55 protein-coding genes, 1 pseudogene and 1 riboswitch are annotated in these 57,671 nt (G+C 39.5%); of the genes and pseudogenes, 21 read left to right on the forward strand and 35 right to left on the reverse strand.

Annotation, left to right across the window (positions count from 1 at the left end; genetic code table 11):
* Nucleotides 1-82 precede the first annotated feature (82 nt).
* The 7 genes from CDG56_RS10370 to CDG56_RS10400 all read right to left on the reverse strand — a co-directional run bounded on the left by CDG56_RS10370 (nucleotide 83) and on the right by CDG56_RS10400 (nucleotide 6,291).
* Complete coding sequence (locus tag CDG56_RS10370; protein WP_087547818.1) at nucleotides 83-520, reverse strand: acyl-CoA thioesterase; 438 nt, start codon at nucleotides 518-520, stop codon at nucleotides 83-85.
* A gap of 7 nt (nucleotides 521-527) precedes the next feature.
* The gene (locus CDG56_RS10375; RefSeq protein ID WP_087547819.1) at nucleotides 528-1,721 is read right to left on the reverse strand and encodes a heme biosynthesis protein HemY; all 1,194 of its coding nucleotides are present in this window, start codon (nucleotides 1,719-1,721) and stop codon (nucleotides 528-530) included.
* Between the two features lie 7 nt (nucleotides 1,722-1,728).
* Nucleotides 1,729-2,556, reverse strand: coding sequence for a hypothetical protein (locus CDG56_RS10380; protein ID WP_087547820.1), 828 nt, complete (start codon nucleotides 2,554-2,556; stop codon nucleotides 1,729-1,731).
* Nucleotides 2,553-3,329: a uroporphyrinogen-III synthase gene (locus tag CDG56_RS10385; RefSeq protein WP_087547821.1), complete on the reverse strand. Its 777-nt coding sequence runs from the start codon at nucleotides 3,327-3,329 to the stop codon at nucleotides 2,553-2,555. Before CDG56_RS10385 ends, CDG56_RS10380 begins: the two co-directional genes overlap by 4 nt.
* On the reverse strand, nucleotides 3,329-4,246 hold the full coding sequence (hemC, locus tag CDG56_RS10390) for a hydroxymethylbilane synthase (protein WP_087545163.1): 918 nt from the start codon (nucleotides 4,244-4,246) through the stop codon (nucleotides 3,329-3,331). The genes CDG56_RS10385 and hemC overlap by 1 nt, the downstream gene beginning before the upstream one ends.
* Before the next feature lie 103 nt (nucleotides 4,247-4,349).
* Nucleotides 4,350-5,090: a LytR/AlgR family response regulator transcription factor gene (locus CDG56_RS10395; RefSeq protein WP_087545162.1), complete on the reverse strand. Its 741-nt coding sequence runs from the start codon at nucleotides 5,088-5,090 to the stop codon at nucleotides 4,350-4,352.
* Between the two features lie 58 nt (nucleotides 5,091-5,148).
* Entirely contained in the window at nucleotides 5,149-6,291 is a 1,143-nt protein-coding gene (locus tag CDG56_RS10400) for a sensor histidine kinase (protein WP_087547822.1), read from the reverse strand.
* Between CDG56_RS10400 and argH the strand changes: the two genes are divergently transcribed.
* Both argH and CDG56_RS10410 read left to right on the forward strand, forming a co-directional pair.
* A complete protein-coding gene (argH, locus tag CDG56_RS10405) occupies nucleotides 6,282-7,715 on the forward strand; it encodes an argininosuccinate lyase (protein WP_087547823.1) in 1,434 nt (477 codons plus the stop codon). The two genes, CDG56_RS10400 and argH, sit on opposite strands and share 10 nt — an antisense overlap.
* Nucleotides 7,716-7,724: 9 nt before the next feature.
* Nucleotides 7,725-7,997 carry an oxidative damage protection protein gene (locus CDG56_RS10410; RefSeq protein ID WP_004773983.1) on the forward strand — a complete coding sequence of 91 codons (273 nt, stop codon included), beginning with the start codon at nucleotides 7,725-7,727 and terminating at the stop codon, nucleotides 7,995-7,997.
* Between the two features lie 472 nt (nucleotides 7,998-8,469).
* Here the strand turns inward: CDG56_RS10410 and phoU are convergent, their stop codons facing one another.
* Nucleotides 8,470-9,192: a phosphate signaling complex protein PhoU gene (gene phoU / locus CDG56_RS10415; protein ID WP_087536549.1), complete on the reverse strand. Its 723-nt coding sequence runs from the start codon at nucleotides 9,190-9,192 to the stop codon at nucleotides 8,470-8,472.
* Between the two features lie 146 nt (nucleotides 9,193-9,338).
* Nucleotides 9,339-9,459: riboswitch (TPP riboswitch) on the forward strand.
* Between the two features lie 84 nt (nucleotides 9,460-9,543).
* Here phoU and thiC point away from each other — a divergent pair.
* The 5 genes from thiC to gluQRS all read left to right on the forward strand — a co-directional run bounded on the left by thiC (nucleotide 9,544) and on the right by gluQRS (nucleotide 14,677).
* Nucleotides 9,544-11,439: a phosphomethylpyrimidine synthase ThiC gene (thiC, locus tag CDG56_RS10420; protein ID WP_087547824.1), complete on the forward strand. Its 1,896-nt coding sequence runs from the start codon at nucleotides 9,544-9,546 to the stop codon at nucleotides 11,437-11,439.
* 75 nt (nucleotides 11,440-11,514) lie between these two features.
* Nucleotides 11,515-12,126 (forward strand): NUDIX domain-containing protein, encoded by a 612-nt coding sequence (locus CDG56_RS10425; protein WP_087547825.1) that lies wholly within the window; start codon nucleotides 11,515-11,517, stop codon nucleotides 12,124-12,126.
* A gap of 19 nt (nucleotides 12,127-12,145) precedes the next feature.
* Nucleotides 12,146-12,961 (forward strand): 3',5'-cyclic-AMP phosphodiesterase, encoded by an 816-nt coding sequence (cpdA, locus tag CDG56_RS10430; RefSeq protein ID WP_087545154.1) that lies wholly within the window; start codon nucleotides 12,146-12,148, stop codon nucleotides 12,959-12,961.
* Nucleotides 12,962-13,150: 189 nt separating this feature from the next.
* Nucleotides 13,151-13,684 carry an RNA polymerase-binding protein DksA gene (dksA, locus tag CDG56_RS10435; protein WP_087547826.1) on the forward strand — a complete coding sequence of 178 codons (534 nt, stop codon included), beginning with the start codon at nucleotides 13,151-13,153 and terminating at the stop codon, nucleotides 13,682-13,684.
* Between the two features lie 129 nt (nucleotides 13,685-13,813).
* Nucleotides 13,814-14,677, forward strand: coding sequence for a tRNA glutamyl-Q(34) synthetase GluQRS (gene gluQRS, locus CDG56_RS10440; protein ID WP_087547827.1), 864 nt, complete (start codon nucleotides 13,814-13,816; stop codon nucleotides 14,675-14,677).
* A gap of 48 nt (nucleotides 14,678-14,725) precedes the next feature.
* On the opposite strand, the gene ftsW is transcribed toward gluQRS, so the two are convergent.
* The 6 genes from ftsW to CDG56_RS10470 all read right to left on the reverse strand — a co-directional run bounded on the left by ftsW (nucleotide 14,726) and on the right by CDG56_RS10470 (nucleotide 20,330).
* A complete protein-coding gene (gene ftsW / locus CDG56_RS10445) occupies nucleotides 14,726-15,919 on the reverse strand; it encodes a putative lipid II flippase FtsW (RefSeq protein WP_005163125.1) in 1,194 nt (397 codons plus the stop codon).
* 10 nt (nucleotides 15,920-15,929) lie between these two features.
* Nucleotides 15,930-17,288 (reverse strand): UDP-N-acetylmuramoyl-L-alanine--D-glutamate ligase, encoded by a 1,359-nt coding sequence (gene murD, locus CDG56_RS10450; RefSeq protein WP_087547828.1) that lies wholly within the window; start codon nucleotides 17,286-17,288, stop codon nucleotides 15,930-15,932.
* A 301-nt stretch (nucleotides 17,289-17,589) separates the two neighbouring features.
* Nucleotides 17,590-17,877 carry a hypothetical protein gene (locus tag CDG56_RS10455; RefSeq protein WP_087547859.1) on the reverse strand — a complete coding sequence of 96 codons (288 nt, stop codon included), beginning with the start codon at nucleotides 17,875-17,877 and terminating at the stop codon, nucleotides 17,590-17,592.
* Between the two features lie 75 nt (nucleotides 17,878-17,952).
* A complete protein-coding gene (locus CDG56_RS10460) occupies nucleotides 17,953-18,207 on the reverse strand; it encodes a DUF6587 family protein (RefSeq protein ID WP_087547829.1) in 255 nt (84 codons plus the stop codon).
* Nucleotides 18,208-18,219: 12 nt separating this feature from the next.
* Complete coding sequence (feoB, locus tag CDG56_RS10465; protein WP_087547830.1) at nucleotides 18,220-20,073, reverse strand: ferrous iron transporter B; 1,854 nt, start codon at nucleotides 20,071-20,073, stop codon at nucleotides 18,220-18,222.
* Nucleotides 20,070-20,330, reverse strand: a complete 261-nt coding sequence (locus CDG56_RS10470) for a FeoA family protein (protein ID WP_034600743.1) — start codon at nucleotides 20,328-20,330, stop codon at nucleotides 20,070-20,072. Before CDG56_RS10470 ends, feoB begins: the two co-directional genes overlap by 4 nt.
* Before the next feature lie 150 nt (nucleotides 20,331-20,480).
* Between CDG56_RS10470 and xerD the strand changes: the two genes are divergently transcribed.
* The 4 genes from xerD to thrC all read left to right on the forward strand — a co-directional run bounded on the left by xerD (nucleotide 20,481) and on the right by thrC (nucleotide 24,963).
* Nucleotides 20,481-21,401, forward strand: coding sequence for a site-specific tyrosine recombinase XerD (gene xerD / locus CDG56_RS10475; RefSeq protein ID WP_005163144.1), 921 nt, complete (start codon nucleotides 20,481-20,483; stop codon nucleotides 21,399-21,401).
* Between the two features lie 119 nt (nucleotides 21,402-21,520).
* Nucleotides 21,521-22,336, forward strand: a complete 816-nt coding sequence (locus tag CDG56_RS10480; RefSeq protein WP_005163146.1) for a DsbC family protein — start codon at nucleotides 21,521-21,523, stop codon at nucleotides 22,334-22,336.
* 127 nt (nucleotides 22,337-22,463) lie between these two features.
* A complete protein-coding gene (locus CDG56_RS10485) occupies nucleotides 22,464-23,765 on the forward strand; it encodes a homoserine dehydrogenase (RefSeq protein WP_005163149.1) in 1,302 nt (433 codons plus the stop codon).
* A 58-nt stretch (nucleotides 23,766-23,823) separates the two neighbouring features.
* Nucleotides 23,824-24,963: a threonine synthase gene (thrC, locus tag CDG56_RS10490; protein WP_004957346.1), complete on the forward strand. Its 1,140-nt coding sequence runs from the start codon at nucleotides 23,824-23,826 to the stop codon at nucleotides 24,961-24,963.
* A gap of 66 nt (nucleotides 24,964-25,029) precedes the next feature.
* Here the strand turns inward: thrC and CDG56_RS10495 are convergent, their stop codons facing one another.
* Together CDG56_RS10495 and pbpG are read right to left on the reverse strand one after the other, a co-directional pair.
* Nucleotides 25,030-25,809 carry a hypothetical protein gene (locus CDG56_RS10495; RefSeq protein WP_087547831.1) on the reverse strand — a complete coding sequence of 260 codons (780 nt, stop codon included), beginning with the start codon at nucleotides 25,807-25,809 and terminating at the stop codon, nucleotides 25,030-25,032.
* Between the two features lie 172 nt (nucleotides 25,810-25,981).
* Complete coding sequence (pbpG, locus tag CDG56_RS10500) at nucleotides 25,982-27,049, reverse strand: D-alanyl-D-alanine endopeptidase PBP7/8 (protein WP_143225711.1); 1,068 nt, start codon at nucleotides 27,047-27,049, stop codon at nucleotides 25,982-25,984.
* Between the two features lie 211 nt (nucleotides 27,050-27,260).
* On the opposite strand from pbpG, the gene CDG56_RS10505 reads away from it, so the two are divergent.
* The 3 genes from CDG56_RS10505 to CDG56_RS10515 are packed head-to-tail and all read left to right on the forward strand — an operon-like array spanning nucleotide 27,261 to nucleotide 30,929.
* On the forward strand, nucleotides 27,261-27,896 hold the full coding sequence (locus CDG56_RS10505) for a response regulator (protein ID WP_005163158.1): 636 nt from the start codon (nucleotides 27,261-27,263) through the stop codon (nucleotides 27,894-27,896).
* Between the two features lie 19 nt (nucleotides 27,897-27,915).
* On the forward strand, nucleotides 27,916-29,481 hold the full coding sequence (locus tag CDG56_RS10510) for a sensor histidine kinase (RefSeq protein ID WP_087547833.1): 1,566 nt from the start codon (nucleotides 27,916-27,918) through the stop codon (nucleotides 29,479-29,481).
* A 23-nt stretch (nucleotides 29,482-29,504) separates the two neighbouring features.
* Nucleotides 29,505-30,929, forward strand: coding sequence for a sigma-54-dependent transcriptional regulator (locus CDG56_RS10515; RefSeq protein ID WP_087545178.1), 1,425 nt, complete (start codon nucleotides 29,505-29,507; stop codon nucleotides 30,927-30,929).
* Nucleotides 30,930-30,969: 40 nt separating this feature from the next.
* On the opposite strand, the gene CDG56_RS10520 is transcribed toward CDG56_RS10515, so the two are convergent.
* The 6 genes and pseudogenes from CDG56_RS10520 to lptF form a co-directional block, all read right to left on the reverse strand.
* Nucleotides 30,970-32,145: a S41 family peptidase gene (locus tag CDG56_RS10520; RefSeq protein ID WP_087547834.1), complete on the reverse strand. Its 1,176-nt coding sequence runs from the start codon at nucleotides 32,143-32,145 to the stop codon at nucleotides 30,970-30,972.
* A gap of 9 nt (nucleotides 32,146-32,154) precedes the next feature.
* Nucleotides 32,155-33,699 carry a 2,3-bisphosphoglycerate-independent phosphoglycerate mutase gene (gene gpmI, locus CDG56_RS10525; RefSeq protein WP_087547835.1) on the reverse strand — a complete coding sequence of 515 codons (1,545 nt, stop codon included), beginning with the start codon at nucleotides 33,697-33,699 and terminating at the stop codon, nucleotides 32,155-32,157.
* A 112-nt stretch (nucleotides 33,700-33,811) separates the two neighbouring features.
* Nucleotides 33,812-33,862, reverse strand: a complete 51-nt coding sequence (locus CDG56_RS17460) for a putative molybdenum carrier protein (RefSeq protein WP_264754467.1) — start codon at nucleotides 33,860-33,862, stop codon at nucleotides 33,812-33,814.
* Nucleotides 33,863-33,920: 58 nt separating this feature from the next.
* A pseudogene (locus CDG56_RS17465) lies at nucleotides 33,921-33,971 on the reverse strand (hypothetical protein); the annotation flags it as partial.
* A 14-nt stretch (nucleotides 33,972-33,985) separates the two neighbouring features.
* A complete protein-coding gene (lptG, locus tag CDG56_RS10530; RefSeq protein WP_087547836.1) occupies nucleotides 33,986-35,056 on the reverse strand; it encodes an LPS export ABC transporter permease LptG in 1,071 nt (356 codons plus the stop codon).
* Complete coding sequence (lptF, locus tag CDG56_RS10535; protein ID WP_004659434.1) at nucleotides 35,056-36,156, reverse strand: LPS export ABC transporter permease LptF; 1,101 nt, start codon at nucleotides 36,154-36,156, stop codon at nucleotides 35,056-35,058. Before lptF ends, lptG begins: the two co-directional genes overlap by 1 nt.
* A gap of 157 nt (nucleotides 36,157-36,313) precedes the next feature.
* On the opposite strand from lptF, the gene CDG56_RS10540 reads away from it, so the two are divergent.
* Genes CDG56_RS10540 through CDG56_RS10550 form a run of 3 tightly spaced genes read left to right on the forward strand, consistent with a single transcriptional unit; the run spans nucleotide 36,314 to nucleotide 38,835 of the window.
* Nucleotides 36,314-37,762, forward strand: a complete 1,449-nt coding sequence (locus tag CDG56_RS10540) for a leucyl aminopeptidase (protein ID WP_087547837.1) — start codon at nucleotides 36,314-36,316, stop codon at nucleotides 37,760-37,762.
* A gap of 3 nt (nucleotides 37,763-37,765) precedes the next feature.
* Nucleotides 37,766-38,173 (forward strand): DNA polymerase III subunit chi, encoded by a 408-nt coding sequence (locus CDG56_RS10545; protein ID WP_046738933.1) that lies wholly within the window; start codon nucleotides 37,766-37,768, stop codon nucleotides 38,171-38,173.
* 35 nt (nucleotides 38,174-38,208) lie between these two features.
* Complete coding sequence (locus CDG56_RS10550) at nucleotides 38,209-38,835, forward strand: hypothetical protein (protein ID WP_087536533.1); 627 nt, start codon at nucleotides 38,209-38,211, stop codon at nucleotides 38,833-38,835.
* Nucleotides 38,836-38,878: 43 nt separating this feature from the next.
* On the opposite strand, the gene CDG56_RS10555 is transcribed toward CDG56_RS10550, so the two are convergent.
* From CDG56_RS10555 to glnK, 7 genes are all read right to left on the reverse strand, one after another.
* Nucleotides 38,879-39,538, reverse strand: coding sequence for a riboflavin synthase (locus CDG56_RS10555; protein ID WP_046738931.1), 660 nt, complete (start codon nucleotides 39,536-39,538; stop codon nucleotides 38,879-38,881).
* Between the two features lie 150 nt (nucleotides 39,539-39,688).
* Nucleotides 39,689-40,528, reverse strand: a complete 840-nt coding sequence (locus CDG56_RS10560; RefSeq protein ID WP_087547838.1) for an MIP/aquaporin family protein — start codon at nucleotides 40,526-40,528, stop codon at nucleotides 39,689-39,691.
* A 341-nt stretch (nucleotides 40,529-40,869) separates the two neighbouring features.
* Entirely contained in the window at nucleotides 40,870-42,162 is a 1,293-nt protein-coding gene (locus CDG56_RS10565) for a DNA adenine methylase (RefSeq protein WP_087547839.1), read from the reverse strand.
* Nucleotides 42,159-43,259, reverse strand: a complete 1,101-nt coding sequence (gene ribD, locus CDG56_RS10570) for a bifunctional diaminohydroxyphosphoribosylaminopyrimidine deaminase/5-amino-6-(5-phosphoribosylamino)uracil reductase RibD (protein WP_087547840.1) — start codon at nucleotides 43,257-43,259, stop codon at nucleotides 42,159-42,161. The genes CDG56_RS10565 and ribD overlap by 4 nt, the downstream gene beginning before the upstream one ends.
* A gap of 12 nt (nucleotides 43,260-43,271) precedes the next feature.
* Nucleotides 43,272-43,736: a transcriptional regulator NrdR gene (gene nrdR, locus CDG56_RS10575; RefSeq protein WP_004659444.1), complete on the reverse strand. Its 465-nt coding sequence runs from the start codon at nucleotides 43,734-43,736 to the stop codon at nucleotides 43,272-43,274.
* A 126-nt stretch (nucleotides 43,737-43,862) separates the two neighbouring features.
* Complete coding sequence (locus CDG56_RS10580) at nucleotides 43,863-45,275, reverse strand: ammonium transporter (RefSeq protein WP_087547841.1); 1,413 nt, start codon at nucleotides 45,273-45,275, stop codon at nucleotides 43,863-43,865.
* 67 nt (nucleotides 45,276-45,342) lie between these two features.
* Entirely contained in the window at nucleotides 45,343-45,681 is a 339-nt protein-coding gene (gene glnK, locus CDG56_RS10585; RefSeq protein WP_000780326.1) for a P-II family nitrogen regulator, read from the reverse strand.
* Nucleotides 45,682-45,956: 275 nt separating this feature from the next.
* Between glnK and CDG56_RS10590 the strand changes: the two genes are divergently transcribed.
* Both CDG56_RS10590 and CDG56_RS10595 read left to right on the forward strand, forming a co-directional pair.
* Nucleotides 45,957-46,184, forward strand: a complete 228-nt coding sequence (locus tag CDG56_RS10590) for an accessory factor UbiK family protein (protein WP_087536529.1) — start codon at nucleotides 45,957-45,959, stop codon at nucleotides 46,182-46,184.
* Nucleotides 46,185-46,252: 68 nt separating this feature from the next.
* Nucleotides 46,253-47,740: a YifB family Mg chelatase-like AAA ATPase gene (locus tag CDG56_RS10595; protein WP_087536528.1), complete on the forward strand. Its 1,488-nt coding sequence runs from the start codon at nucleotides 46,253-46,255 to the stop codon at nucleotides 47,738-47,740.
* A 51-nt stretch (nucleotides 47,741-47,791) separates the two neighbouring features.
* Here CDG56_RS10595 and CDG56_RS10600 read toward each other — a convergent pair whose 3' ends face one another.
* Nucleotides 47,792-48,580, reverse strand: a complete 789-nt coding sequence (locus CDG56_RS10600; protein WP_087547842.1) for a TorF family putative porin — start codon at nucleotides 48,578-48,580, stop codon at nucleotides 47,792-47,794.
* A 334-nt stretch (nucleotides 48,581-48,914) separates the two neighbouring features.
* The gene (locus CDG56_RS10605; protein ID WP_004674244.1) at nucleotides 48,915-49,727 is read right to left on the reverse strand and encodes a TorF family putative porin; all 813 of its coding nucleotides are present in this window, start codon (nucleotides 49,725-49,727) and stop codon (nucleotides 48,915-48,917) included.
* A gap of 725 nt (nucleotides 49,728-50,452) precedes the next feature.
* Here CDG56_RS10605 and CDG56_RS10610 point away from each other — a divergent pair.
* Nucleotides 50,453-51,778: an OprD family outer membrane porin gene (locus CDG56_RS10610; protein WP_087547843.1), complete on the forward strand. Its 1,326-nt coding sequence runs from the start codon at nucleotides 50,453-50,455 to the stop codon at nucleotides 51,776-51,778.
* Between the two features lie 106 nt (nucleotides 51,779-51,884).
* Here the strand turns inward: CDG56_RS10610 and ppa are convergent, their stop codons facing one another.
* Nucleotides 51,885-52,412: an inorganic diphosphatase gene (gene ppa, locus CDG56_RS10615; RefSeq protein WP_087547844.1), complete on the reverse strand. Its 528-nt coding sequence runs from the start codon at nucleotides 52,410-52,412 to the stop codon at nucleotides 51,885-51,887.
* A gap of 116 nt (nucleotides 52,413-52,528) precedes the next feature.
* The gene (locus CDG56_RS10620) at nucleotides 52,529-52,927 is read right to left on the reverse strand and encodes an MAPEG family protein (RefSeq protein WP_087536524.1); all 399 of its coding nucleotides are present in this window, start codon (nucleotides 52,925-52,927) and stop codon (nucleotides 52,529-52,531) included.
* Between the two features lie 151 nt (nucleotides 52,928-53,078).
* Here CDG56_RS10620 and CDG56_RS10625 point away from each other — a divergent pair, with 151 nt between their 5' ends.
* Entirely contained in the window at nucleotides 53,079-53,471 is a 393-nt protein-coding gene (locus CDG56_RS10625) for a hypothetical protein (protein ID WP_087547845.1), read from the forward strand.
* Between the two features lie 84 nt (nucleotides 53,472-53,555).
* Here the strand turns inward: CDG56_RS10625 and CDG56_RS10630 are convergent, their stop codons facing one another.
* Both CDG56_RS10630 and parC read right to left on the reverse strand, forming a co-directional pair.
* Nucleotides 53,556-55,235 (reverse strand): AMP-binding protein, encoded by a 1,680-nt coding sequence (locus CDG56_RS10630; protein WP_087547846.1) that lies wholly within the window; start codon nucleotides 55,233-55,235, stop codon nucleotides 53,556-53,558.
* A gap of 155 nt (nucleotides 55,236-55,390) precedes the next feature.
* Nucleotides 55,391-57,610, reverse strand: a complete 2,220-nt coding sequence (gene parC / locus CDG56_RS10635) for a DNA topoisomerase IV subunit A (protein WP_087547847.1) — start codon at nucleotides 57,608-57,610, stop codon at nucleotides 55,391-55,393.
* Nucleotides 57,611-57,671: the final 61 nt, after the last annotated feature.

The following is a 57,671-nucleotide window of genomic DNA, read 5'->3' on the forward strand; positions in this document are numbered from 1 at the left end:
GTCATCATATTCGTCGTCAGAAAACAAGTATTATGCCATTATTTCAATGAGTTATCTTTTTTTGTCGTGTACAGAGATAAAATTATTTTAATGCAAGATTATTTCCAACACTTTGTTCAATAGCAATAATATTTTGTTTAATCAATTCAGGAATAGGTAGTTTATTGGAGGTTACTTTATCAACACAAACCATCACTGCCTCTCCTGTTGCAACGATTTGGTTTTGTGTTTCACTCCATAAACTATAATGCATTCGAAAAGCACTATTTCTGAGCTCCTCAATACGTGCACCAATATGCAGCACATCAGGATAAAATACTGGCTTTAAATATTTACATTGACTAGAGGCTACCACCGTCACTATATCTTGATCAAATATATTTAATGCCATTAAATAAGCAATTCGTGCACTCTCAATATAGCGATAATACTGCACATTATTTACATGCCCAAAAGCATCCATATCACCCCAAGCAATTGTTTGTCGATGTACAACAGGATAGACAGACAGTTCTTTCATATCTCACTCATATCTTAAAGTTTAAAAAATTAACATCATTTTCAAAGATTAAATTCAACTGCCTGATCAAATCCAAATTATCTCCAAGCGTTGATTTAATCCGCAAATAGCTCATTAATATATTATCAGGATATAAAGTTAATAACTGCTCAGCTTCTTCTAAACGTTGAGTTGCAACATAAATATGCCATTTTGCAAAGGTCAACATTGGAACACTCGTGTAACGCTGTTCTAGCTGAATAATACGTTGCTCAACATAGCTATAATCGGGAATTTGCTTCAGTAGTTGCTGTTGGAACCAAAGATAAAAAACCTCTGGATCGAAATTTTCTTGCAATAAATGCAATGCAAGATCCTCATGCTGCAATCCCATTTCTGGCATACGTGCCAATAATTTTAACCACAAAACCTTACTACTATATGGTCGTGCTTGAACTTCATTCTCTAGAGCAATATACCGCTGTTGCAGTGCAGTTAAGTCATCCACAGATGCTTGATCAAACTGTATGAGTAATTGTTGCAACCAGAGATCTCGATGTTCTGCACTTAATAAACCATGCTGAATTGATTGTAAAAATAACCAAGGCTGTTGTAAGGCAAGTTTGCCCCACAAAACAGTAATGCGTTGTTGATAAGCAGTTTCAATCTCAGCCAACCAGGGTGAAAGTTGATGCTGTGCAAGGAATTCTAGATGGGTTAATGCTTTTTCTGTTTCATGTTGTTCTAAGAAAATATCGATCCGCTGTAGTTCTGCCAGCTCAAAGGCCATCGGTGCTGATTTCTCTAGTTTCTGCAAAGCGAGTTGATAGTCACCATTTTTATAATCAAATTGTGCATCAACAATATTACTCAGCAATCCTGATTGAGCAAAAACACGCTCAATAAATCCCTGCTGTTCTTTTGCCGCATCAAGCAGCCAGACTATACCGAGCTGCTCATATGGATGTAAATCTTTAAATTGTAAAATATTTTCTTTCTTACGCTGTTCTCGCGCAAAATATCTGCGACTCACAAACCATAACAACTGTGCGAATAAACTAATCACAATAAAAAGTGCGATTAAGCCCCATAAACTGCTTTGGAACTGCCAATCGCGCCAGTAAATATAAACATAGCCATTACCGTAACCATAGCTCAGCATGGCAAACATAGCAAAAAATAATAGGCTTACAAGTAAATAAATGAACACCAGTTGTTTCATAATTACATTACCCCAGTAAACCAAGGGTCGTTAATTTAGGTGTCGAAATAACTGAAAGATTTAACAGCTTTTCTAATTTTTGCTTGATCATTTGACTGTTTTGATCAGGTAAAATTGAGAATAATCGAATTACCTCTTGAACGGATTTGCGATACTCAGATGCTTGTCCTTGATGTAAGGCTTGTGAAGCAAGAAGTAAACGTAACTGAGCTTCTTTTAAAATGAGATGGCGATTGATTAAATCAGGCTGTGTACGCTGCACCTTTTCAAATTTGAACCAAGACCACCATGAAGAGGCTTCAGCTTTTTGCATTTTAATAGTTGGGTTATGCACTTCTTGTAAAAGCTTTTGATCCAATTGCTGCAATAAAGTATCAATCTGTTGCTGCTGTTGGGTTTGCATAAGCACATAATGTTGAATAGCTTGTTTATCCTGTTCGATCGCTTTCATCAAACTATGCTGTAAAGCAGGAGAAACCGTATATTGGACAATATGCTGCTGTACTTGATTTAATTGATCAATCGCATAAATGAACTGTTGTTGATCTATTGCGAATTGAACTAACTGTAATTGCTGTTTGATTAATATAACAGGCGCTACACCCGTGACCATACTGGGTAAGCTCGAAGCTTCTGAAGGGTCAGATAAATGCGCATCTTGTAATTGTCGCTGCACAGCGACAAATTGATCATTCAGCAAAGAATAACGTTGCTGCTGCTGTGTAAGCTGTTGCTGGAGTTGAGGAACGATCTGAGAATATTGTGCTACGTCATAACTAAGTTTGGCTAACCATAATAAACTTAGTAATAAAATCAGGTAAACAATCTTTCTCATATACGTCCTTGCCAAGCAGCGATACGTTGAATAATCTCTGATATAGATAAATTATCAAGCTGAATAATGTTAATCTCTTGATGTGTTTGCAACCGTGCATTTTTGAGTAGCTGTGCTAAACGCTCACCTAGCGCCAAATATATCCATTTCGCATCTATATTATTTTGACCACAAAGCTGCTGCCAATTATTCCAACTCGCTTCACTACTAATCAACACCATAACAGGTTGACTTGGCATTATTTTTTTTAAAATTTTTGGAAAAAGCGTAACACTTTGAATTGGGCATTGGCGACGATAAAGAACAAAATTAAGAATCTCGACACCTTGCTGTTGCAACTGCTGCATCATAAACTGCCGCCCCCCAAGACCACGCCAAAAAGCAACTTTGTCCAAATGTACTTGTTGATTTAATATTGGAAGCTCTAGCATACCTTCCGAATTTTCAACCTCAGGGATGTGGCTGTCTATATCAAATTTTGCGAGTGCTTGGGCAGTTGCTTGACCCACTGCGATCCATTGCACATGCTTAAGTTGATCTAAGGATATCTTTTGTTGTTGTAAATATTGCATACCGACATCAACAGCGGTCGGGCTGACAACAACAATAACTTGCACCTGCTCAAGTTGCTGATACAGTTCACGTAAATGCCCCGAAAAAGGTTCAGCTACAAGTTCCAACAATGGCAGATTGATAACCTGATGACCCACTTCCAACAATGCTTGCGTTAAGTTCACAGCACGATCTTCAGGGCGCGTATTAATAAAAAGCATTAATAAAGCGCTTTTAACAATTCACCTGCACCTTGCTCCAATAAGCATTGTGCAAGTTGTTCACCTAATTGTTCAGCATCTTCTGAAGTTCCAACCAATTGTTGTTTTAGTAAGATTTTTCCATCAACACTTCCCACACGACCTTCTATGCTGAGCTGATCATTGGCTAAAGTTGCATATCCTGCGATTGGAACTTGACAACCACCTTCTAGATAGGCATTAAACGCACGTTCTGCACGCACACAAATTGAGGTTTCTTCATGCTGTAATGGTTGAATGATTTTTAATAATTCCACATCATCTGCACGACACTCTAAGCCCAATGCACCCTGACCAACAGCAGGTAAACTTAAAACAGGCGCTAAACAATGACGAATTCGATCTGCCAAACCTAAACGCTTTAATCCTGCACTGGCTAAAATGATCGCATCATATAAACCATCATCAAGTTTTGATAAACGCGTCCCCACATTGCCACGTAAGTCAATAATCTCTAAATCAGGACGTATTTGTAAAATCTGGCATTTGCGACGCAAACTAGATGTACCTACTTTGGCACCTTGAGGTAACTCATCAAAACTTTGGTAATGATTCGAAACAAAGGCATCAAGTGGGTCTTCTCGCTCACAAGTCACAGCGAGCGTTAAACCTTCGGGTAAGTGCATTGGCACGTCTTTCATTGAATGGACCGCCAAATCAGCGCGACCCTCTAACAAAGCAGCTTCCAGTTCTTTAACGAATAATCCTTTACCACCAATTTTTGCCAAAGGTGTATCTAGAATTTTATCACCCTGCGTCACAAACTTAAGCAACTCAACCGTTAAATCTGGATAAAGCGCATTTAAACGGGAGCGAATATGCTCCGCCTGCCAAAGTGCAAGAGGGCTTTGTCGAGTCGCAATTTTTAAGGTCTTCATAAATTCAAGTTAAGCATGGATCAAAACAATTGTTTCAAACTTAACTTGCTCACCTAAAATTGCAAGCAAAAACTGATTTTTCATCTGACTTAAGCTCAATATTTTATAATTGATGCATACATTCTCTTAAGCTTGGTAAATGACGGCGACTTACAGATAAGCGTTCATCCAGCTCACGTAATCTAACCTGATACTGACCAGCCGCAATCAGTTCCAACCGTTCTAAATAATCAAGAGAAACTAAAGCATTACGATGAATTCGAATAAAACGATCTGAAAACTCAGATTCTAGATCTTTTAAAGTTTCATCAATTAATACACTGCCATTCCGATGACGCACAGTGACATATTTCTGATCTGCTAGAAAATAGTAAATATTCTCTATTGGAATAAGTTCGACCCCGCGATAAGTTTTCGCAGCAATTTGATGGCGTTGAGTTTTAGTATCGTACATATCGTCTTGTTGTTGTAAACCAGTCATTTGTGCTTGTGTAAGTTGCGTCAGACTATTGAACACCTGTTGTAAATCTTGTTGTGCAATAGGCTTGAGCAAATATCCCTGTGCTTGAAATTTAAACGCTTCCAATGCGTGTTGATCATATGCCGTACAAAAAATAATAGCTGGACGAGGGCTAAGATGACTGATCTGCTCAGCGCACTCCAATCCGTTCATTCCAGGCATTTGAATATCTAATAGAACAACATCGGGCGAATCATTTTCAATATGGTTTAACACATCCTGCCCATGATGCGCCGTCGCAATCACTTCATGACCCATTTGGGTCACTAAACGTGACAAACGCTCTACTGCGAGAGGTTCATCATCAGCAATCAGAACTTTCATCCTCTCCTCCTTGTCACCGTTAACTTCATCCGTCATTTTTTATGGTTAACTTAACTTATTATTTTACTCGATAGTGATAACTTACCACCGTGGTATATAACGATCCCCCCCCATAAACCTGAAACTTCACTGTCTGTCCGTAATAGGCTTTTAGACGTTGCTTCACATTTTCTATTGCAATACCATTCCCTTGTCTCGATTTTATTGTATCGTGAGAATAAGGGTTAGTAATGACTATACTGACTTGATTTTGCAATATTTCAACCAATACACTAATGGTTGAGGGCTGTAAAACTTTTTCTACCCCATGAAAAATACTATTCTCTAGCAAAGGTTGCAATGTTAATAATGGAATCGTGACTCGTTTTAATTCTAAAGACGTCGCCTGTATATTCCATTCTACCTTTAAACGCTCTCCTAAACGTAATTTTTCAATACTTAAGTATTGCTGACACAAGTCAATTTCTTCAGCCAAACTCACCAATTTCAATTCTTGAAAACTGGCGCGGAATAATCGTGACAAGTTAATCAACATGTTTTCTGCTTTGTCAGGATCAATTGAAATCAAACTCACGACACTATTTAAACTATTAAATAAGAAGTGAGGATGAATACGTGCTTGCATGGCTTGAATCCGCGCATTCAGCTCACTATATTGCTGATTCATCCATTGCTCTCGCATATAGAGATAACGCAAACAGAAAGCACCAAGCAAGATGCCATACCCCAAATGCAGACTTACACCTTGAAATAATATATCTTCAGAAAAATTATTTGTTGATGAACCCCAATATTGAATTATATTAATGACACACGTGGTAAGTAAAACGATAAGTTGAAGAAAAATAAAACCTAAAATTAACGCCATTTTCTGACTAAATTTAGCAAAAAACTCTTGAAAATAGTCAACAAAAGCAGAAAACGATAAAATTATCCAGTTAATAAACAGCATGTATTGAAAAACTCGGATACTTTCCACTGCTTGCCAAGAACGGGCTTCTGCAAGTGCGAGTACCATTGCCAAAACATTACTTGCTACAATTAATTCCAATAAGTGTTGCGATTGCCTTATTTTCGTAAAAAAATAGGACCCTGCTGGACTCATTTGACGTGTTTTCGATAACTTCTTGCGTCGAATTTCAGCAACTACGTTTGGATTTGCTATACTCTTTTTTATTTTACTGAGCCGCCATGACCACATCTTCTCAATCCTCTTCTTCAGCAAGCCCTAATCAAACCTCTGGAATGTGGGGCGGTCGCTTCTCTGAAGCAACAGATGCATTTGTTGCAGAATTTACCGCATCTGTTCAATTTGACCAACGTTTTTATAAACAAGATATTGCAGGTTCGATTGCACATGCAACCATGCTTGCTAAAGTTGGTGTACTGACCGAGGCTGAGCGTGATGATATTATCCAAGGTTTAAATACAATCAAAGCTGAAATCGAAGCAGGTAATTTCGAATGGCGTATTGATTTAGAAGACGTACACATGAACATTGAGTCTCGCTTGACTCAACGTATCGGCATCACAGGTAAAAAATTACATACAGGTCGTAGCCGTAATGACCAAGTTGCAACTGACATCCGTTTATATTTACGCGATGAAATTGATGACATTTTAGGTCTATTACTACGCTTACAAAAAGGCCTACTCAGTCTGGCAAGCAAAAATACCAATACGATTATGCCTGGTTTTACTCATTTACAAACAGCTCAGCCAGTAACATTTGGTCATCACCTATTGGCTTGGTTTGAGATGTTGGTTCGCGATACTGAACGCCTTCAAGATTGTCGCAAGCGAGTTAATCGCATGCCACTCGGTTCAGCAGCCTTAGCAGGAACAACCTACCCGATTGATCGCGCATATACAGCCGAATTATTGGGTTTCGAAGCTGTTTCTGAAAATTCGCTTGATGCTGTTTCTGATCGTGACTTTGCCATTGAATTTAATGCGGCGGCATCTTTGATCATGATGCATTTATCACGTATGTCAGAAGAATTGATTTTATGGACTTCGGCTCAATTCAAGTTCGTCAACATTCCAGACCGCTTCTGTACGGGCTCATCTATCATGCCGCAGAAGAAAAACCCAGATGTTCCTGAGTTAGTACGTGGTAAATCAGGTCGCGTGTTTGGTGATTTGATTAGTTTATTAACACTAATGAAAGGTCAACCATTGGCATATAACAAAGACAACCAAGAAGATAAAGAGCCTTTGTTTGATGCAATTGATACCGTTCGTGGTTGCTTGATGGCCTTTGCAGATATGGTGCCTGCACTCGTTCCAAACATTGAAATTATGCGTGAAGCAGCGCTTCGTGGTTTCTCTACAGCAACTGACCTTGCTGATTACCTTGTGAAGAAAGGTGTTGCTTTCCGTGATGCACACGAAATTGTAGGTAAAGCAGTTGCGCTTGGTGTCGCTGAAGAAAAAGATTTATCTGAATTGACATTGGAACAGCTTCAACAATTCTCTGATTTGATCGAAGCAGATGTATTTGATAAAGCCTTAACTTTAGAAGCTTCTGTAAATGCGCGTGATCATATCGGCGGGACATCACAAAAACAAGTTGAAGCAGCCATTACTCGTGCACACACTCGCCTAGAACAGTTATACGCTTAAGGATAAATCATGACGAGACAAGTATTTTGCCGCAAATATAAACAAGAGCTTGAAGGTTTAGACTTTGCACCATTCCCAGGTGCAAAAGGTCAAGAATTCTTTGAGACGGTTTCAAAACAGGCTTGGCAAGAATGGTTAAAACACCAAACCACGCTCATTAACGAAAAACGCCTCAATGTATTTGAACCCGATGCGAAGAAGTTTCTTGAAGAGCAACGCGAGAAGTTCTTCAACAATGACGAAAGTGTTGAAAAAGCAGAAGGTTGGACGGAACAAAAGTAAATCGTTTCAACTAACACCACTGAATAAAAGAGAGCTAAATATAGCTCTCTTTTTACGTGACATTTACATAAGTAATAAAGGTTTACAGAGTATACACAGTTGTCTACATGACAGATTAACACTCTCCGCTTATATTGAATACCAGAAGCAAAAAGAGATAGTTCGATATCTCAAGTAACACATAATATTTCTCTCCCAGACTTTCCCCCGAAGTCTGGGATTTTTTTATTTGTATGATATCAATTTATATAAAAATCATATTCACGGTTATATTAGGTCAATCAATTGCCCAGCAACGTTATTCAAATTACGCTAACCCCACAATAAAAAATGCCTTAGGATTTTGAGAAATTATTGGATGACTACTCTTAAAATTCACCTAATGATTACTTCATTTCCGATGACTTTATGCAACGTATGGCAATAAAAAAAGCTGCTCATTATGTAGCAGCTTTGAATCTTTATTTGGTGATTATTTTTGATTCACTTTTTGTTCAATTTCTTCAATACTGGTATGACGTACATCCATACCTTTTGCCATATAAATAACTTGCTCTGAAATATTACGGGCATGATCGCCAATTCGCTCAAGCGAACGCAATACCCACATCACATTAATCACACGAGTAATATGGCGTGGGTCTTCAATCATGTAGGTCATCAAAGTTCGTGTTGCAGACTGATATTCACGATCAATATCCACGTCTGCCATCACCACTTTTAAAGCCTGATCAACATCTAAACGCGCGAAAGCATCCAAAGCATCATGAATCATAACACGCACTTGGTTACCAATATGGCGTGTTTCCATATAACCGCGTGGAGACTCACCTTCTTCACATAAATTTTGCGCAATACGAGCAATTTTTGAAGCTTCGTCACCAATCCGCTCTAAATCTGTATTTGCTTTGCTCATCGCAATGACCATACGCAAATCAATTGCAGCAGGATGACGGCGGGCGAGAATCAAGGTCAAACCTTCATCAATATCACGCTCATATTGATTAACAACATTATCTTTAAATTGAACATCAATCGCCAAATTTTCATCTGTGTCTAATAAAGCATGAATTGCATTTGCAACCTGCTGCTCTACTAAGCCACCCATGGTCATAAATTTGGTATGTACATCTTGTAAGTCTTCATTAAATTGTGAAGAAATATGGTGACTTAACACAGGATTACTTGGACTCACAGTATGCCTCCACTAGACACATGGAAAAATGATTGGTGATTAAAACACAGCAATGATGAAACTTTTATGACAATAACATAGCTGAGCCAAAAGTCGATTGCTGCGAATTGATAAAACAAAAATCTAAAAATCTGTTAGTCTAAATACCTAGCTTGACGGAGCGCAGTTAATTAACTGCTGAGATTATCTTAATCGCAAGATTTAAAGATGAGTACCGTTGAACCTGATCAGGTTAACACCTGCGTAGGAATCAAGCCCAACAAAAGCCTCGCCTTTATTTATCAAAGAGATAAATGCGCTATCGTTTTTGCTCGTGCTTGATTCGTTAATGTAATACATAAGGATCATGCCATGAACCAATTAACGAATCTTCCCTCTGCTGATATTTCTGCTCAACATGAGCAAGATGCTAAAGATTTAACCCGTATTTTACCTGCTTCACGCAAGGTTTATGTTGAAGGTTCTCGCCCCGATATCCAAGTTCCATTTCGCGAAATTAGCTTGACAGAAACGCCGACAGGTTTAGGGGGTGAATATAATCCTCCTGTTATGGTTTATGACACATCGGGTGTTTATACCGATCCTGATGTCCAAATTGATTTAAATCAAGGTCTACCTTCTGTCCGCCAAACTTGGATTGAAGAACGTGATGATACCGATGTACTCTCAAGTTTAAGTTCTGATTTTGGTCAGGCTCGCTTAAAAGATATTCGTACTGCTGACATTCGTTTTGCTCATATTCAAAACCCTCGTCGAGCTAAGGCAGGGAAAAATGTTACGCAAATGCATTATGCGAAACAGGGCATTATTACGCCTGAAATGGAATATATTGCAATTCGTGAAAATCAACGCCAAGGTGACGGCGTAGACATGCGTCAGCATGCAGGACAAAACTTTGGTGCTCAGAATTTAAGAGAAATTACACCTGAATTCGTGCGTCAAGAAGTTGCCGCAGGTCGTGCAATTATTCCTGCCAACATTAATCATCCTGAAATTGAACCAATGATCATTGGTCGCAACTTTTTAGTAAAAATTAATGCCAATATTGGGAACTCCGCTCTAGGTTCATCGATTGATGAAGAAGTTGCTAAAATGACATGGGCAACGCGTTGGGGCGCCGACACGATCATGGACCTATCGACAGGGAAAAACATCCATGAGACCCGTGAATGGATTATCCGCAACTCACCTGTTCCAATCGGCACAGTACCAATCTATCAGGCTCTGGAAAAAGTCGATGGTGTAGCCGAAGACCTCACATGGGAAATCTTTAAGGACACGTTGATTGAGCAAGCTGAACAAGGCGTCGATTATTTCACTATTCACGCAGGTGTGTTATTACGCTATGTGCCTATGACCGCAAATCGTCTCACCGGTATTGTGTCTCGTGGCGGTTCAATTATGGCGCAATGGTGTCTTGCGCATCATCAAGAAAACTTCTTGTATACGCATTTCGATGAAATCTGTGAAATCATGAAAGCCTATGACGTTTCATTTAGCTTAGGTGATGGTTTACGTCCAGGCTGTATTCAAGATGCAAATGATGAGGCTCAATTCAGTGAGCTTAAAACCTTAGGTGAATTGACACACCGTGCTTGGGAACATGATGTTCAGGTGATGATTGAAGGTCCCGGTCATGTGCCTATGCATATGATTAAAGAAAATATGGATCTACAACTTGAAGTTTGTAAAGAAGCACCTTTCTATACACTTGGTCCACTCACCACCGATATCGCACCAGGTTATGACCATATTACTTCTGCAATTGGTGCTGCAATGATTGGATGGTATGGCACAGCAATGCTGTGTTATGTCACACCGAAAGAACACTTAGGTTTACCAAATAAGAAAGATGTTAAAGATGGCATTATCACTTATAAGATTGCAGCACATGCAGCAGACTTAGCCAAAGGTCATCCGGGTGCTCAAGTTCGTGATAATGCATTATCGAAAGCACGTTTCGAATTCCGATGGGATGACCAGTTCAACCTCAGCTTAGACCCTGATACAGCACGCAGCATGCACGATGAGACTTTACCCAAAGAAGCACACAAATCTGCACATTTCTGTTCTATGTGCGGACCAAAATTTTGCTCGATGAAAATCACGCAGAATGTGCGAGATTATGCACAAAATCAGCACAATGCTAAGCAATCAAATGATGCCGAAAAAGATGTTGAAGCAGGTCTCAATCCAATGAAAACCGCTTATCAGGAACATGGTCTAAAATTGTACCACAAGCTGTAAATCGACTAAAAAAAGATTTGCCCACGAATCAATCTCGGTTAGGATGAGATATGTACAATCTCATCCTGATTGAAGATGAATATTCTTGACCACGCCAGCTATTCAGCATCCGACGTTACGATAGAATCTCGGGAGTTTTTATTCCGAGGATTCATTCAAGTTGAGAAAGTGAATCTTACGCACCGACTATTTCATCGATCTGAATATTCACCAATTATTCAGCGTGAACTTATACATCGTCCAGAAGCTGCTGGCGTTTTACTTTATAACAATCAGCAACAACGTTTCGCACTTATTGAACAATTCCGAGTTGGTGCATTAAATGACTCCGAATCAGCATGGCAACTTGAGATCATTGCGGGTGTACTGGATGGAAATGAATCTCCAGAAACCTGTATTCGTCGTGAAAGTCTAGAAGAATCAGGCTGCGAAATTAATGAATTGCAGCATTTATTTAGTTTTTATCCTTCTGCTGGTGCATGCGCTGAGTTTTTTCATTTATATGCCGCAGAAGTTGATTTACCAAGCAATGGAGGCATCTTTGGCGTTCCAGATGAAGGAGAAGATATTCAACTCCATTTGTTTGATTACGCTGAAATCACCATGTTATTCAAAAATAATCGCTTGAAGAATGCCCCTGTCATCATGGCATTACAATGGCTTAGTCAACATATACAACGACAATAAATCTGAAAGGGGTAAGACGGTGACTTTTCAAGTCTCAAAATTATCACAAAAAGATTTTGTGATTATACAAATTACTGATACTCATTTATTGGAGTATCCGCATTTAGAGTTTGTCGGGATGCACCCTGAACAAAGCTTTCATGCAGTAATTGACTTGATGCGCCAACAACATCCGCAGATCGATATGATTGTGCATACTGGAGATTTAGCACAAAACCCAACAACTGTGACTTATGATCGCTATCTTAAGCATATGCAGAGTATAGGTATTCCCTTTTTTCAGACGCCTGGCAATCATGATGATGTATCTCACTTCCCTTTTCATGGAGCAGATCCGCATCAACCTACTGTCGTAGAAATTGGCGATTGGTGCATTATTTTACTCAATAGTGCACAGCCAACAAGAATTGATGGCAAAATTGCAGAGGCTGGCCTTGAACAATTAACAGAATTATTAAAAAAACATCATGATCGTCATATTATGATTGCCTGCCATCACCATCCTTTTGCGATGGAATCTGCTTGGATTGATCAACATAAACTAAAGAACTCATCTGATTTACTCGAAACCATTCAACCTTTTTCAAATATCAAAGCCATCATCTGTGGTCATGTCCACCAAGATTCTATTAACACATGGCAAGATATTCAATTTTTATCAACGCCATCAACCTGCATACAATTCAAACCTAAAAGTGATAAGTTCGCACTCGATGAAGAACATCCGGGTTACCGCTTTATTAAACTCAAAGCAAACGGAGAAATCGAAACTCAGGTCTATCGTTTATCAACTTCACAGCGAATGAATAGCTCTGAAGTCTTGGGATATGACTAAACTTTTGATTACAAATTACATTCTCGTTTTCTCACAAAATCTGGACGGGAATGACTACCATCTTGCTGAAAAACTCTATATGATGTCGACCCTTGATGGGAAAAACCATCTTAGGTTTCTATAAAAACACTTGCATATCACCATATTTTTTGCGTATAGATAGTACGTGTAAGATGAGGAATGCCCTATATGGCGAATGACAACCAAAATCAAGTCTTGGACGAACAGACAGAAGTGATCGACGATCAAAAATCTGCTGCGAAACGCGTACGTAAAACCAAACCAAAAGCTTCAGAAGGTGGTACAACTGCCAGCTTATTTGGAATTGCACCTTATCAGCCGAAGAAAAATGAAGAATATATGTCTGAAGGACAGCTTGAGCATTTCCGCCAAATTTTAAATGCATGGAAAGCTGAGTTAATGTCTGAAGTTGATCGTACATTAAACACAATGCAAGATGAGTCAACTGCGCTTCCTGACGTCAACGACAGAGCAACGCAAGAAGAAGAATTTGCGATTGAATTACGTACACGTGACCGTGAGCGCAAACTCATTCGTAAAATCGAACAATCACTTGAAACAATTCAAAACGAAGATTACGGTTTCTGTGAAACCTGTGGTATCGAAATTGGCTTACGCCGTTTAGAAGCACGTCCAACAGCGACTTTATGTATCGATTGCAAGACTTTGGCTGAAATCAAAGAAAAGCAAAATAACGGTTAATAATCCCTCCCGACCTCCCTTTGAAAAGGGAGGAATACTACGAATTGAAAGATTTATGATATTCGAGTATTTGCCCTCCTTTATAGGAGGGACTGGAGAAGGATTGAAATATACAACCATAAAATCTTTATGCCTTACATCGGACGATTTGCCCCCTCTCCAACTGGCCCATTGCATTTTGGCTCCCTACTCACCGCAGTCGCAAGTTACTGTGATGCCAAAGCCAACCACGGCAAATGGCTAGTTCGAATTGAAGATACCGATATTCCTCGTATCTATCCCAATAGTGAAAACCATATCCGATCTTGTATTGATGCCTTTCAATTTGAACCCGATGCAGAAATTATTTGCCAAAAAGATCGTTTAGAGATTTATGAACAAGTTCTTGAGCAGTTAAAACACTTAGATGCGATCTATGCCTGTCAATGTACCCGTAAAATACTGGGTTCAAATCATATTTATGTTGGTACTTGCCGCGATTTACATCTGGATTTCAATGATCAAGCTATTCGCTTGAAAGTTGCCGATCAATTGATTTGTTTTGAGGATCGCTTACAAGGTCAGCAATCTGCCAACTTAAAACATGATCTAGGTGATTTCGTACTCAAGCGCCGTGACGGCATTATGAGCTATCAATTGGCTGTGGTCGTAGATGACTATTTACAAGGTATTACGCATGTGGTTCGCGGCGCAGACCTTTTAGACAATACCGTCAGACAAATTTGGTTAGGCTCTTTACTGAATTATCCATCTCTCAACTATATGCACCTCCCCCTTGCCATGAATCATCAAGGGCAAAAACTGTCTAAACAAAATTTGGCTCAAGCACTGGATATCAGCAACGCATCAAACCTCTTACAGCAAGCCATTTTAGCTTTAGGGCAACCTTTGGTTGAACTTGACCAGCCACGCATCATGCTGCAACAAGCTGTTCAACAATGGGACATCAATGTAATTCCTAGAGGTATCCATCTCACAGGTACTTTCTTATAAGCCATAAAAAAGCCCTACTTAAAGTAGAGCTTTTTATTTTCGATACGATTAGAAATTTGATTCTTCTTTAACTGGATTAAGTTCTTGCGTTGATGCATCAATTTTCAGAATTAAACTAATCATTGCAGCACACATCATTAAAGATGTACCGCCATAACTAATAAACGGCAAAGTCAAACCTTTAGTCGGCATTAAGCCCATATTCATGCCAGCATTTACCAAAATTTGCATCAGAAAAATAATGCTAATGCCATATGCTAAATAGCCTGCGCGTAAGTAGTTATGTTGCAGAGCACGATGTCCTATTCGAATACAGCACGCTAACATCGTAAAGGACAATACCATCACCAAGGTGACGCCAACAAAGCCAAATTCTTCGCCAAGAACCGCCAACATAAAGTCTGTATGCGCCTCTGGAAGATAGGAAAGCTTTTGTACGCTGTGTCCTAAACCCGTTCCAATCCATTCTCCACGTCCAAATGCCATCAACGCATTTGATAACTGATAACCGACACCTAATGGGTCAGCCCAAGGATTCGTAAAGGAAATTAAACGCTGGAAACGGAATGGTTCAAATAAAATAAGTGCCGTAATCCCTGCGAGGATTGCTCCTAACATAATTAGGAATTGTGTTGCTGGTGCGCCTGCCAAGAAAAACACACCCACCATCATGAGGACAATAACAACCGTTGCACCGAGATCGGGCTCTGCAACAATAAATCCAACTGTCAAAGCCATGACGCCACTTAGTCGCAATAAGCCTTTCCAATGCGTTCGAACTTCTTTAGCACGGCGAACAACATAGTCAGCGGTAAAAATTGCCATTACGATTTTCGCAATTTCCGTCGGTTGTAAAGTAAAACCACCGAGCTTAATCCAACGATGTGAACCGTTTACTTCCGAACCAACGACCAACACTGCCAATAGCAGTACCATCGTCACAAGCCATAATGGAAAAGCATTTTTAAACCATAAGTTCAAGGAAACTCTATAGGTTAAGAATGCCACCACAGCAGCAACAACAATTGAAATTCCATGACGAATTAAGAAATAAAATGGATTCTCATGAATATATTCGGCATATGGCATCGATGCGGATGCCACCATGACCGAACCGAAACACAGCAAAGAAATGACGCAAAAAATGAGAATATTACGTGCTGTCATTTCCGCAGGAAGCTTGGGCAACCGACTCAATAATTGTGAAATCTTTTGTACCGTATTTTGGGCTAAATCAGCCATAGATCAGTTCCTAATTTTTATTTTCATTCAGGGCATTTACACATGCCACGAATTGATGTCCACGATCATTATAGCTTTTAAACATATCAAAGCTTGCACAAGCTGGTGATAGTAAAACGACATCTTCAGCCTGAGTATATTTCTGTGCGAGAGCTACAGCTTCCGATAAACTCGTTGCGTGTTGGATTACAGTGGTACCTTGAATAGCTTGTTCAATCACAGCTGCATCTTCACCAATCAGAATCGCTGATTTTACATATTTTTGAATCGCATCTCGTAATGGTTTGAAATCCTGACCTTTACCTTGACCTCCTAGAATTAATGCTAGTTTGCCATGTTTCACTTCAATAGCAGCACCTAAACCATCAATTGCAGCAAGGGTTGCACCTACATTGGTTCCTTTAGAATCATTATAGTAACGCACCCCAGAAACTGTTTTCACATATTCACAGCGATGCTCTAAACCCTTAAAGTGCTTGAGTGTTTCCAACATGGATTCAATATCTAAACCAATCGCCTCACCCAGCCCCAAACATGCGAGTGCATTAGCAACATTGTGCATACCTTGAATATACATATCAGAGGTTTTCATCAAACGTGCCCTGCCACGCGCTAACCACATCGTGCCATCAGCATCACGAAGCACGCCATATTGATTTAAATCAGGTGCATTCAAACCAAAACTTTGCATTGGTGTGACATCAGGTACAAGCGGACGACTCAAATTGTCATCGCGGTTATACACCACTTTTTTCACGCCTTGGAAGATTCGATGTTTGGCCTTGTGATAACCGAGCATATCACCATGACGATCTAAATGATCTTCACTCATATTCAAAACAACTGCGACTTCTGCATTTAAATTTGAGGTTGTTTCTAACTGAAAACTAGATAACTCTAAAACAATTAACTCTGGCTTATCTTTGAGCAAATCTAATGCAGGACGTCCTAAATTCCCGCCTACAGCGACTTTTCGACCAGCTTCTTGTGCCATTAACCCAATCAGCGTCGTTACTGTGCTTTTTGCATTTGATCCTGTAATTGCAACAATTGGAACTTCAGTAGCACGACGTAGTATTTGAATATCACCAACAACAGGAATACCTTGTTCAATTGCTTGTTGAATTTCTGGCAATTGCGGCGCAAGTCCTGGACTAAGAATAATTTCTTCTGCTTGTAATAAAAGTTCTGTATCCAACTTTCCAAAACTGGTACGAACACCGGTAGGAATTTGATCATGCCCTGGCGGTGTTTCCCGAGAATCCGTTACTGCAACTTGGTAGCCTTGCTCATGTAGGAAGTTGACTGCTGACACTCCCGAAATCCCTAAGCCAGCTACAACTTTTAATCCACCACGTTGTATTAACATTTTTGCCCCATTTTTTGCAGATTACAGAATGGCAAAAATGTTAGCACTTTACTGTTTTAAATGCTTTTTCAGTTTTCGTTTTATTCAAGCTTTTTTGTGTCAGTGCGTAAAAGTGAATCTATATCTTGTATAGGGAATTGTTCACATTCAAAAGATGTTTGTGATATGAGCCGTATAGCGCAAAATTTTTAGATAAAAATACGTTTCGCGAGATTTAGTCATTCTGAATGAAGAAAGATAACGCAGTGACAACAACAATCGTTCTCTGTAGGGCTTTGACTAAAATGCTCACCATTCCAAATTAATTAGGAATAAAATAAGAAAATACCCATAAGATGATCGCAACATACATTATCCCATCAATTTTCTTGGCTGTGGCATTTCGTAGCTGAAAATAAATAATCTCAGGTCTTAACCATAAATACATAAAACAGAGATTAGAACCTAAGCAAGATAAAATTGCTTTTAAATGATGAGTTTCCGACCAATTCAGAATAGCAAAAATATTCAGCAACACGATGAAACCAAACAAAATTAACTTATGTCTAAGACTCAATACTTTTATTTCTATATTTTCTAGTTGATTCATTCTGTGACTCTTTATTTTAGTTCTTTGATTATTAAAAAATTGCCCATACCCTAGAATATGAGCAATCATTATCTTTTAACGCCATTTGATCGCTTGAATGGTTTCCTGTTTTTTGGGTTCATTGTTATCATCGACAGCACAGCCACAACCTCCGCCACAACCCACCACAATTTTAGGTTTTAACCATGTTGCCAAACGGTACCAACCCAAACGCTGACAGAGATTCGATAAGGTAAGAAAGCTTGAACTTGCGGTTTTAGGGAATACTTTCTTAAAAACGACAAAAGCACTCCATAACACTAATACAGCAACAATCAAATACTCAAACATAAGCGACTCCTTTTAGCCCCAAATGCGTGATGCAATTTGGTAGGTGAAAAAAGACATTAGATAAGCTAAGCCGAACAAATACGTTGCCATAATTGCAACATATTTCCATGAACCTGTTTCACGACGAACGGTCGCCAAAGTTGCCAAACAATGTGGCGCATAAATAAACCAGACCAATAAAGATAAACCTGTAGCCAATGACCAACCCGTGCCATCCATACTGATTAAATGTGATAAACCTTGTGCCACTGCATCATCATCAGCGCCAGATAAAGCATAGACCGTACCCAATGCTGCAACGACTACTTCACGTGCTGCCATCGCTGGAATCAATGCAATACAAATCTGCCAGTTGAAACCAATTGGGGCAAAAATTGGTTGTATCAAGTGACCTAACATTCCTGCAAAGCTATAATCAATTGCAGGCTGTGTCGCACCATCTGGTGCTTGCGGGAAAGTACATAGGAACCAAAGTAAAATCGAAAGAGCGAAAATAATTCCACCCACACGTTTTAAGAAGATTTTGGCGCGATCTAATAATCCAATCCCAACACTTTTTAAATCAGGAATACGATAACTTGGTAACTCAAGTAATAATGCATGTTGTGATTTATCTTTTTGTAGAAATTTCATCACAATCGAAACACACAATGCACTAACAATACCCGACATATATAAGCCAAAGAGTACCAAACCTTGTAGATTAAAAATCCCCCATACCATTTGACTTGGAATGAAAGCAGCAATCAATAAGGCATAGACGGGTAATCGTGCTGAACAAGTCATTAATGGTGCAACCATAATCGTGGTAAAACGATCACGCGGATCACTAATACTACGGGTTGCCATAATACCCGGCACTGCACACGCAAAGCTTGAAAGTAACGGAATAAACGCACGACCACTGAGGCCTGCTTTAAACATTAATTTGTCGAGCAAAAAAGCTGCGCGTGGTAAATACCCAGACTCTTCCAACACTAAAATAAAGAAGAACAGAATCAAAATTTGGGGCAAGAACACAACAACGCCACCTGCACCCGCAATAATCCCGTCAACGACTAAACTATGGAGCAAAGGCTGCGAAATATAGGTACCAAGTGTCGTACCTAACCATCCGAAAAAGCTTTCAATCCCATCCATAAATGGAGCTGCCCAAGCAAATACAGCTTGGAACACAATAAACATCATCACAGCAAGGCTTAATAAGCCCAATACAGGATGCAAAAATATTTTGTCGAGAAAATCGGTTCGCTTATCTTCCTGATCAACAAAGTTCACCACATCTTTAAAAATAATTTGGATCTTTTGATGATGCTCACCCGTTAAACCACTGAGTTCGGTATGGGGCACTGTATATTTTTGTTGATCTAATGCGTGCAGTAAGTTCTCAATACCTGAGTTACGCACAGCGACTGTCTCAACCACGGGAACGCCCAATCGCTCTGATAATTTTTGAGTATTGATTTGAATTCCACGGCGACGTGCTTCATCCATCATGTTTAACACAACAAGGATCGGACGCCCTAACTCAATAATTTCTAGCACTAATCCAAGATGAAGCTTTAAATTAGTCGCATCAACAACACATAAAAATGCATCTTGCTGCCCTTCTTCAGCAATTTTACCTTCACACACATCACGCGTGATTTCTTCATCAGGGCTTGTTGCTTGCAAACTATATGTTCCAGGCAAATCAAGTACTCGAACATTTCGACCTGAAGGCAACTGAAAATGTCCAACCTTACGCTCTACTGTGACCCCTGCATAATTGGCAACTTTCTGGCGTGTTCCAGTTAAGTGATTGAATAAAGAAGTCTTACCACAGTTTGGATTTCCCACAAGGGCAACACGTAACGCATCACTCATGCAGGTGCTCCTTCAAATTGGATTTCAATTTTATCGGCTTCAGTTTTACGTAATGCAAAACGAGTAAAACCAATTTGGATTAGAATCGGATCGCCACCAAAAATACCTTTGGTGATCACCTGTACTTGTGTACCAGGCACAAAGCCTAAACTCTCTAAACGAATAGCCACAAGGTCTGGCTGTTCGGTATCATCGACTAAGCGATTCACTTTAGTAATCATCGCCGTTTGCTTGACTTTTAATGCTGACAATCGCACCGCTTCTAACCCTAAACTCTTTTCTCCAAGAGTATACAGGCAAATGAGAATAATTACCAAAAACAATCTCAATGGCATTCGCTTCTGTGACAGATCGACAACAATTCATTTTTCTTTTACAGTGCAGTTGAATGAAGGACTTTTCTGATTATGTTAAATAAAAAACCTCGTATTCCAACTGCAGTCACAATTCCAGAACATCTCAGTTTTTTACACGGTTTTCGTGATTATTTAGTGGCGCAAACCGTGAGTCCACATACACGTAATGCCTATCTATCAGATCTTATTCAATGTGCTGAGTTACATCCAAATGTGACATTAACGCAATGGTCCAGTGATGATATTGCTGATGTATTAATTGCACTCACTAAAGCAGGCAAAAGCCCACGCTCCATTGCACGCTGCTTGTCTGCTTTACGTCAATTTTATAAATTTCTGAGAGAACAGAAACTAAGAGATGATAATCCCGTTGCAAACCATCGTTCTCCTAAAATTGGACGTGCTTTACCTAAAGATTTATCAGAACAAGATGTAGAAGCATTAATCAATGCACCCGATGTCAATACGGCGCTTGGTCTCCGTGACCGAGCAATGTTTGAAGTGTTATATGCCTGTGGCTTACGTGTATCAGAACTACTTAATTTACGTTTGGAATTGATTAATCTAAAACAGGGTTTTCTTCGTATTACAGGTAAAGGCAATAAAGAACGCCTCGTCCCTCTCGGACAACACGCTTGTGAGTGGATCGAAAAATATCTCGCCGAATCACGACCTCAGCTCTATAAAAGTAGTACGGATTATTTATTTTTGACGCAACATGGCGGCATCATGAGTCGGCAAAATTTTTGGTATGCGATTAAACGTTATGCACTACAAGCGAATATTCTCGCTGAACTATCCCCACATACCTTACGACACGCGTTTGCAACACATTTACTCAATCATGGTGCTGATTTACGTGTTGTACAAATGTTACTTGGCCATAGTGATTTATCAACTACTCAAATTTACACGCATGTTGCTCAGCATCGGATGCAAGAACTACATAACAAATACCATCCAAGAGGATAAAACTACCTTTTATCAATCAACATGATTTCATTCACATGGCATCAGCAAGATTTAACGAACTCAGTTTAAATTTTTGGTATGCTTGGGCAAGCTTATAAATACAGTATCAAAGGTTGTTTATGTTGTTTACTCGGTCTCAGTTGTTCATTGCATGTGCATTAACCTCAACACTTTTGATCAGCGCTTGTTCAAAAGAAAATTCAGCACAAAAGCCTGATGCTCTGACGGCGAGTGCACCAGCCACGGGTGAAGCATCAACTTTAAATGAACGTAATGCACAACAACGTCTGGTTTCTACTTTAGAAAAACATTTTAAAACCGCCAATATTAATGCCAAAATTCTTGCCATTAAAAAAACTGAGGTTCCAAATTTATTTTGGGTGAGCCTAGAAGGCATGGGATCAGTTTATGCGACCAGTGATGGGCAATATATCATTCAAGGTGATGTCATTCGTCTTGGTGAAAAACAATTAAAAAATGTGAGTGAAGCTTTACAAGCGACTGAAAATAAAAAGCACTTAGCAGCACTCAAAACAGAAGACCTTATCGTTTACCCAGCACAAGGGGGTAAAGCGAAACACGTCATTTATGTATTCACTGATTCAAGCTGTCCTTATTGTCACAAACTACATGAACATCTTGCCGAAATTAATGCGAAAGGCATTGAAGTCCGTTACATCGCATGGCCACGCGGAGAGCAATTTATGCCAACCATGCAAGCGATTTGGTGTAGTCAAGATCGTAAAGCTGCATTCGATCAAGCTGCGCAAGGCTTACCAGTTGCATCAGCAGAATGTAAAAATCCAGTTCGTGATCAATATCAATTAGGCTTAAATATGGGCGTGAATGGCACACCTGCAATTTATAATGTTGAAGGTGTGTATTTAGGTGGATACATGACTCCAGATGAAATCATTAAACGCCTAGAAAAATAAAACATTCTCTACACCACCTCACCAAGACTCGGGCGACAGATTAAAGATGATCTTAGCCCTAGTGTCTGCGCACTTTTTTAGCTATGATCAAGCTTCATTAAAATGATTGAATAAAATGGAGTGTGACGTGAAACCAGTTCGTCTGGCGATACTCGGTCTTGGTACTGTAGGTGGTGGAGCCCTTAAATTATTACAAGAAAATGCTGCTGAAATTAAACGCCGTACCGGTCGCGAAATTCAAATTACACATGTAGGCACACGCCGTCCACGTCCAGATTTACAACTCGAAGGGATCAAACAAAGTGATGATCTCATGGACATCGTACGTCAACCTGATGTTGATGTAGTCGTTGAAGTCATGGGCGGTATTCATCCTGCCTATGAAGTTATCATGGAAGCCATCAAACATGGCAAGCAAGTTGTCACTGCCAATAAAGCACTACTTGCAGAACATGGTAATGAGTTGTTTAAAGCAGCTGAAGATAATGCTGTTCAAATCGCTTATGAAGCAGCGGTTGCTGGCGGTATTCCAATTATTAAAGTCATTCGTGAAGGTCTAGCTGCAAACCATATTCAATGGCTTGCAGGTATCATTAATGGTACAGGTAACTTCATTCTGACTGAAATGCGCGAAAAAGGCCGTGCATTTGATGATGTGCTCAAAGAAGCTCAAGAACTCGGTTATGCTGAAGCAGATCCAACTTTTGATGTAGAAGGCATTGATGCTGCGCACAAACTCACTATCTTGGCGTCATGTGCTTTTGGTATCCCATTACAGTTTGATAAGGTCTACACAGAAGGCATTAGCAAAATTACCGCACAAGATGTGAAATATGCTGAAGAACTTGGCTTCCGTATCAAACATTTGGGTATTGCACGTCGTGCAAGTAATGGTATTGAGTTACGTGTTCATCCTACACTGATTCCAGCAGAACAACTGATTGCCAATGTGAACGGTGTTAAAAATGCGGTATTGGTACAAGCACATGCCGTAGGCCCAACGCTTTACTATGGTGCTGGTGCTGGCGCTGGTCCAACGGCTTCTGCAGTTGTTGCTGATGTGATTGATATCGTACGTGATATTTCTTATACCGAAGATGGTGCAGGAACGATTCCACAATTAGCATTTGAAGCACTAACGAACATGCCTATCCTGAGTCGTGAAGAAATGACGACTGGATACTACATCCGTTTAAATGCTGAAGACCAAACGGGCGTACTCGCTGATATAACCACCATCCTTAGCCGTGCTGGTATCAGCATCGATGCGATCATGCAGCAATCTCGCTTGAAAGATTTGATTCCTATCGTGATTTTGACAGACCCAATTGTTGAATCAAAAATGGATGAAGCACTTGCTCAAATTCAAGCATTACCAGCTATTCGTGGCGAAATCGTAAGAATTCGTTTAGAATCGCTCGATAGTTAATCAGGTTGAGGGAAAATGCATTCCCTCTCCCCGCTCTACCTCATATTGGAACACCATCATGTCGAATGCCAATCGTTATACTGGTCTTGTAGATCGTTATCGTGACCGTTTACCTGTGTCTGCAACTACACGTGCAATTTCTCTAGGTGAAGGAAATACTCCTCTTATTAAACTTGAGAATATTCCACGTATTATTGGCAAAAACGTTGAAATCTATGTGAAGTACGAAGGTCTTAACCCAACAGGTTCATTTAAAGACCGTGGTATGACGATGGCTGTAACAAAAGCTGTTGAAGAAGGTTCAAAAGCGATTATCTGTGCATCCACTGGAAATACTTCTGCTGCTGCAGCAGCATATGCAGCGCGTGCAGGAATTAAAGCCTTTGTTTTAATTCCTGAAGGCAAAATTGCAATGGGTAAAATGGCTCAAGCAATGATGTACGGTGCGATCACCATGCAAATCCGCGGTAACTTCGATGACGGTATGCGCCTCGTAAAAGAAGTAGCAGATCAAGCGCCTGTGACTATCGTAAACTCAATCAACCCTTACCGTTTGCAAGGTCAAAAAACGATTGCTTATGAAATTGTAGAAGCATTGGGCCGTGCACCTGACTACCACTGCTTACCAGTTGGTAATGCAGGAAATATCACTGCACACTGGATGGGTTATACAGAAGCAGTAGCAAATCAACCTGCTGATCAGTTCGAACAAGTCATCTATGATGCAGCAACAGATCAATTCACGGGTCCTAAACCTGAAGGCTTACCAACGATGGTTGGTTATCAAGCTTCTGGTGCAGCGCCATTCTTACGTGGTGCTCCAGTGGAAAGTCCAGAAACCGTTGCAACGGCTATTCGTATTGGTAATCCACAAAGCTGGAATCATGCAAAAGCAGTTGTACGTGATTCGAAAGGTTGGTTCGATGAACTTCAAGATAGCGAAATTCTTGAAGCTCAACGCTTACTTTCTATGTATGAAGGTGTTTTCGTAGAGCCAGCTTCTGCTGCTTCTATCGGTGGTGCTATTCGTGACATCAAAGCAGGTAAAATTGCTGAAGGTTCTGTGATCGTATGTACTGTGACAGGTAACGGTTTGAAAGATCCAGATACAGCAATCAAACAATGTGCGGATGCTGTGATGTTATCCATCGATGCAACGATGGATCAAGTTAAAGATTCTATTCTTTCAAATATGTAAGAATAAATTTTTAGTAATAAAAAACCAGTTGCAAGCAACTGGTTTTTTATTAACTAGAACATGATTTTATTCTTCATATTCATAATCTTCATCATAGCTGTATTGTTTTGCTAAGTCTTTTTCAATTTTTTGAATTTCTTCTAGATTAATTTCTTTAATTTCAAACAAAGGTTGCTTCAATAGCGAATTCACAGCATACAATGCTTCATCTTGCCAAGCATCAATGACAAGAGTTTGTTTTGCTTCATCATAACTTAAACCAGATTGTGTACTAATCATTGCTTGCAATAAAATCGGTTGGGCTGAAAGTTCATCCAAGCTGCCTTTTATTTCAATTGCTGAATAATCATAATCAGCAAAAATATGCTCAACTTTAGATTTAAAATCATCTAAACTTTCTGAATATATTAAACCCGCAAAGCATTCATCATGCTCCTCCACCCATTGTTGTTTTTTTACAGACCATAAACTATAAAACTTGACTTCATTTTCGAATTCAACCAATTGGAATTTTTGCATTCCAGCAAGCTGAATAAATTCAAAGGTATCATCGTCACTTAAACTTGCAGGTAATACATCGTCAGAAATATCCCCTTCTTCGCAAATATGTTCACCACAACGTGAATATACGAAGTCATCTAATTGCTGCAATAATGCTTCATCAGCATCAAAAAGGGATTCAACTTCATATAATGCAAAATCACGCGCTCCATCTATCTCAAGTTTTTTATAAGCTAATTCAGCCTGTTGCTTATTATCAAAAACATTCGCAATACGATTGCCAGCTACGTAGAAAACTTCATCGTTATAACCAAAATACTTGGCACGAACCACATAAGTCGCCATCTTATTTCCCCAATTTTAGCTTTTTTGAAATCAAAATAAATATTAATGTCTGAAATGCTAATCTAACAAAAATCACTCAAAATAAAAGTGATAAAGCATTTTTTACGTCATAAAATGTCGTTACGTTATATAAAAAAGCTCCTCATATGAGGAGCTTTACGTTCGTAAGTAATTAAATTCTTTTCGGTAAAGTACTCAGCCAAGTTAATAAGTTGGTTGCATCATTGGTACGTGCTTGAGAAGTTGAAGCCCCCAATAGCACGACTACAGCAGGACGTGAATTAACAGTTGCATGCATGACCACACAGCGCCCAGCCTCACCGATATATCCTGTTTTAGATAGATTAATATTCCAACCACCATTACGCACTAAGGCATTGGTATTATTTGACTTAAGCACACGATAACCTAAATTAAAATCATAAGTTGGCGTGGTAGAAAATTGACGAATCAAGCCATATTGAGAAGCAGCACTCACCAAAATACCAAGATCACGTGCGGAAGAAACATTATGAGGATCTAAACCTGTTGACTCTGCATAACGGGTTGAGGTCATTCCTAATTGTTTTGCTTTGGCATTCATCGCAGCAATAAATGCTGAACGTCCGCTTGGGTAAGTCCTCGCTAATGCTGCCGCAGCAGGATTTTCTGATTTCATCAAAGCGAATAACAAAAGTTCCGCTCGATTCATGGTATCGCCTACTTTCAAGGTCGAACTTGAATTCTTTCCACCTGCACCCGCAAAGTCAATTTGCTGTAGCGTGATTTCTTCCGACATATTCAGACGTGCATCTGCGGTAATCACAGCCGTCATCAATTTGGTAATTGAGGCAATCGGTACCGACATATTACTGTTTTTACTAAACAGTACTTCGCCCGTTTGTGCATCCATCACCAAGGCTGCACGTGCATTTACAGCGGGTTGGCTACTGAAATGAGAGGTATCTCGAATCTGTCTGCTTTTTTGTGGCGTTGCAGATGAACTAATACTTGCAGAACCACCACTTCGTAAAGTGGTTGTAACCGAAGTTGAACCTTGCGGGCTGATCTCTAATGAATCATCATCTTGCATTAATTGGCTTGCATCACTTGCAGACCAATTTAACGAAGCTGAAGAACTATTCGCACTTGTAGAGGCTGGATTGTTGTTTACAACCAGCTCAGCATAACTTGTTGAACTAAGCGCCAACAAAATAGACATGCTCAAGGCATGCATGATAGATTTTTTAGAATTTTTCACGACACAATACTCAACTCGGGACGCTGCACATTTGCGCTTAATAACATTATGCCTTACATTTGAACAAATCGGGTAAAGCTTTTATAGACACAATTGTGTACAACTATTCTCTAAACATGGAGAATAGGATTGCTAATTTTGTCGTTTGATTGCAAGCTCATTTTTCTTTATGTAACAAAAAAAACGTTTTTTTGAAAAAAAGGAGGTCTTCTTGATCACTGTTCTCGTTGTTGATGATCATGAACTCGTACGTACAGGCATTTGTCGTATGTTGGAAGACCACCCAGATGTAGAAGTCATTGGACAAGCTGAATCTGGAGAAGAAGCGATTGCTTTAGTTCGATTAAAGCATCCTCAGGTTGTACTATTAGATGTCAATATGCCAGGAATTGGTGGCGTAGAAACAACACGTCGCCTTTTACAAACAGCACCTGAGACTAAAGTGATTGCTGTCAGTGGTTTAGCGGAAGAACCTTATCCATCGTTGTTATTAAAAGCAGGTGCAAAAGGCTATATTACAAAAGGCGCGCCTATTTCAGAAATGGTACGTGCAATCAATAAAGTGATGCAAGGTGGTAAATATTTCAGTGCAGATATTGCTGAACAGCTTGCGAGTTCTTATCTTTCAGATACGCAACAATCACCTTTTGACGCACTTTCTGAGCGTGAAATGCAAGTCGCAATGATGGTGGTTAATTGTATTAGTGCTCAAGAAATCGCCGATAAATTATTTGTTAGTGTTAAAACCGTAAATACTTATCGTTACCGCATTTTCGAAAAACTAGCAATTGATAGTGATGTAAAGTTAACCCATCTCGCCATCCGTTATGGACTCATTAAACCTTAATCATATTAAGTGATCGCTTATGTTGGGAAAAATTGCGTCCTCAGTGTCCCAAACCGTTTATCGGCTCGGAATTTGGTATAGTGGATATCGACTGATTATTTCAATCAGTCTAATCCTTATTTACTTACTTACCGCAGAGCAGCTTGCTACCAATTATGATTATCCATTTTTATATTTTTACACTCTGATTTGTTATATCAGCTTTAATATTTTTCAGCTTTTTTTACTAAAAATAGTTCCATTACAAATCAGCAAACAGCTCATTTTTATTTTTATTATAGACGTGATCTGTTTAAGTGTGATTACCTTTTCGGCAGGCGGTCCGAACTTACAATTAAGCTTATTGTACGTCATCATCATTTTTTCCTCTGCCATTTTACTGAATGCCCAGTTGTCCTTAATCGTGACGCTGTTTGCGGTAATTATGGTGATTTATCAGCGTTTTCTGGGCAACTTTTTTGACTACAATAATTTAAATCATCTCGGTAATAGCGCTCTCCTTGCCTTTCTATTTTTTGTGGTGCATGCGATTGGCCGTATTGCGGTGCAACGATTTAAAATTCTGGAAACCTTAACTTTCCACCAATCTATCGAGATCCATCAACTCCAGAATATTAACCGTTATATTCTCGAACAAATTGAGGATGGCTATCTGGTTCTGGATGAAAGCAACCATATTGTACTGAGCAATCCCGCCGCCAATACCCTACTGGGTGTTCATTTTTCGATGTCCACAGAGAAAACCCCTTTAATCAAATGGCAACCAGATCTATTTGAATTGATTCAGCTCAGCGACTTAAAAGATGGTGAAGAATTTAGTTTTGAATCACAACAAAGTCCTTACACAATCAATATCCGTGTTAAACACCTAATCGTCCCCGAACAATCATTAATTTTACTTATCTTGAAAGATACACAAAAACTCACGCAGCAAGTTCAACAATTAAAACTCGCCGCGCTCGGTCAACTCTCTGCAAGTATTGCACATGAAATTCGCAACCCTTTAGCGGCGATTGTACAGGCCAATGAATTATTTAAAGAAAGTGACAGTCATCAACAAGAAATGCTCTGTCGTATGATTAGCAAACAAGCTAGACGTATTGATAATATTGTGCAAGATACATTAGGCATGGCGCGCAACAAACCAACTGAGCCACAAGTCATTCAATTGGCTGATTTTTTTGAGAGCCTATTGAATGAAGATCTAGTCGATGCGAAACATATGATTAAACTCAATCTTGCAGAACGCATTCATATTCTTTTTGATGAGAAACAATTACGCCAAGTTCTAATTAACCTGATTCGAAATGCTCTGCGGCACAATGCAGCTGATGCTCAATTTATTGAAGTGAATGTAGACTTAAAAGATGGCAGAACATGTATTGATGTCATTGATTTTGGTACGGGTGTCGCAAAACGAGATATTTCTCAGCTATTCAAACCATTTTTTAGTACCGAAATTAAAGGAACTGGTTTAGGATTGTATTTGTCTCACAGCTTTTGTGAGGCAAATCATGCAAAGCTCACTTACGTAGAGCGACAACAAGGAGCATGTTTCAGGATTGAATGCTCAAAAATTCATTGATTCAGATTAGGTTTCTCGGGGAAATGGCAACTAAACAACCGCTCGTCTTACTCGTAGACGATGAAGAAGACTTATGTCTCCTCATGCAAATGACGCTTGCACGAATGGGCATTAAAACCCATCTTGCCTATCGTGTAGAGCAAGCAAAAAAATTCTTTACCGAGTTTCAGTACGATGCCTGTTTAACAGATTTGAATCTCCCAGATGGCAATGGTCTCGATTTAGTTAAACATGTAACGCAGAACTATCCCAACACACCGATTGCGGTACTGACAGCCTATGGCAATATGGATATTGCCATTGCGGCATTGAAAGCGGGTGCATTTGATTTTGTCAGCAAGCCTGTTAATCAAACACATTTAGACCAGTTGATTCAAAAAGCATTGAATCGACCACAGCCTGAACAAGAAGCTGCTGAAAGCGCATTAGAAAATAAACTGCTCATTGGTCGATCTACGCCCATTCAGCAATTACGAATTGCTTTAAAGAAAATTGCTCGATCTCAAGCCCCTGTCTTTATTACCGGTGAATCAGGGACAGGAAAAGAAGTTGTTGCCAATTTAGTTCATCGTCTGAGTAACCGTAGTGAAGGACCTTTTATTGCGATCAACTGTGGTGCTATTCCAACAGAGTTAATGGAAAGTGAACTATTTGGTCATAAAAAGGGCAGCTTTACAGGCGCAACCCAAGACAAACAAGGTTTAATTCTTTCCGCACATGGGGGTAGTTTATTCTTAGATGAGATCGCTGAATTACCCTTAAGTATGCAGGTAAAACTGCTTCGTGCAGTGCAAGAAAAGAAAATTCGCCCTGTCGGCTCAGATCAAGAAATTGATGTTGATTTCCGGGTCATCAGTGCGAGTCATCAAGATCTTGAATTACTAGTGCAACAAGGTCGTTTCAGACAAGATTTATTCTTCCGTATTCACGTCATGGATATTGTATTACCTCCTTTACGTGAACGTGGGCAAGATATCTTATTGTTAGCAAATCACTTTATTCAGAAAATCAGCCAAGAATGGGAAGTCTCAGTCAAAACCCTTTCTTCTCGTGCTGAACAATTCTTATTGCAACAATATTTTCCAGGTAATGTACGCGAGCTTCGAAATATTATTGAACGTGCAATTACGCTCAGTGATGATGAAACCATTGATCTAGCTCATCTACAAACAGCTCCTCTACGTAGCCCTATTGCAACGCCAACAGTCTCATTTTCAACACAAGATGAAAATGATCATGCGGTAAGCACTAGCCCTATGGGTTCTAAAAAGCTACCATCTGAAGGACTGGAGCTCTATTTAGAAAATATTGAAAAAGAGATTCTTCTCAATGCACTGAATTTAACCCATTGGAACCGAACGTTAGCAGCAAAGAAATTAGGAATGACTTTCCGTTCTTTACGTTATCGTTTGAAAAAATTTGGTTTAGATACAGAAGATGATGAATAGTCTTAAAAATAAAGCCCCTAAATAGGGGCTTTATTTTTAATTAAATTTTACTTTTTAGAACCAAATCTGTGACATGTTCCAAATAACCATCTTCTTTCATTTCAGGTAACAACGGATAACTTTGATTCGGTTGAATCCCTTGACCTTCAATCATATTCCCATTGGGCGTGTAATAATGTGAGACCGTCATTTGCAGTGCTGCGCCACTCGGTAATGGAAATAATTTCTGTACTACACCTTTTCCATAGCTATTTTCCCCTACAACCCACGCACGTTTATGTTCTTTTAATGCTGCGGTGAATACTTCAGCTGCCGAGGCTGAACGATGGTTGATTAAGATACCTAATTTTATATTTTGAAATTCATTTGAGGGTAAAGCCTGAAATTGTTGATCTCCTTCTGAACGACTTTTTGTCGTCACAATTAATCCTTGATTCAAGAATAAATCTGTTGATTCAACAGCAGCCGACAATAAACCACCTGGATTATTACGCAGGTCAAGAACGACAGCCTTGAGTTTAGTTGTACTATATTCTTCGATTAAACGTTTAATTTCATTTGCTGTATCTTGTTGAAACACTCTAATTTTAAGTACAAGCACCTGATTATGTAGTAAAACAGGTTCAATATCTGTCTCAACTTTTTTATTTCGAACCAAAATCACCGTACTATTGCTGTTTTCAGGCTGTATTTGCAGGGTGCTGCCAATCGAGCCATACAGCAGACCTTGTACTTGATCCTGATTTAAACTCTTTAATTCTTGATTATCGACTTTGAGTATGGCTTGTCCATTACGCAAACCCAACTTACTAGAATCAGATCCTGATTTTAGGTCTTGAATTTGCCATAAACGATTATGAGCATCATAATTTAAATTGAAATCAACAGAAGCCAGATCACCTTCAGTGTATTGAATAAGCTGGCGGTATTCTTCGGCGGATAAATAACGCGAATAACGATCTAAACCGCTCACTAACCCTTTGATTGCTTGCTGAAAAAGTGCATCGTCTGTTTTTTTATCAACGTAGTTATCTTTCACAATCCCATAAATCTGTACAAATTGCTGAATAGATTCAAGTGGCACTTCAGCATTTCGACTTGTAGTCTCTTCCCCCCATCCTGAGGCATGTGTAATAGGTGCAGATAACGTATGTGATCCCCAACACATCAACAAACTCGCAAACAAGCCTCGATAAATGTTGTTGTGTTGGGTCATAAGTTCACCTTATTTTAAAGTAATTAAATTCTTGCCTTGCATGTCGGAAGGTACTGGAATATTCATCAAATGAAGTAATGTTGGTGCAACATCAGCCAATACACCACCCTCTGCAATCGTTGCTTGAGTTGGGCCCACATAAATAAATGGCACCAATTCAGTGGTATGTTGTGTATGAACTTGTCCACTGTCGTAGTCTTGCATTTGCTCTACATTACCATGATCCGCTGTAATTAACATATGACCTTTGTTTGCCATTACTGCTTCATAGACACGACCTAAACACGTATCAACAGTTTCAACCGCTTTCACTGCTGCATCAAATACACCAGTATGTCCGACCATATCACCATTGGCGTAATTGACAACCAGAAGGTCAAACTCACCCGAATTAATAGCATTTACTAACTCATCAGTGACTTCATAAGCACTCATTTCTGGTTTTAGATCATAGGTTGCGACATTCGGAGAAGGAATCAAAATACGCTTCTCTCCCAGATATTCATCTTCACGACCACCGCTGAAGAAGAATGTCACATGTGCATATTTCTCTGTTTCAGCAATACGCAATTGAGTTTTGCCCAAACCAGATAAATATTCACCGATGGAATTTTTAAGCTCTTCTGGCATGTATGCAACTGGCGCATCAATACTTGCCTGATAGCGTGTTAGCATCACAAATTTAGATAAACTTGGAGCGACTTTACGCGTAAACCCAGTAAAATTTTTCTCAACAAAGGCACGGGTGATTTCACGCGCACGATCAGCACGGAAGTTCATGAAAACCACACTATCGCCATCTTGGATTTTGGCAATTTCACCAATACGTGTTGCTTGAACAAACTCATCATTTTCTTCTGCTGCATAGGCTTGCTCTAAACCTTCTACAGCTGAGTTTACAACACGGACTGCCTCGCCTTCTGTCATTAAACGATAAGCGAGTTCAACACGATTCCAGCGGTTATCACGATCCATTGCAAAATAACGACCAATCATCGAAACGATACGACCTTGATTTGGATACTGAGCAAATAAAGCATCGAATTTTTCTAATGAAGGTTTTGCGCTACGTGGAGGGGTATCACGACCATCAAGGAAAGCGTGTAGATATACTGTTGCGCCACGTTTTAATGCTAGCTCACACATCGCCACAATATGATCTTCATGCGAATGCACTCCACCTTGTGACAACAACCCCATGACATGAACGGCACCATTCGCTGCTTTGGCTTTTTCAACCGCATCAACTAACACTTCATGCTCAAAAAAAGCACCTGTCCGAATATCTTTAGTAATCCGTGTAAAGTCCTGATACAAAACACGACCTGCACCTAAGTTCATATGACCAACTTCAGAGTTGCCCATTTGTCCATCAGGTAGGCCTACATCTTCGCCAGAACCTGAAATCAAACTATTTGGATGCTTTGCTTTCATCGCAGTCAGATTTGGTGTTTTTGCTGCTAAATATGCATTATCCTCAACTGCTTCACGATGTCCTACACCATCCATAATTACAAGAACGTGAGGAATTTTGCCAGCATTTGCATCCGTCATAATGGACTCTCTGTTTGTCTATCATTTGATCGGCGTATTTTACCCAAATTTACTGTAATTCTCTATGGCGTTACTGATGGCTTTCATCAATCAAAAGCATCGGGAATCATCTTTATATTATAATTAAAGGATACTTATCTGGAATTCTTCCATCTTCTGCCATTCGATCCTCGGGACACCAACCACCACACGGTACTCCTAAAATCTAATGCGGCATCTAAAGCAATTCTATCAACTCCAGTTTGCCCACCAGATATAATTTTAATGTGCATAGAAATCTAATTTTCTACCTTGCTCGATATAATAAATAGCTACCCATCATGAACATCAATACCACTGGTAATAATACGAACCAAGCAGGTGACGGTGCATAAACCAAGCTTGCATAACCTAAAAAGTCTTGTAAATAGAAGAACCCTAACCCAGTGAAAAGTGCGATAACCAAGCGAAAACCCATCGACTGCTGACGCAATGGGCCAAAAATAAATGAGCAGGCAATAAGAACCAACGTAATCAGTGCAAATGGAGACGTGACTTTTTTCCAAAAGGCTAACTCATAAGTCTTTGGAACTTGGCTATACTCTGATAAATACTGCATAAAACTAATCAATTGACTTGGAGATAAATCGTCTGGGTCCAAAGTCACCATATGTACATATTTAGGTTGTAAAGCCAATCCTAACGCTTGTTGCTCGTGATCCGTTTTAATCGCATTCCCTTGAGCAAGTAAATCAACCTGATGTGATTTGTCTAAAGTCCACTGACCATCTTTTAAAAATTGGCCTTTTTCAGCAGTGACAAAGGACTGCAATCGATAGTTCTGATCAAAATCAATCGCTTGAATATTACGTAATTGACCTTGGGAATTCGCATAATCAATATAGATAAAACGTTGGCCTTCACGTGACCAATAACCTTTTACCTCACCTAAAGCCGCTACGCTACGTTGTTTTTTAATGCTTTGTGCTTTTTCATTGGTATAAGGAATGACCCATTCACTTAATACAAAAGACATTACAATTAAAAGTAAAGCTGAGCGCATTACCCAACCCACAATACGCCACAGGCTGATACCAACTGAACGCATGACGATCAGTTCACTATTCGAAGCAAGAGCACCCAAACCTAAAACAGAGCCGATTAACGCTGCAACAGGTAAAATATCATACAAATAACTCGGTGCGCCCCATATCACATATAGGAAAGCTTGCCATGCATTATAAGTTGGTTTCAGCGAGCCTAATTCACCTAAGTAAGTGAATAATATTTGTAAAAAAGATAATACGAGCGTTGTGCCTAGCATTGCAAGGACTGTAGTTTTTGTCACATGTTTGGCGACTATTCGACGTGCTAACATTACAACCCCACTCGCTGAATACTTTTCTTAAGTTTTGGTGCTAACTTTTGTTTCCGTGCAAAAATTGCCGCCGCAATAGCATAAATCATTAATGCGACAGGATAAGCCCAGATGTCTAACTCACCTTTACTAATTCGTGTCTGAATTGCGATCATTAATACAATAAGGCTAGCAAAAATAAATATAGATGGAATAAGACGATAATATCGACCTTGACGTGGACTTACTTCAGATAACGCAACCGCAAGCATCAATCCAACAATAATCACAAATGGACCAAAGATACGCCAACCAAGCTCGCTGCGTATAACAGGGTCATCACGTCTTTCCCATAGCTTAGACATGGATAAAGCTTCAACATCATCGCTTTCAAACTTAACGTCTTTATCATTCTCTAAACGTAAGCGATAAGATTGAAATTCTGCTTGGGTATAGCGTGGCTGATTCGGATAAATTTCGTAACGACGACCTTGAACTAAATCAACAACATTCGCCGTATCATTTGCCATTTCGACACGTGTCGCTTCTTTGGCTAAAATCATCACATCTGGTTTATCTTCACGATCGGCTTTCTGATAGTAAAAAATATCTTTTAAATTTTTTCGATCTTCGGAAAGTGAACCTGCATAAATGGTATAAGGACCTGAAGAAATAAATTCTTTAGGTCGGACCAAATCAAAACCTGCTCGCACTGCTTGTGTTTGCATCAAGCTTTCGTAAGCACGAATTCCAGATGATGAACCCCAAAACATTAATATTGCTTGGACGATCAAAAAAACAAATGTCATCGGCAATAAAAGTTTGGCTAATTGATTACGGCTAACACCACTACCATTTAAAACCGCCATTTCATGGTCAACATATAGACGACCAAAAACCAGCATAAGTCCAATAAAGAAACCCAATGGCAAAATTAAAGTTAGAAACTCTGGCAAACGATAAGCAATGATACTCAGCAACACACTAGCGTCTAAACGCCCCTGTGCAGCTCGCCCAAAAATCTTGATTAACTGCCCACCCATAATAATTAAAGTGAGCAAAGCAGTCACAACCAAAGAGGTGGAGACCACTTGTTTGACGAGATAACGCCGAATAATCAAAGTAATGCTTCCAAAAATAGACCAATCGAGGGGTAGTGCTAGTTTACCCGAATGTTAAAAATATAAAACCTATCGCTTGTTGCGGATTGCAACCTCATATCTGAAAGTGTTTAATGGACTTATCTTTCTTTTTCGCTGCTTAGGTTCTATACAAACAATGAAATTTACCCTTCATACCGCATTCCCAACACAGTCGTCTAGTGAATCTTTGTGGATTTTGGTTGATTCAGAACAATTACAACAGAACTTAAATAGTTATCAAATCAATCATCTAGAAGATGTTTTGAATGCCACACAATTCAAAGCTGGTTTTAATGAAAATATTGCCCTGATTACCAATATCGCTGTACAAGCCAATGCACATTTACTCGGTTTAGGCAAAAGTGCTGAATTGAAAGCGACAAAATTAGCAAAACTCGCACAAACGATTATCAAATCATCACAAAATAAATTTAGACAAATCACTGTAGATCTCAGCGCATTACCAACTGATTTACATTACCTATTTGCCTTAGGTTTAACCCAAGCAGCCTATGCCTATGATGAATTTAAATCTAAAAAAAATGAGTTCATCTTAGAAACCATTAATCTAGTTGCAAATGAAACTGTACTTGATGATGCTCAATTAAAGCTCGTCCACGCAGTTCAATCTGGACAAAATTACGCTCGAGATTTAGGCAATCGCCCAGGAAATATTTGCTTCCCTGAATACCTTGCAGATCAGGCGATTGCACTTGCAGCACAATACCCTGACCTATTAAAAGTCACTATCCTGAATGAACAGCAAATGGCTGATTTAGGGATGAATGCTTTTCTTGCTGTAAGTAAAGGCTCTGATCGACCAGGCAGAATTATTACACTTGAATATCAGGCAAAAGCTGATCAAGCACCTATCGTACTTGTCGGTAAAGGTGTTACTTTTGATACAGGCGGTATTTCATTAAAACCAGGCTTAGGTATGGATGAAATGAAATTCGATATGTGTGGTGCTGCTTCAGTATTAGGTACGATGCAAGCACTTTGCGAAGCTCAACTCCCAATTCATGTTATCGGTGCGATCGCAGCAGCAGAAAATATGCCTTCAGGTCATGCAACACGCCCTGGAGATATTGTGACGACCATGAGTGGTCAAACTGTAGAAATTTTGAATACGGATGCTGAAGGCCGTTTGGTTCTATGCGACACCCTCACTTATATCAAACGTTTTAATCCTGCGCTTGTCATTGATATTGCGACACTTACAGGTGCATGTGTTGTTGCGCTAGGCAAAGTCGTCAGTGGGCTATTCTCTCCAGATGATGAACTGGTACAAGAATTACAACTTGCTGGCGAACAATCACTCGACCGTGTATGGCGTATGCCTGTGATGGAAGAATATCAAGAACTCCTTGATTCACCATTTGCCGATATTGCCAATATTGGTGGTCCTTATGGTGGTGCAATAACCGCAGCATGTTTCCTTGAACGTTTCACTCGTGATTACCGCTGGGCACATCTTGATGTGGCTGGTACAGCATGGTTATCTGGTGCAGCTAAAGGTGCAACTGGACGCCCAGTACCATTATTGATGCAGTTTTTAGCGAATCGTGTTGAAACGAATAACTAATCTATGGCACAAGTTAGTTTTTATTTGTTTGAAAACAGCGTTGAGCGGCAAGTTGAAAGTGCTTGCCGTTTATGTCGAAAAATTCTGAATCAGCACCCACAGATTTGGTGGTATTGTGTTGATTCAAATTTACAAAATGAGTTGGATAACAAGCTATGGAGTTTTGATTCAAGTAGCTTTATTGCTCATGGAATTGATCAGTTGAATAGTCCAGTGTGTATTTCAGCTGAATTACCGCCATCGAATGATTGGATTGTATTTAATTTTAACAATCATGCACTTGAACAAACTCAAGATTTTCGCCACATTATCGAAATTATTGAAAATAATGAAACTGCAAAACAGATCGGGCGAGAGAAATTTAAGATGTATCGTCGTTTAGGCATTGAGCCACGCACATTTAAATTATAGGTCTGTAAACCATAGCATCGTATAAGGAGTGTCGCGTGGCATTAAATGTAGGACAGGATTTTAAAAAGCGTTGGTTAAATACACCTGAAACGGTACGTCAGACCTATCAGGAAGATTTAGCTCGTATCTGTGATCTACTGTTACCACAAACACAAATCCAAACATGGATACAACTCGAAGAAAAAGCTCAGCTACGCTCTCAACAACGTATTGATCAAGCTTATGCACATTTAAAGGCTGAGTTAATTGAACAAGCACGCGTTCGCAAACAATTGGCTTTGGAAAAAGCTCTGGCAGAAAAACGTGCTGCCCAAGCTGCTTATGCCGCGCAACTGCAAGCAGATGAGTTAAATCAGTTCGAACAACAAACGGAAAATCTTGTTGCCCTTCGACAACACATTGATCAAGAAATTGCTCAACACACTGAACGTTATCAACCAAATCCTGAACAACCAAGTATTGATTATGCGCAGGCTCAACGTGTTCGGATTGATGACCAACAAATCTTATCTGAGCTCGAAAGTGTGCGTGTCCGACTGGAATTAGAAGCTGAAAGTATGATTGAACAAGCGGTCACAGTTTTTAGAGCAAAATTACATGCGATTGCGCAAGACGAAATAGAATACATCCTCAAAAATAGTCAATTTTCAGATGAAAAATAATAAAAAAGCCCAGTTTAAACTGGGCTTTTTTATGTTTCATTTTTTATTTTAAGAAACCGTTTTCAGCCAAAAATGCCATACTGATGTTCGACTCAGTTTTTTGTTCCGCTGCTCTATCACCCAACAATAAGCGCTCGATATAACGTGCCAGCACATCAACCTCTAAATTAACTTTTGTACCGACTTGCCATGTGCCAATATTGGTACGCTCAGCAGTATGAGGGATGAGATTCAAACTCAGAATATTGCCACGTAGATGGTTAATGGTCAGACTAATCCCATCGACAGTTACAGAACCTTTTTCAGCTAAATATTTTGCTAATTCAACAGGTGCTGTTACTTCAAAATATAATGAACGTGCGTCTTGCCGAACAACTGTAATTTCTCCAAGACCATCGACATGCCCACTCACAATATGCCCACCAAAACGAGTTGTTGGCAACATTGCTTTTTCGACATTGACTGATTGACCTACTTTCCATTGACCTAAAGTCGTTCGATTTAAGCTTTCACGAGACACATCTGCAGCATACCAATTGCTTCCCCACTCGATCACTGTGAGACAAATTCCATTCGTCGCAATTGAATCACCTAAATGCACATCAGACATATCCAAATCAGTTTGAATACGTAGACGTACGTCACCGCCTACACTTTGTAAGCTCTCAACCTTACCTAAACTTTCAATAATGCCTGTAAACATGGGAGTTCTAACCTAATCTTATGCAATATATGCCATAGTGAATCGAATACCATAAAGCAAAGCCTTAGAGATAACAAGGGACTCCAAGTTCAAATACCTGCAATAAAAAAGGCGATCCATTGATCACCTTTTATTATTTTCAATCTTAAATTACTGCATTTCAGAGACACGTTTATTGGCTCTCTGTTTAAGCTCAACCGTATTATTTAACAAGAAATGGCTAAAAAATAATTTATAACCTAATACGCCTAAGCAAGCGCCAACAATCGGTGCAAAGATAGGCACAATAAAATAAGGAATATCACGACCGCCAGTAAAAGCAATTGAACCCCAGCCCGAAAAATAGGCCACAACTTTTGGACCAAAATCGCGTGCAGGATTCATAGCAAAGCCTGTTAATGGACCAAAAGAAGCGCCAATGACAGCAACTAATAAACCCACCAAAATTGGTGCTAAAGCACCACGTGGCAAACCATTATGATCATCCCCAATCGCCATGATGAGCCAAAGCAATAACATAGTGATAAACATTTCCACCATAAACGCCTGTCCAATAGACAATAAATGATGTGGATAGGTTGAGAAAATTCCAGCCAACTCCAAACTCTCTACACTCCCCCGCACCATATGGTGTGTTTGCTCATAATCCATAAATAGATTGCTATACAAACCATAGACCAGAAGTGCGCCTAAAGCAGCACCAGAAACTTGAGAAATAATATAGAAAGGAACTTTACGTTTATCGAAACCAGCAAACAGTGCTAATGCGATCGTAACAGCAGGATTGAGATGAGCTCCAGAAATACCGGCAGATAGATAAACAGCCAATGCTACAGCCAAGCCCCATACAAGGCTGATTTCCCATAGCCCTAAACTTGCTCCTGCAAGTTTAAGCGCAGCCACGACACCAATACCAAAAGATAAAAAAACTGCGGTAGCAAAAAATTCAGCTATACATTGCCCCAACAAGCTGGGTTCCGAGCGACTCATCACAACCTCTCTTGGTCAGTGCTGCGTATAGGCATGACCTGGAATAAAGCTCGGCAAAATATATTCATTTTCGAAAATGATCAATATTCTTCTGGTAGTTTTTCAACCAAATAGTAAAATATTTTTTGTAAATAAAAAAGTTTAACCCACTCAACAACTATAGATAACTTATTGTTTTTAATTAATTTAAAATTAAAAAGATGTTCAGGAAGACCCACTTAATTTCAATGATAATTCATTTAAAAACAATCATTTATTTTATAAAATTATATGTATTAGCAAGAAAGTGAAAAAAATAGAAAATAGACACCACTTTTTCCAAAAATGGTGTCTACTTGAATTTACCAAAGTGCAAGCTGAGTACTATTGCCTGTCGTATCAACACCACCCAACTCAGCAAAATGATATAGCTGCCCTAAAAGCTGTCGTAATGGAGGGCCAGACTTCGCATGAGTATCCGTAATCACAATAAATTCAAGAACACGTGCACGTTCTGATTGACGCTGTTTACTCACTCGATAACGCGGTACATCTTGAGTTAACAAAGTCACTTTGCCGCGCTTTAAATTAACAGTAAGCAAATCTTTAGGTTCAATATTTCCATCAGTCGAATAACTAGTCAAAATATAGCGAGCATTAATTGTTTCCAATAACTTTTCATAAGCTTCTTTCGCATACTTAGACGAGTTATAAGGGCTTGGGCGTTCTTTACGCCATGCTCGATCAATTCCACTCTTAAAGCCTTTGGTATCAGGTGATGGTAAATCCACTTGATCCCATAAAGTCAGGGCATTGAGAACATGGTAATTACTACTGTAGGCATGCTGATTATAAGGTGGATCAAGATAGGCAACATCAACTTCGAAACCACTCATTTGGTTGGCTAAATGTTGTGCATCGACACACCACATTTCAGCCGCAGGTCGTTTGGGATCACCAATCTCACAGAAACGGCTCGGTGTAAGCCATATTAATGACTCGATCCGTTCTAGAGCAGTTTGAGTTCGACCACCCCAACCCTGATGAAAGCTCTTAAATACACCACTGGTATTACTAACAAAACTTGCCGAATATAAAAGTGGTGCCAATAGAGCACTCATTTCCACATCATTGATTGCACCTTGTGCTTGCCAAGTTGCGATCTGTTGACGAATTGCATCAATACGCATCCCATTACGGCGTTTGAAAAACAAACGGTCACGAGCAGGATCATACACATCATCATTACGTGGACAAAGATTATGTGTCACCCAGCCTTTGACTTCTGGCAATCGATTCAAATAGTCGATCGCTTTTTGATAGCCACCTAATTCTTTAAATGCGGGTGCATCAACACAGGCTAAAATGGCGTTGTTCAATGCATGGCTATACGGTTCCCAGTCATTTGCAATAACACGATAGCCGTTTTGACGTGCTAAACGTGAGACCACGCCACTCCCTGCAAAGAAATCAGCAAAAATCGGTGGATTCTTTTTCTTACTATTCAGTGTGCCCGTAATCTCAAGTGCTTCCAAAATCAGATGAAGCAGTCGACGCTTATTGCCTAAATAAGGTACTAACTGATGAAAAAGATATTCGTCAGTCGTACGTGCTGCATGACGACGCTTGTGATAAACCGATGGTTCTGGATTCATATCATCTCTTGGATAGGGAGCAATCTTAGGCGAATATCTTGCCCAAGTTGGGTTACATCGACTAAATCAAAACGCAATTGTTCTGCCATTGTACTCAATTCAGCATTGAACATTGCACGAGCAGATTGACCAAGTAAAGTCGGTGCAACATAACTGATCATTTCATCAACTAAACCTTGCTGTAAAAAAGCCGTTGATAAAGTTGCACCTGCTTCAACCAACACATCATAGATTTGATACTGATGAGTTAAAGTTTGCAATAATTGACTTAAGGGTTGCGGCGCCAATTGTATCACGCCTAAATCAGCAAGTTCTTGACGAAATGGTGTCATCACCATCACTGTTTCAGGATTTTTCAAAATCTTCGCTGAAAGTGGTAACTGTCCTTGGCGATCCAATACAATACGCTTCGGCTGAACCACGGTACTTAGCTCAATACCGTCCAATTCACGTACATTCAGCTCACAATCATCGGCTAAAACGGTTTGAATCCCTGTAATCACAGCACCCGAAATTGCACGCCAATGTTGTACATCTTGTCTAGCGATTGCTCCAGTAATCCATTTTGATTCTCCTGAAGCCATTGCAGTACGGCCATCTAAACTTGATGCAATTTTCAAACGCACATACGGCGAACCCGTAGACATCGCTTTTAAAAAGCCCAAATTGAGCGTTTTTGCAGTTTCTACACAAATTCCTGTTTCAACTTCAATACCCGCTGCTTTTAAAATTTGAACGCCTTTTCCCGCGACTAATGGGTTAGGATCTGAACAAGCGACCACGACTTTCTTCACCTGAGCTTTAACCAATGCTTCTGCACAAGGCGGCGTTCTACCATAATGTGCACATGGTTCCAAAGTCACGTAAGCTGTCGCGCCTTTAGCATGTTCGCCCGCTTGGCGAAGTGCAAAAACTTCTGCGTGGGGTTGACCCGCTTTAGGGTGATAGCCCTCTCCAATCAGCTGCCCATCTTTGACAATAACGCAACCCACGTTAGGATTCGGCTTGGTTGAATATTGCCCTAGTCGAGCCAACTCAATTGCTTGCTGCATCCAATATTGATCTTGGGATAAATGATTTTGCGTGAACTCAGACATGATTTCTCTAACTTATGCTTCATTTTCACGTTGTTGCATTTGCTCAATCTGACGACGAAATGCTTCAACATCTTGGAAATCTTGATAAACAGAGGCAAAACGAACATAGGCTACATGATCAAGTGCAAATAAAGCCTGCATCACAATCTCACCAATTGTTCTAGACTTTACATCTCGCTCACCTAAACGGCGAATTTGTGATTGTATATCACTTAAAACCGTTTCAATTTGTTCCTGGGTCACAGGACGTTTCTGTAAAGCATGCATCAATGAGCGGCGCAATTTTGCTTCATCAAATGGTTCACTTTTTGAATCAGATTTAATGACTCGTGGCATCACCATTTCATAACTTTCAAAGGTGGTAAACCTTTCACCACAAATCGTACATTCTCGACGACGACGGATTTGACAACCCTCAGCCGCAAGGCGAGAGTCGATGACTTTACTATCAGCAGCGTTACAAAATGGACAATGCATAATGGTGCGATTATTTACTCACTTTGCTTAAGTGTAGCAAAGTTTCTGCAATTGCTGAACTAGCACACCAAAGGCATAAAAAAACAGCCTTATTCGGCTGTTTTTTAAACTTCAAAGAATAATGAATTATTCGATACGCTCGCCATGTTGGCTAAGGTCAAGACCCATGCGCTCATCATCAGCACTTACGCGGATACCAATCACAAGATCAATCACTTTAAGGATAATGAAAGTCACTACTGCGCTATATACCATCGTTGCGAGTACACCTTCAATTTGCACCCATAATTGACCTGCAAATGTTGGAGCAAGCGCAACGTTAGCAGCTTTAATGATTTCATCACTGTAGAACACCCCCGTAAGAACCGCACCAACGATACCACCAACTGCGTGTAGACCGAAAGCATCCAATGCATCATCTGCTTTAAGGAGACGTTTAAGTGCTGTAATACCCCAGAAGCACACTACACCACCGATTAAGCCCATGATTAATGCACCACCCACACCAACGAAACCAGCCGCAGGAGTGATTACAACCAAACCAGCAACCGCACCTGATGCACCACCAAGTACTGAAGCCTTACCACGCACCAGACGTTCAACAATCAACCAAGAGAATGCAGCAGCGGCAGCAGCAACTTGCGTTACAAGAATTGCCATACTTGCACGAGCGCCAGCACCTAAAGCACTACCACCGTTAAAGCCAAACCAACCTACCCAAATTAAGCTTGCGCCAATCACAGTGAGCGTAAGGTTGTGCGGTGCCATTGATTCGCGACCTAGACCAGCACGTTTACCCAACATGTACGCAGCCACTAAACCAGCTACACCTGCGTTGATATGTACAACTGTACCGCCTGCAAAATCTAAAGCACCTGCTTTGAATAACCAGCCATCAGCAGCCCAAACCCAGTGAGTAATTGGTGCATAAACCAAGATTACCCAAACTGCAATAAACGCCATGAATGCTGAATATTTCATACGATCAGCAATCGAGCCGCTAATAATTGCAACAGTGATAATCGCAAAAGTCATTTGGAAAATAACAAACAAGCTTTCTGGAATAGTTCCACTTAAGGCATCAAATGCCACGCCATTTAGCATTGATTTGGCAAAGTCACCGACATAGGCACCTGAACCAGAGAACGCAAGCGAATAACCAACGATAACCCAAATTAAGCTGACTAGAATTGCCGCAGAAAGGCTAAACATCATGGTGCTGAGTACGTTTTTCTTACGAACCATACCACCATAGAATAGAGCCAAACCAGGGATGGTCATCAACAGAACCAGTGCTGTTGAAACGAGAATCCAAGCTGTATCGCCTGTATCAACTTTTGCAACTGGTGCAGGAGCTGGAGTAGCTTCTACAGGAGCAGGAGCTTCTGCTGCTACAGTCACAGTTGATGCAGTCGCCGTATCAGACGCTGCTACAGTTTGTTCAGCAACGGGTGTTGATGCAGTATCTTCTGCCCAAACCATCGCTGAACCACCTAAGAGTGCGCCAGATAGACTGAGCGCCATAAGCATTTTTTTCATTCGTGTCCCCCAACCTTATTTTGTGAGCTATTTCTCTTAATTCTAACTCAGCAAACTTTGTGCCAATTTAGACAGCATCTGGTCCCGTTTCACCAGTACGAATACGGATGACTTGTTCCAAATTCGTGACAAAGATTTTACCGTCACCAATTTTTCCAGTGCTTGCGACACGAGTGATAGATTCAATAACCGCATCGACCATTTCATCGCTAATCGCAATTTCAATCTTTACTTTCGGTAAAAAATCAACGACATACTCTGCACCACGATACAGTTCAGTATGACCTTTTTGACGACCAAAACCTTTTACTTCAGTTACGGTAATCCCTTGAACACCAATATCAGAGAGTGCTTCACGCACATCATCGAGTTTGAATGGTTTTACAATTGCAGTTACAAGCTTCATGTGTGTTTTCCTTCGGCTTATTTTCACCAGTAAGGTTTTATGTTCAATTTTCATGCCAATATTTGAAGGTTGGGGATTTTCAAACCATCAGCAAGAGCTTTCTTTATAACCTATTTGGACGTCAAGATGTAGATATTCAATCGAAAATAAGTTTCATTTGCTCCTGTTTAACTGAATTTAGATATCGGTGGCATCAATGCGTTGAACAGGGCTATGGGATTACTACAAGCAATGGTACACTTGCCTACAAATACATATAACCTATTGAGCGCTTCATGATTGAAACTCTTTTACAAGCCATTCTTGAACAAGTTGATCAACCTAAAAAAGATTTAGAAAAAAATTTACGTGCTTTGCTCAATGAAAGCGTCGAAAAATTAGATTTAGTCTCTAAACAAGAGCTAGAGCGCCAGAAAATAGCGCTAAATTTGGCAAACCAACGCCTCGCTGCGTTACAACAGCAAATGAGCACCCTAGAAAAAATGGTGCAAGATCAAAAATAAGCACTAGTTTAGCGCAGAGATCAACAAAAATGATTAAAAATAAAGCACCATGATGGAACAATAATAAAATGTCTTTCGCAAAAATTTACACGAGGGGTTTATTAGGTTTACATGCCCCTCAAATCGAAGTTGAAGTTCATATCAGTTCAGGACTCCCCTCCTTAACCATTGTAGGTTTAGCAGAAGCCGCTGTAAGGGAAAGTAAAGATCGTGTTCGATCAGCAATTATCAACAGTGGTTTCTTGTTTCCAACCAAACGTTTAACGATTAATTTAGCACCTGCAGATCTTCCTAAAGATGGCTCCCGCCTAGATTTACCGATCGCACTAGGAATTTTAATTGCTTCAGGTCAACTTCCTGAAAATTGTACTGACGGCTTTGAATTTATTGGTGAACTTGCATTAGATGGACATTTACGCCCTGTTACTGGAATATTGCCAATTGCGATGGCTTGCCAACAAGCCCAACACCGCTTATTGGTACCTACTAATAATCTAGAAGAAGCCAATCAATTTCCGCAGTTTGAAGTTTATGCTGCCAGTCATTTACAAGATGTGTGTGCACACTTTTTGGGCACTTCTCATTTATCAACCGCACCCAAACAAGAAAATTTAACAAGTACTCACTATCAATTTGATCTTGCAGATGTCAAAGGTCAATTACGTCCCCGTCGTGCACTAGAAATAGCAGCAGCGGGTGGGCATTCTCTACTTTTCAAAGGTCCACCTGGCACAGGTAAAACATTACTGGCTTCTCGGCTACCTTCTATTTTGCCACCACTTAATGCTCAAGAAAATTTAGAAGTCGCAAGTATTTATTCAGTTGCAAATGCTCAACATACTTTTGGACAACGACCCTTCCGTGCACCACACCATACTGCGTCAGCGATTGCACTAGTTGGAGGCGGTTCACAACCTAAACCAGGCGAAATTACACTTGCACATTTAGGCGTATTATTTTTAGATGAATTACCTGAATTTGACCGTAAAGTTTTGGAAGTTCTCAGACAACCTCTAGAGTCGAAAGAGATCGTCATCTCCCGTGCGGCAAGACAAATGACATTTCCAGCGAATTTTCAATTTATTGCAGCAATGAATCCATGTCCTTGTGGCTACGCATTTAATCAAGATAGCCGCTGCCAGTGCTCAGTAGAAAATATTCAACGCTATCAAAATCGTATCTCAGGTCCATTATTAGATCGTATTGATTTACATATTGATGTACCACCTTTGCAGACCAAAGAACTACAAGATCAAAGTCCGACAGAAAGTTCTACAATTGTGCGGCAACGCGTGATGAAAGCTTATGATAAACAAATGTTAAGACAGCAATGTTTGAATCAGGCACTTTCTCCAAATTTACTAGAACAATATGCTCAATTAGATGAAAATTCAGCCAAAATCATCGAAATGGCTCAACAGCGACTTAATCTCTCAGCACGCGCCTATCATCGTGTACTTCGTGTTGCACGAACCATAGCCGACTTAGCTGAAAGCGATATCATTTTAACAACCCATTTAACAGAAGCCTTGTCTTATCGGGGTCATTCAACTTAAAACCAGACCATAAAAAAGCGACCTTATAGGTCGCTTTGGTTTTTATTGTTCTTAGAAAGCGTAACCTAAACCCAAAACAACTTTATTTTTTTGCTTTGTTTCATCACGAGTATAGCCACCGAAGATATAGTCTAGACTCCAAGTTGCACCAGTATTACCTAAAGGATGTGACAATCCAAGAGTTGCGTGACGGAAAGCAAAATCAGTTTTGGTGACATCTCCTGCTTTAGCTTGGTAAGCTAAATACTCATCATCATCACCATAATAATAGGCCGCAACTTGTGCTTTACCTGTAAATCCGCCAGCTAATTTAGGTGCATAAGTTGCCAAGAAATAGGTGTCACCTTTATTACCAAAAGTCACATTATTTAATAATGTCTGAGCAGTAATATTAAAGTCTTTGTAGCTCAGTCCGACAATTGTTTCATAACCCGTTGATTCCCAGCCTGGATAGTAATAATAAACAGTCCCACCAATTTGATAGCCCAAATCTTTTGTGATTTTTCCTTTGTATCCTGCATATAAATCATTTTCAAATGACTTCTTCTCTTCTTTTACATAAGTCGGTGAGGTATTAAAATCTGCATATGCAGCAGTTAAGGTCGAAAACCAGTATCCTAAATAGAATCCACTATCATGCGTATAATCAAGCCCACCTTGTACTGCAGGTGTATCACTTTCAGGTGAATTTGTCATACCACGTAGATTATAACTAGATACTACGTTTACATTGCCTGTAATCGTTCCTGGAAATGGTAGCTTTGTTTCTTCAGCCAAACTTAAAGTTGATGCTGTAAATACCATCGCTAGAACTGTAGCTTTGCATGCAAATTTCATCATATTGATTTCCCCCATGATTTAGATATTCAACTGATTTATGTTCTAAATTGCATCATGATGAAATTTGCAAATGCTGTGCCAAAAGTAAAAATTAAATTAAAATTAAATATAAATTATTGATTATAATTATATTTTAAATATATTTATTTTATTTTTCTATTAATCAATCAACCGCTCAGGATTAAAATGTGATAATAAAATGCATCTTTAAATATAGAGACGCACATAATTAGCACCTATTTTTAATATGAAATTTTCGTTTTTCTTTTCTAAGAATGAATAAAAAAAGCCAGCAATTTGCTGGCTTTTTAAAGGTTTATAAATGTTTTTTAAATTAGAATGTTTTAGTCAAACTAAATAAAACACCCGTATCATAAGGTTTTTTAGCATTATCGCTCATACCTGAAGTACTTACATTTGTTCCAACAACATCAACTTCAGCGAGGATACCTAAGAAGTTATAATTTACACCAACTTTATAGTCGATATAATTATCATCTTTTCCAGGACCACCAGCAACAACACTTAAAGCGTCTTTATTTTTTAATTTATTATACCCTACAGATGCTAAACCTGTTAAACCTGTGCTTGCAATTGGTGCTGAGTAACCTAAGTTAAAATACCAAAAATCATCAGTTCTACCCCAGTAATCAGGTGAATAATTCACGCCTACACTTAGAGCATCACCTGCTAATAATGTTTCAGGGAAAGTCAGCTTACCAAATACTTCTGTAAAAGCTAAACCTTTCTTACCATTATATCCATTTACAGCATTAGATTTAGAACCTATATATCCATAATGAATTACACCTACATCGTAGGTTGGTTTAATTTTATCTGTTAAGGCAAAACTATTAGTAAAACCTAATGTAGCGTCAGTTTCAGTTGAAACACCAGGAATACCGAAATCTACACTTGAACCCCAAAGTGCTAAATACGCACCTGAAGTATGTGAAAATGTAAATCCACCTTGAATCGCAGGATTATTCGAAGATTGTGTCACACCACGAAAACGATAATCTGTTACAGCTGAAACATTGCCCGATGCAGTAATACCATATAATGAAGGTTTATCTTCTGCCATAGCAAAAGTCGAAGTCACAGCAAAAATACTTAACGCGATCGCTTTACATGCAAATTTCATCATATTGATCTCCCCCATGATGGATATTCGACTGAATTTATGTTTTAAGTTGCATCATTATGTGAGTAGCAAATGCTATGCCAACTTCTTTAAAGCACTATAAAACCTAGGTTTGATGTCACCGCTTTGTCATGAAATATATAAAGAGAATAAAAAAGGGCTATTTAAGCGTTTTAAAATAGATTTTTTGATCCATTTTTAAGCAAAAAATAAGATTAGTAATTAAACCGCACAAAAATAATGCAACAATACTGCTCGACAATCGATCATTGTTAAACATTTAAAGTATTGGCTTAAAAAGCGAGGAAAATTCGCACAACATAAGTGCAACTTTTAAAAAACGAGCGCTTTTTGATACAAAAATCTTACCACTCATCGGGATGTCATTTTTTGCAAATCAACTCAATCATTTTTTAATCAATTACAAAATAACTCATTAAATTTGAAAAGAAATTATTAATATAGTCACATATTTTAAAAAGAAAATATCAAAAAATAATCAATTTTAATTACAGGAATTATATTGTATTTTTTATATAAAAAACAAATATTTAATTTTAATTCATCTATTTTTTATACAAGAATAAAAACAAAAAATCCTATCCTGTTTTTGTGTAAATTTAATTAAAATATTTTAATAAAAATCTATCTTTTTTATGCATAACTTATACAATTGGTCAAAATTTCGATTCTGACCGAAATTGATCTTATTTATTATGAGGCTACCTATGCCAAAGGCAAAGAAACTAACATTAGCGGTTTTGATTAATGCCGCATTGATCTCCTCAACATACGCAAGCGAACAAAGCGAAGCAAAAGGTTTTGTTGAGGATGCAAATGGTTCAGTATTGTTCCGCACAGGCTTTTTAAATCGTGATAAAAAAGACGGTTTAACAAATGATACAAGCTCAACAGCGCAAACTGCCATTTTTGATCTTCAGTCAGGCTTTACAAAGGGTGTTGTTGGCTTTGGTGTTGGCCTAGTAGGTGATGCATCTTTCAAGCTTGGTGCGAATAATAATACGGGTAATCAAATGATTCCTGTAGATGATCGTGGATTTGCTTATGATCATTGGGCTCGTGGTGGTGCCAATGTGAAAGCACGTATTTCCAACACAACCGTGACTTATGGTACACAGGTGTCAACACTTCCTGTCATGGCAAGTAATCAAGCCCGTTTAGTACCTGAGTATTACACAGGTGTTTTCGTTGAAAGTAATGAAATTCCAAATCTAAATGTGGTTGCAGGTAAATTCACAAAAAACCAAATGTCAAACCAAATTAGTACCGATAAAGATGTGACAGGTCAAGGGCTTGATCGTGCAGTAGTTTGGGGTGCTAAATATAAATTTAATGATCAACTCAATTCATCGTATTATGGCTTAGATGTTCAAGATAAGTTAGAACGTCATTATGCTAATGTAAACTTTACCCAAGGCTTAAAAGACAAGAGTACCTTAACACTTGATGCCATGGGTTATCATACAAAATGGGATAAAGATGCGCTCACTGATTCACATACCACAGATGATCTAGCAAACCGTAAAAACTCGATTTGGGCTGTTTCAGTGGGCTATGGCAAAGATGTACATAATGTCATGCTTTCTTATCAAGATAACACAGGTAATACTGGATATGACTATGGCTATAATGCTGATGGTTTACAAAGTATCTATGTCCCTAATTCCTATTTAGGTGACTTTAATGGTAATGATGAAAAATCTGTCGGGCTACAATATAACTACAACTTTAAAAATCACGGTTTACCTGGTCTAAACTGGACAACTGCATTTGTTTATGGTTGGGATATTGATATCGCTAAAATAACAGATCGCTCAAAAATCATTGACCAAGCCGAAGAACATGAGCTCTTTAACCAAGTCAAATATACAGTTCAAACAGGTACATTGAAAGATGCAAGCCTACGTGTTCGCTATTCTTACTTACGTTCAAGTGATACCTATAATAATGTTTCTGGTGAATATGTCAGCAATGTCATTGGCTCAACCAATGAATGGCGTTTGTTCCTTGATATTCCTGTGAAACTGTTCTAATTCACAGCTTTATTTAAGTCATAAAAAAACCTCCATTCAATTGAATGGAGGTTTTTTTATCAGCTAGACTTTAAATCATAAAATCTAGCTGAATCTACTCAGAAAATTACTGCTTAGCAGCTTCGATTGCTTTCAATACTTCAGCTTTTGCAACGTCAGCACCTTCCCACCCGCTGATTTTCACCCATTTACCTGGCTCTAAATCTTTATAGTGAGCAAAGAAATGCTCAACTTGGCTAATCAATAAAGGTGGAAGATCTGTATATTCTTTCACATCTTTATAGAGAGGAGATAACTTCTCATGTGGAACTGCGATGAGTTTCGCATCGATACCACCATCATCTTCCATTTTTAATTTACCCACTGGGCGGCAACGAATGACTGAACCCGCAGCAACAGGATGTGGCGTTACAACCAATACGTCTAATGGGTCACCATCTTCTGACAATGTATTTGGTACATAACCATAGTTAGCTGGGTAGAACATTGCTGTACCCATAAAACGGTCTACAAATAACGCATCAGAATCTTTATCGATTTCGTATTTGATTGGCGCTGCATTTGCAGGAATCTCAATGATGACATAGATGTCATTTGGTGCGTCTTTACCCGCAGGAATATTGCTATAACTCATATCAACACTCGTTTATCTTGTGAACTTAGATGTAAATCCGACAGATTATAGCGTGAATACCATAAAAATGATGCTAGATATGCTGAGCGTTAATGAATTTTATACTCAACATCGATTTAGGTCAGTTTAATCGTAATCACAAACAGTAAAATTGGACAAAATATTGAAAAAAACCAAATAATCGAACGTAAAGTAGCTAGATTCGCTAAATAACAGATGCCATAAATAATGCGAAATATAATATACGCCCAACCTAAGCTCAGAATAAATTTCTCAGGCACAACCATATATTCAGCCATTAAAATTGCAGCGATAAATAAGGGTAAACTTTCAAAACTATTCTGTTGTACTGCATTGGCTCTTGCAGCTAGACCTGTCGTTTTCGCCAAAAAATCACGCGGATTCTGATTATCCTTTGCTTGGAAGCCACCTTTTGCTTTTGCAATTAAGGTAAAAACATATGGCAATAAACACGCAACGATAAGAATCAATATAATGCCGCTAATACCTTGCATGCTGATATCCATCATTTGAAGTTCTTGTGATCATGCTATCATAACTTATAATTTATCAAACTTTCATTTGTGCTTGTTCAACAAGCACTGCTTTTATATATTCTGCTAGTTTTAAAAGTAGTTTTCTTTGATTCAATCTCAAGGTCATGTTATGCCAGCTCAAGATCAAAACAAATTGTTTGATGTTCTTGCTCAACAACGAGAGCATCAGCTTTTAGTTGACCGCGTTCTCAAAGTAGTGTTGCCCATCATCGCATTTCTACTCAGCGTGATTTGTGCAAACCTCAATTGGCAATCAACTTTGGGGACTTTCGCGATTCTCACACTTGCATTTTATGCAGTTGGAATTAAAAGGCTCACACTTTGGCATTGGCTAACGATAGTTGTTCTCTACGTTTTTGCGGACAATTACTTCAGCTTTAATGGAATTGACCCAATTCGGTTACGTTTTCAACTTGCGACCATGCTTGTATTTGTCGGCATTGTTGGGATTGGACGGCCTTATATTGATCGTTGGTTAATGAAGTCAAATAGTACTCAATAAGCCCAAATAAAAAAAAACGCCACAATTCTGGCGTTTTTTATTTCCAATAGCTCCCTTATTTTAAACGGAGGCTAAGTGGGATTCTTAAGCTGGTTTACGTAAATCTTTACGTAAGATCTTACCTACGTTTGATTTTGGTAGATCATCCATAAACTCAACATAACGTGGGCATTTATAGCCTGTTAAGTTTTGTTTTGCATAAGCAATAATTTCTTCAGTTGTTAATGAAGGATCTTTTTTCACGATGAATAATTTAGGCACTTCACCTGATTTTTCATCTGGCACACCAATCGCAGCAACTTCCAATACTTTTGGATGCTTCGCAATCACTTCTTCAATTTCACTCGGGTAAACGTTAAAGCCTGAAACCAAGATCATATCTTTTTTACGGTCTACAATTTTGAAATAACCGCGTGAATCCATGACACCAACATCACCCGTACGGAAGAAACCGTCTTTGGTCATGACTTTCTCAGTTTCATCAGGACGATTCCAGTAGCCTTTCATTACCTGTGGGCCACGAATCGAAATTTCACCCTGCTCACCAAATGCCACTTCGTTACCATCATCATCAAGTAAAGCAACTTCAGTCAATGGTAATGGGATACCAATCGTGCCGCTAAACTCAGTCGTTGCAGGAGGGTTTGCTGTTGCAACTGGTGAAGTCTCAGACAAGCCATAACCTTCAATGATGATGGTGCCTGTTACTTTTTTCCACGCTTCAGCAGTCGATGGCAATACCGCCATACCACCACCCATTGCCATCTTCAATTTGCTATGGTCAAGCTGTTTGAATTCTTCGTTATTCACTAAGGCATTAAACAAGGTGTTTACTGCTGGGAAGAAAGAAGGTTGGTATTTACGTAATTCGCCAACGACTGCTGGTAGGTCACGTGGGTTCGGAATCAAGATATTCGCTTGACCTTTATACATACCGTAAAGCGCGCACACCATGAATGCAAAGATGTGATAAAGCGGTAACGCACACACGATACGATCATCTTTGGAACCGTCACCTGTGCCAAATTTACTTGAGAAAATACCATCACATTGTAATAGGTTAGAAACCAAGTTACGGTGTGTTAACTCAGCACCTTTAGAAACACCTGTCGTACCACCTGTATATTGCAGTACAGCCGTATCGCTTAAGGTCAAATTTGGGCGTTTATAATTGCTTGGATTTGCTTTACCTAACGCTGCATTAAATTTAACGTGGCCAGGAATATTCCATGCTGGAATTTGTTTACGTACTTTACGTAAAACGAAGTTTACAATCGTACCTTTCAGTGTACCGAGCATGTCACCGACAGAAGCAACCACAACATGCTTCACTGGTGTTTTACCAATAATGCTTTGATAAACACTAGCAAAGTTTTCGATGATTACAAGAGCTTCTGCCCCAGAGTCATTTAACTGATGCTCAAGCTCACGTGAAGTATAAAGTGGGTTTACATTGACCAGTACTAAGCCTGCACGGAATACACCTAGAGCAACTACTGGATACTGGAATACGTTCGGCATCATCACCGCAACGCGCGATCCTTTTTTCAAGCCCAGACCTTGCAGGTAGGTGGCAAATTTACGGCTGGCGACTTCTAATTCATTATACGTTAAAACTTTATCCATGAAGATAAAGGCATCACGTGAACCAAATTTTTGGAAATTGCGTTCAAAAATATCAACAAGTGAGGTGTTTTCAGCAGGCAGCGCAACTGTTTCTGGGATTCCTGTCTTTTGGTATTCTGCAAACCAAATTTTTTCCATAATGCCATTATCTCCGAGTAGTAATCCTTAAAAATGTAACGACGTTACTTTCCATGACAAAACTTTTTTTAACTTTTGGAATTGCCCTGTCAATCTATTCAAATAATATGAATACCTTGTCATATATAACGTATTTTTATCACAGAATACTAGCCTTATCTCTGAATGAGGAGTCTATTTGCTTTTTGATATCCCCGTGGTAAAAGTTGCCCCTTTGTTGCTCTTTTTCCTATATATTTTTGGAGATCGTCCCCTTTCAGTTTTAGGTGTTGTTGTCCTGCAGCGACTTGGATTATTTCATCTAAATTAAGTGTTGTCATGGATAAAATTTGCTCTTTTTCATCAAGTTGTATCAACTTGTTACCTTTACCTTTATTCAGAACAGGTAATTCAGCCAAATCTATGATCAATAAGCGCCCTGATGAACTGAGAATTGCAACATGTGTGGCTTGTTGAATTGGCAATAAAGGTAAAGCGGTTGCATTGTCTGCAACTGTCAAAAAGGCTTTACCCGCTTTCGCATTGGTATCTAACTGCGCCGCTTGCGTTTTAAATCCATATCCGTTTGAACTGACTGCAAGCAGCTCACTGTTATCATCTTCAATAAAGACCTGAATAAAGGATACGCCGCTTGCAGGCGCAAGCTTGGAACTTAAAGGCTCACCCAGACCACGCGCCGATGGCAAGCTGCTGATTGGCAAGGCATAGCTACGCCCCGTTTCATCAAGGAAATACACCCGTTGATTGGTTTTCCCAACTGCATGACTCAAATATTGATCACCTGCACGGAAATTTAGATTTGCTGCATCAACATCACCACCTTTAGCGGCTCTCACCCAGCCTGCTTCTGACAAGACCACAGTTACTGTTTCCGCAGGCATTAAATCTTGCTCTTTGATTTGTACCGCATCTGCACGTGTCACAATCGGTGAACGACGATCATCACCGAACTTTTTCGCATCTTCCTTCAGTTCATTGATAATCAGGCTTTTCAATGATTCAGGATTTGCCAGTTGTTCACGAATAATGGCTGCTTTGGCTTCCAACTCCTCCTGCTCGCGGCGGATTTCCATTTCTTCAAGCTTGGCCAAATGACGAAGCTTGAGTTCCAGAATGGCTTCAGCTTGAATGTCATCAATGCCAAAATGCTGCATTAACACGGGTTTCGGCTGGTCTTCCTCACGGATGATGCGAATCACGGTATCAATATCAAGGTAGGCAATTAAAAGACCTGCCAGAATATGCAAACGTTTTTCAATTTTATTTAAATGATATTGTAAACGACGTGTTACGGTTTGCTTACGGATCTCAATCCATTCCAACAAAATACGGCGAATCGATTTGACTTGAGGACGACCATCTGCCCCAATCATGTTCAAATTAACGCGATAGCTGGATTCTAAATCAGTGGTCGCAAATAAATGGCTCATCACCGTTTCAGCATCGACACGATTAGAACGCAATACAATGACTAAGCGTGTTGGATTTTTATGATCTGATTCATCACGAATATCTGCCACCAAAGGCAACTTTTTCGCAATCATTTGATCTGCAATTTGCGTGACGACTTTTGAACCTGAAACTTGATAAGGTAGCTCAGTAATCACAATCTCATTTTTTTCGACCGTATACACTGCACGCGCACGATAGCTACCACGCCCTGTAGTTTGGATTTTCAGTAATTCTTCTGGTGGCGTAATAATTTCAGCTTTGGTCGGTAAATCGGGTGCTGGAATATATTCTGCTAATTTTTCATCAGTGGTTTCAGGGTTACGAATCAGCGCAATCGTACCTTTGACCACTTCACGTAAGTTATGCGGTGGAATATCAGTTGCCATTCCCACCGCAATACCCGTCGTACCGTTGAGCAAAATATTGGGGATACGTGCAGGCAAAGTAATCGGTTCTTTCATCGAACCATCAAAGTTATCTTGCCATTCACTCGTTCCTTGCCCAAGCTCACTCAGTAATAATTCACTATAAGCAGACAATTTGGCTTCGGTATAACGCATTGCTGCAAAGGATTTTGGATCATCAGGTGAACCCCAGTTGCCCTGCCCTTCAATCAATGGATAACGATAGCTAAAGGGTTGTGCCATCAACACCATGGCTTCATAACAGGCTAAATCCCCATGCGGATGGTATTTACCCAACACATCGCCCACGGTACGCGCAGATTTTTTTGGCTTGCCCGTCGATTTTAAACCCAGCTCACTCATGGCATAGACAATACGGCGCTGTACGGGTTTTAAACCATCACTAATATGCGGCAATGCACGATCCATAATCACGTACATGGCATAGTTGAGGTAAGCTTGTTCGGTAAATTCGGCTACGGAGCGGTTTTCGGTTGCATGATGTGCAAGGCTGGTCATGTCAGCAAGTCATCCAAAATCATTGTGATCGTCAATGTTTTGTATGCTATGTGGATGAATG

Source organism: Acinetobacter sp. WCHA39, assembly GCF_002165385.1.
Lineage (GTDB): Bacteria > Pseudomonadota > Gammaproteobacteria > Pseudomonadales > Moraxellaceae > Acinetobacter.

Coding starts and splice junctions, on each gene's coding strand:
- CDG56_RS10370 (WP_087547818.1), bottom strand. CDS start 520: ATGAAAGAACTGTCTGTCTATCCTGTTGTACATCGACAAACAATTGCT.
- CDG56_RS10375 (WP_087547819.1), bottom strand. CDS start 1,721: ATGAAACAACTGGTGTTCATTTATTTACTTGTAAGCCTATTATTTTTT.
- CDG56_RS10380 (WP_087547820.1), bottom strand. CDS start 2,556: ATGAGAAAGATTGTTTACCTGATTTTATTACTAAGTTTATTATGGTTA.
- CDG56_RS10385 (WP_087547821.1), bottom strand. CDS start 3,329: ATGCTTTTTATTAATACGCGCCCTGAAGATCGTGCTGTGAACTTAACG.
- hemC (WP_087545163.1), bottom strand. CDS start 4,246: ATGAAGACCTTAAAAATTGCGACTCGACAAAGCCCTCTTGCACTTTGG.
- CDG56_RS10395 (WP_087545162.1), bottom strand. CDS start 5,090: ATGAAAGTTCTGATTGCTGATGATGAACCTCTCGCAGTAGAGCGTTTG.
- argH (WP_087547823.1), top strand. CDS start 6,282: ATGACCACATCTTCTCAATCCTCTTCTTCAGCAAGCCCTAATCAAACC.
- CDG56_RS10400 (WP_087547822.1), bottom strand. CDS start 6,291: ATGTGGTCATGGCGGCTCAGTAAAATAAAAAAGAGTATAGCAAATCCA.
- CDG56_RS10410 (WP_004773983.1), top strand. CDS start 7,725: ATGACGAGACAAGTATTTTGCCGCAAATATAAACAAGAGCTTGAAGGT.
- thiC (WP_087547824.1), top strand. CDS start 9,544: ATGAACCAATTAACGAATCTTCCCTCTGCTGATATTTCTGCTCAACAT.
- CDG56_RS10425 (WP_087547825.1), top strand. CDS start 11,515: ATGAATATTCTTGACCACGCCAGCTATTCAGCATCCGACGTTACGATA.
- dksA (WP_087547826.1), top strand. CDS start 13,151: ATGGCGAATGACAACCAAAATCAAGTCTTGGACGAACAGACAGAAGTG.
- gluQRS (WP_087547827.1), top strand. CDS start 13,814: ATGCCTTACATCGGACGATTTGCCCCCTCTCCAACTGGCCCATTGCAT.
- ftsW (WP_005163125.1), bottom strand. CDS start 15,919: ATGGCTGATTTAGCCCAAAATACGGTACAAAAGATTTCACAATTATTG.
- murD (WP_087547828.1), bottom strand. CDS start 17,288: ATGTTAATACAACGTGGTGGATTAAAAGTTGTAGCTGGCTTAGGGATT.
- CDG56_RS10455 (WP_087547859.1), bottom strand. CDS start 17,877: ATGAATCAACTAGAAAATATAGAAATAAAAGTATTGAGTCTTAGACAT.
- CDG56_RS10460 (WP_087547829.1), bottom strand. CDS start 18,207: ATGTTTGAGTATTTGATTGTTGCTGTATTAGTGTTATGGAGTGCTTTT.
- feoB (WP_087547830.1), bottom strand. CDS start 20,073: ATGAGTGATGCGTTACGTGTTGCCCTTGTGGGAAATCCAAACTGTGGT.
- xerD (WP_005163144.1), top strand. CDS start 20,481: ATGTTAAATAAAAAACCTCGTATTCCAACTGCAGTCACAATTCCAGAA.
- CDG56_RS10480 (WP_005163146.1), top strand. CDS start 21,521: ATGTTGTTTACTCGGTCTCAGTTGTTCATTGCATGTGCATTAACCTCA.
- thrC (WP_004957346.1), top strand. CDS start 23,824: ATGTCGAATGCCAATCGTTATACTGGTCTTGTAGATCGTTATCGTGAC.
- CDG56_RS10495 (WP_087547831.1), bottom strand. CDS start 25,809: ATGGCGACTTATGTGGTTCGTGCCAAGTATTTTGGTTATAACGATGAA.
- CDG56_RS10510 (WP_087547833.1), top strand. CDS start 27,916: ATGTTGGGAAAAATTGCGTCCTCAGTGTCCCAAACCGTTTATCGGCTC.
- CDG56_RS10515 (WP_087545178.1), top strand. CDS start 29,505: ATGGCAACTAAACAACCGCTCGTCTTACTCGTAGACGATGAAGAAGAC.
- CDG56_RS10520 (WP_087547834.1), bottom strand. CDS start 32,145: ATGACCCAACACAACAACATTTATCGAGGCTTGTTTGCGAGTTTGTTG.
- gpmI (WP_087547835.1), bottom strand. CDS start 33,699: ATGACGGATGCAAATGCTGGCAAAATTCCTCACGTTCTTGTAATTATG.
- lptG (WP_087547836.1), bottom strand. CDS start 35,056: ATGTTAGCACGTCGAATAGTCGCCAAACATGTGACAAAAACTACAGTC.
- CDG56_RS10540 (WP_087547837.1), top strand. CDS start 36,314: ATGAAATTTACCCTTCATACCGCATTCCCAACACAGTCGTCTAGTGAA.
- CDG56_RS10545 (WP_046738933.1), top strand. CDS start 37,766: ATGGCACAAGTTAGTTTTTATTTGTTTGAAAACAGCGTTGAGCGGCAA.
- CDG56_RS10555 (WP_046738931.1), bottom strand. CDS start 39,538: ATGTTTACAGGCATTATTGAAAGTTTAGGTAAGGTTGAGAGCTTACAA.
- CDG56_RS10560 (WP_087547838.1), bottom strand. CDS start 40,528: ATGAGTCGCTCGGAACCCAGCTTGTTGGGGCAATGTATAGCTGAATTT.
- CDG56_RS10565 (WP_087547839.1), bottom strand. CDS start 42,162: ATGAATCCAGAACCATCGGTTTATCACAAGCGTCGTCATGCAGCACGT.
- ribD (WP_087547840.1), bottom strand. CDS start 43,259: ATGTCTGAGTTCACGCAAAATCATTTATCCCAAGATCAATATTGGATG.
- nrdR (WP_004659444.1), bottom strand. CDS start 43,736: ATGCATTGTCCATTTTGTAACGCTGCTGATAGTAAAGTCATCGACTCT.
- CDG56_RS10580 (WP_087547841.1), bottom strand. CDS start 45,275: ATGAAAAAAATGCTTATGGCGCTCAGTCTATCTGGCGCACTCTTAGGT.
- glnK (WP_000780326.1), bottom strand. CDS start 45,681: ATGAAGCTTGTAACTGCAATTGTAAAACCATTCAAACTCGATGATGTG.
- CDG56_RS10590 (WP_087536529.1), top strand. CDS start 45,957: ATGATTGAAACTCTTTTACAAGCCATTCTTGAACAAGTTGATCAACCT.
- CDG56_RS10595 (WP_087536528.1), top strand. CDS start 46,253: ATGTCTTTCGCAAAAATTTACACGAGGGGTTTATTAGGTTTACATGCC.
- CDG56_RS10600 (WP_087547842.1), bottom strand. CDS start 48,580: ATGATGAAATTTGCATGCAAAGCTACAGTTCTAGCGATGGTATTTACA.
- CDG56_RS10605 (WP_004674244.1), bottom strand. CDS start 49,727: ATGATGAAATTTGCATGTAAAGCGATCGCGTTAAGTATTTTTGCTGTG.
- CDG56_RS10610 (WP_087547843.1), top strand. CDS start 50,453: ATGCCAAAGGCAAAGAAACTAACATTAGCGGTTTTGATTAATGCCGCA.
- ppa (WP_087547844.1), bottom strand. CDS start 52,412: ATGAGTTATAGCAATATTCCTGCGGGTAAAGACGCACCAAATGACATC.
- CDG56_RS10620 (WP_087536524.1), bottom strand. CDS start 52,927: ATGCAAGGTATTAGCGGCATTATATTGATTCTTATCGTTGCGTGTTTA.
- CDG56_RS10625 (WP_087547845.1), top strand. CDS start 53,079: ATGCCAGCTCAAGATCAAAACAAATTGTTTGATGTTCTTGCTCAACAA.
- CDG56_RS10630 (WP_087547846.1), bottom strand. CDS start 55,235: ATGGAAAAAATTTGGTTTGCAGAATACCAAAAGACAGGAATCCCAGAA.
- parC (WP_087547847.1), bottom strand. CDS start 57,610: ATGACCAGCCTTGCACATCATGCAACCGAAAACCGCTCCGTAGCCGAA.